The sequence below is a fragment of the Dokdonia sp. R78006 genome (genome assembly GCF_042466145.1).
In the GTDB taxonomy this organism is placed as follows: Bacteria; Bacteroidota; Bacteroidia; order Flavobacteriales; family Flavobacteriaceae; genus Dokdonia.
Map to the genome: position 1 here is coordinate 3,440,001 of NZ_JAXHBU010000001.1, position 56,958 is coordinate 3,496,958.

The window sequence follows — 56,958 nt, forward strand, 5'->3', positions numbered from 1 at the left end:
GTTTCATACAGGGTTTCACGTGCCCCGCACTACTCAGGATACCACTATCTGTAACTGTCTTTACTTATACCGGGCTATCACCGTCTATGGCTACTCTTTCCAAAGTATTCTAATTCATAAAGCACAAAATGTCGTGGTCCTACAACCCCAGCAATGCCGTAACATTACTGGTTTGGGCTAATCCGCGTTCGCTCGCCACTACTAGCGGAATCACTATTGTTTTCTTCTCCTCCGGGTACTTAGATGTTTCAGTTCTCCGGGTTTGCCCCATTTCTGGTACTATATCTTCAATATAGTGGGTTGCCCCATTCGGATATCTACGGATCAATTCTTGTGTGCAGATCCCCGTAGCTTTTCGCAGCTTATCACGTCCTTCATCGCCTCTGAGAGCCTAGGCATTCCCCATACGCCCTTAATTAGCTTATTGTACTTATTGCTCTTTTAAGGGCTTATGTATAAAATACATAAACCTTTATATTATAATGAGTTAATCATATTATATTCATATTCTTGCGTATATAACCGGCTAGGTTACATACGACTTCTCGTATTCTTTAATTATTTCCCAATATGTCAATGAACGTTTTCCAATAATCAGTATAATATCTATGTAAATAAAAACGTATTACACTCTCGTGAATCCTGTGTTTTTAAAAACTATATCCTTTATACCTAAGGATGATAACTACTATAAAGTAACTATCTTGGTGGAGAATATCGGAGTCGAACCGATGACCTCCTGCGTGCAAGGCAGGCGCTCTAGCCAGCTGAGCTAATCCCCCATTTTTATGAAATTCCGATGATGACATCAGTTTTCGAATGACGAAGTAATGATTCTCAACTTCTAAAATTTCCTTCAAAATGCAATAAAATGAACATCGCGATTTATTAAGCTTTCGCAAAAGCGTAACTAACAATCAAATACATCTTTTAAAATATATCTACTTATTAATTAGTAGTCTCAGGCAGACTCGAACTGCCGACCTCTACATTATCAGTGTAGCGCTCTAACCAGCTGAGCTATGAGACTGTAATTAAACAATCTATAGTCGTTAAGTAATAGTCTTAAGTATAAAACTATACACTAAAGTCTAACTACTATTTACTTGTTTTATTAAAATTAAATCGACAGCTATTGAAAACTAAAACCTATTTTAACCTTTCGGTCGTAAGTCGTTTGCTGTATGTTAGAGCGCAACGCATTGCGCACTCCACAGGGACAAGCTCTAGAAAGGAGGTGTTCCAGCCGCACCTTCCGGTACGGCTACCTTGTTACGACTTAGCCCTAGTTACCAGTTTTACCCTAGGCCGCTCCTTACGGTGACGGACTTCAGGTACCCCCAGCTTCCATGGCTTGACGGGCGGTGTGTACAAGGCCCGGGAACGTATTCACCGGATCATGGCTGATATCCGATTACTAGCGATTCCAGCTTCATGGAGTCGAGTTGCAGACTCCAATCCGAACTGAGATAGGGTTTATAGATTCGCTCCTGGTCGCCCAGTGGCTGCTCTCTGTCCCTACCATTGTAGCACGTGTGTGGCCCAGGACGTAAGGGCCGTGATGATTTGACGTCATCCCCACCTTCCTCACGGTTTGCACCGGCAGTCTGGCTAGAGTTCCCGACATTACTCGCTGGCAACTAACCACAGGGGTTGCGCTCGTTATAGGACTTAACCTGACACCTCACGGCACGAGCTGACGACAACCATGCAGCACCTTGTAAATTGTCCGAAGAAAAAACTATCTCTAGTCCTGTCAATCTACATTTAAGCCCTGGTAAGGTTCCTCGCGTATCATCGAATTAAACCACATGCTCCACCGCTTGTGCGGGCCCCCGTCAATTCCTTTGAGTTTCATTCTTGCGAACGTACTCCCCAGGTGGGATACTTATCACTTTCGCTTAGTCACTCAGTCCGAAGACCAAACAACTAGTATCCATCGTTTACGGCGTAGACTACCAGGGTATCTAATCCTGTTCGCTACCTACGCTTTCGTCCATCAGCGTCAATATATTGTTAGTGATCTGCCTTCGCAATCGGTATTCTATGTAATCTCTAAGCATTTCACCGCTACACTACATATTCTAACCACTTCACAATAATTCAAGACATACAGTATCAATGGCAATTCTATGGTTGAGCCACAGACTTTCACCACTGACTTATATGCCCGCCTACGGACCCTTTAAACCCAATGATTCCGGATAACGCTTGCACCCTCCGTATTACCGCGGCTGCTGGCACGGAGTTAGCCGGTGCTTATTCTTATGGTACCGTCATCAGTCTACACGTAGACCTTATTCTTCCCATATAAAAGTAGTTTACAACCCATAGGGCAGTCTTCCTACACGCGGCATGGCTGGATCAGAGTTGCCTCCATTGTCCAATATTCCTCACTGCTGCCTCCCGTAGGAGTCTGGTCCGTGTCTCAGTACCAGTGTGGGGGATCTCCCTCTCAGGACCCCTATCTATCGTAGTCTTGGTAAGCCGTTACCTTACCAACAAACTAATAGAACGCATAGTCATCTTATACCGCCGAAACTTTAATGTCCAAATGATGCCATTCAAACATACTATGGGGTATTAATCTTCGTTTCCAAAGGCTATCCCCCAGTATAAGGTAGATTCTATACGCGTTACGCACCCGTGCGCCGGTCGTCAGCAAGTAGCAAGCTACCTCTGTTACCCCTCGACTTGCATGTGTTAAGCCTGCCGCTAGCGTTCATCCTGAGCCAGGATCAAACTCTTCATCGTGTATTGTAAATAAATTTAACTCCTCACGACTCGAAATATCTGGTCAATAATAAACTTCTAGTTTTCAAATTCTTTGTAATAATACCCGAAGGTATTAATACGCGCTGTCAATTCAATAAATCAATGAACTTTCTCTACCAATATTAATAATAGAAAACTCTTGTAAATGCTAAGGATTCGAACCCTAAATTAGACTAACTAATCTTCCAAAACATCTCAATAAATTACTTTTGAACTTCGCTAGATATGTTACTGTTTCTCTAAGCGGGTGCAAATATACAACTGTTTTTTAAACTCACAACTTAATCTTAAAAATAATTGAAAATTTAATTTTCAACCTCTAAAACTAAGCAACAATCGCAATGAACATAACTCCCAAATAACCTCCATTTGTTAGCGGCTGCAAAACTACAACCTTTTTCCTAATCACAAACTATCTTTTGAAAAATAATTTGAAGAAATAAAAACAAACTTTTGAAGACATCTAAAAGAACAACCGCTTGCTGTTAAGCGGGTGGCAAAGATACACCGAAGTTCTAATCTTACAAGAATATTCTTAAGAAAATTTTAAGGAAATATGCAACTCACTGTAAATACAAGAAGTAGCTTTTAAAATATTTTCATTGACACCTTAACAACTATAAAAGAACCCTGTTTTATACCCCACAAACTCAAAGAAACTAGCAATTCCTACCTCAGCAACCATCAAATAGCTGCAAAAACCACCCTAGATATTTTCGCGAAAGCGATACAGAGTAATTATACCATACAATAGGTATGCTATTACTCTACTCCTTTCTCCTTCCACTTATCTGATAATTCTAAAAACTCAAAGTCCAAAGCGCTAGGCTGTGTTTCTAGAATTCCTGATTGAAAAGAGCGTTGCAGTATATCTTCTATAAGGAAATCTTCTTCCTCGTTTACTGGATCAAACTCTCTCTTAAGTGATATGTCAAAAGCACTGGCGGTAGTATTGTACCAGAATGCTCTCCAACCACTGCGCAACCTCTTTATCAATTCGAAAGCTGTCTCGCCTGTTTGACGGTGTATGAGCTTAATAAGTATTTGCCCTTCGGTGCGTGTGAGTTTCTTAAGCTCTGCCGAAAATTCTCCTTCTAGGTATTTATGAATGATTTTTGTGTACTTCTTTCTAGCACGTTTACCCTCTATAGAGTCTAATCTACTATTTAATTCCACCAGCCTATCTGCTGCTAACTTTGCGTAAGGAAAAACCTTTCTGGTTTTTCGGCGTAATATTAAATAGCGTCTGCGGTCTTCTTTGTTATCAAATTTTAATCTTTTAAAAACGATAACCTCATTAAGATCTATAGCGCTCCTCGGGATGGTGTCTCCCTGAATGATGTAATATTCAATTGCTACTTCTGTCGAATCTACAGGAGTTTCTTGGCCCCAAGCAAACCCTGCTATGAATACTATTATATATAGGAGATTATGTATGCGCATCTTTTTCTTTCGCTTTAAGCTAAAATCGTTCCAAAATTAGGTATTAGACCTCTATAACGTTATAAACTCTTGGTTAATATTCTTACTTTTAAAGAAAATATTATTCTATGGCTTCAAAAAGCATTTTAAATAAAAAGTCTCTAGACTTTCTCGAACGTTACCTCAACAACGCCGCTCCTACTGGTTATGAGTGGGACGGTCAAAAGTTGTGGATGGATTATCTCACTCCTTATGTAGATGAATTTATCACAGATACCTATGGAACTGCAGTTGCAGTAATTAATCCAGACGCAAAATATAAAGTAGTAATAGAAGGACATGCAGACGAAATATCTTGGTATGTAAATTACATAGCAGATAACGGTCTTATATATGTAATACGTAATGGCGGTAGTGATCACCAGATTGCTCCTTCTAAGATTGTAAATGTGCATACTAAGGATGGCATTGTAAAAGGAGTTTTTGGGTGGCCAGCAATTCACACTCGTGACAAGTCTAAAGAAGAAGCTCCAAAACCTGATAACATTTTCATAGATGTAGGAGCAGCAGATAAAGAAGAAGTTGAAAAAATGGGCATATTCGTAGGCTGTGTAATCACATACCCAGATACGTTCCATATTTTAAACGGAGATAAGTTTGTGTGCCGTGCGATAGATAATCGTGCAGGTGGCTTTATGATTGCAGAAGTTGCTAGACTGCTTCATGAGAATAAAAAGACCCTACCTTTTGGTCTTTATATTACAAACTCGGTTCAAGAGGAAATAGGTTTACGTGGTGCACAAATGATTGCAGAGCGTATTAAGCCAAATGTGGCAATCGTTACAGATGTAACTCATGACACCACAACACCTATGATAGAGATGAAAAAGCAAGGACATGTAGAACTAGGTAAAGGGCCTGTAATCGCATATGCTCCTGCGGTACAACAAAAGTTACGTGATCGTATTACAGAAACTGCCGAAAAGAATAAACTACCTTTCCAGAGAGCTGCACTTTCTCGTGCTACGGGTACAGATACAGATGCATTTGCTTATAGCGGTAGCGGCGTAGCCTCTGCCCTTATATCACTACCATTAAGATATATGCACACTACTGTAGAGATGGTACACCGTGAAGATGTAGAAAATGTGATTAAACTTATATATGAAACGCTACTTACTATAGAAGATGGTGAGACGTTCTCTTATTTTGAATAATCCGCTTTCGCGAAAAATTGAAATAAAAAAACCCGTTCAATATCATTGAACGGGTTTTTACTTTTAAAACATTAAAGCTTCCTCTATGGAATCCACTTCTTCTCAAAATTAGGTGCTCTTTTTTCTAGAAAGGCATTTCTACCTTCTACAGCCTCATCTGTCATATATGCAAGACGTGTCGCTTCTCCGGCAAATACTTGCTGTCCCACCATGCCATCATCTGTAAGGTTCATCGCAAACTTGAGCATCTTTATAGAGATAGGTGATTTTGCAAGAATCTCTTGCGCCCACTCGTATGCAGTATCTTCTAGCTCTGCATGTGGTATTACGGCATTTACCATTCCCATCTCATAAGCTTCCTGCGCAGAATAGTTTCTACCTAAGAAGAAAATCTCTCTTGCTTTCTTTTGCCCTACCATTTTTGCTAGGTAAGCACTTCCATAACCACCGTCAAAAGAAGTTACATCTGCATCTGTCTGCTTAAAAATTGCGTGTTCCTTACTTGCAAGTGTTAAGTCACAAACTACATGTAAACTGTGCCCTCCTCCTACTGCCCATCCAGGAACAACTGCGATTACGGCTTTAGGCATAAAACGTATAAGACGTTGTACTTCTAATATATTAAGTCTATGATATCCATCTTCTCCTACATATCCTTCTTTACCACGTGCTTTTTGATCACCACCTGAGCAAAAACTATATACACCATCCTTAGATGATGGCCCTTCGGCAGATAGAAGTACTACACCTATAGATGTGTCCTCATTTGCATCATAAAAGGCATCATATAATTCCTTTGTAGTATTAGGTCTAAATGCGTTGCGCACATCTGGCCTATTAAATGCTATTCTCGCTACACCATTACTCTTTTTATAAGTAATGTCTTTGTATTCTTTGGCTGTATGCCAGTTTGGCTTATCCATAAAATGCTATTTTAGCGTAAAAATAATTCTTTATTCCTAGACCGATGAAAAAAGTAGTACTAAGTGTGATGGTTGTTTTTGCTTTCGCGAAAGCGTACTACGCACAAGAAGTCACCACCGCTCCCTATATTTTTACAGATACTATTGATTTACAAGCCACAGCTGTCATAAGTCAAGGTGTTACCGGAACCTGCTGGAGCTTTAGTACGTCTTCCTTTTTAGAAAGTGAAATACTTAGACTTACAGGAAACAATGTTGATTTATCTGAAATGTACACGGTAAGAAATATATATCCAGAAAAAGCAGATAACTATATAATGAGACAAGGTAGCGCACAGTTTTCTGAGGGCGGCCTTGCTCATGATGTCTTACATAGCGTGACAAATTATGGACTAGTTCCTGCTACTGCTTATACTGGACTTGCTGGTGCAGAAGAATCACACAATCATGCCGAAATGGTAGCAGTACTGCATGCTATGCTGGACACCTACATAGATAATCCTGGACGTAGCTTAAGCAAAAAATGGAAAGATGCCGTTAGTAAAGTTCTGGATGTATATCTAGGAGAAAATCTATCAACATTTGATTACAATGGAAAAACGTACACTCCTAAAGAGTTTGCGAGGGAAATGAAAGTAAACCCTAAAAACTATGTGACGCTTACTTCTTTTACTCACCAATCATTTTACAACTCTTTTGTACTTAATATTCCTGATAACTTTTCAAATGGATCAATGTACAATCTCCCGCTAGATGAATTTATAAGTAATATAGATCACGCACTAGACAATAGCTTTACAGTTACACTTGACTGTGACGTGAGCGAACTTACATTTTCTTCAAAGCATGGTGTAGCCGTGATTCCTTCTCGTGATGAGAATAAGAGAGTTGCCGTATTAGGTCCAGAGCCAGAAAAAATGATCTCACAGCAATATAGACAAGAGGAGTTTGAAAACTACAATACGACAGATGACCACTTAATGCATATCACAGGGAAAGCAACAGATCAAAATGGAACTGTTTACTATAAAGTAAAAAACTCATGGGGAACAGATCCCGCAAAGACTACTTATGATGGTTATGTGTATATGAGCGTTGCATATATGAGATTAAAAGCTATTTCTGTACTTCTTCATAAGGAAGGGCTTTTAAAACAAACTTCAAGAAGAATTGGTTTTTAAAATCGGCAAAGCAACCATTTTTACCGACTAATGGGGTTTTGCGGCTAATTTATAGAATACGAGCTACCTAGAATCACGAGGGTTAATATTCAAATTATCTTTAAGATATTAATTACAACCACCAAAGTCAATGAGTATAAGTGAATTAAAGTCTCTAGAAGATATTGAAACTATATATCATCTAGATATCGGATCTGTTACTATGTTTGAAAATTATCTCGTAACAGAGTTTAAAGAAGGTGTATTACTTGATGCTCTAAATTATCAATATCTAGCATCACTTATTAAAGATCACTTTGAACATTTAGACACATTTGGATATATATCTAATAGACTTAATGCATACGCGGTTGTTCCCACAGCGCTTATGAATACTGAGCCTTTTAATATACCTAATGCTAAAGTCGCCATTGTAAGTTATAATGAGACTAGTAAAAAGTCTTCCATTTTTGAGAGTAACTTCTACCCCTTTAAGCCAGAAATATTTGACAATCTACCTAATGCACTTGCATGGGTAACTAGTGATGACCTTATCACTACTTGCTAACCGACTATTTAAAAACATCCATATATAAAAAACAGCAGGCAGCTCTATGAGCTGCCTGCTGTTTTTGTTGCTTATTTAAGGAAACTTAATCTATAAGATGTATTCCATCCTCCTTTATTAGGATTTTACGATCTCTGTATAAAGTTCCTATTGCCTTTTTAAAACTCTTTTTACTTAAACCTAATTGGTTCTGTATATCTACTGGATCAGATTTATCATGCAAAGGCATGAATCCATCATTTGCCTGAAGTTCGTCAAATATGTATTGAGCATTAGGCTCTATACTTTTATATCCTTCTTCTTGAAGAATCAAATCAATTTTCCCATCTGGGCGTATTTTTTTTACCCATGCTTCAAGCTTATCACCAGTTCTTATATCTTCAAAAATATCTTCCTTGTATATAAGTCCTTTATGCTTACCATCTACAATTGCATTTGCACCGCGCTCTGTAATGTGAGATATAATCACCTCTACTTTATCAAATTTCTTTACCTCAACGTTATCGTTAGATAAATACTTCATGGTTTTACTTGTAGCAGCAAGACGGTTTGTTTTTGCGTCTAGATACATGTAAACGATGTACCAGCTACCTACTTTCATAGGTCTAGCTTGCTGAGCAAAAGGAACAAAAAGTTCTTTTTCTAGACCCCAGTCTAAAAATGCTCCTACTTCATTTACCGCCGTACAACGTAAATAACCAAAGTTATTGAGCTCTATAAAAGGTTTAAGAGTTGTCGCTACCGGTCTTTCTTCATGATCAAGATAAACATACACATTAAGTTCATCCCATATTTTATATTCTTCTGGAACATATTTATTGGGTAACAAGACGTCATCTCCTGCTTCATTAGAAAGAAAAAGCCCAGGCTCTGTCTCTCTATCTATTCTCATTATATGGTACTTTCCTATATCTAACATAATCTTAATTAAAGTGCAAAAATACGATTACTTAAATTACAAACAACCATCTACTATAGACTTAATCTATAGGGTAGAAAACAACAAAGCTTTAAGCACAATGTCACAAACAGATTGAACAATTTAATAGTTGGCTCAAAACAAAAAAACGCCTTGACGGTTAGTCAAGGCGTTTTTAGATATTGTAAGAGTAGTCTATTTATAAACAGACTCTTTCTTAAAGTGCTTAGCTAACATGTAGTATACTACTGCACGGTATTTATTACGATTAGACTTTCCATATGTTTCAAGAACACTATCGATAGCCTTATCTAAGTCTGCGCTATCTGCAAGACCTAGTTTTTTTATTAAGAAGTTATTCTTCACAGTAGCGATTTCTGTAGCAGAACCTCCAGAAACTGTAGATGAATCTTTATTATAGATAGACGGTCCACAACCTATTGTTACTTTAGTAAGGAAATCCATGTCTGGAGTTACTCCACATTTGTTTTTTAAATCATCTGCATACTTGGCGATGAGTTCTTCTCTTTTGCTCATAATTGTATTGTTACTAGTTTAGTTAATTCTTTATTACATCTTAAAGATAAACAAAAAGTTAAACTATCCTTAAAAAAGATCACTTGATAAAGTTAAAGTAATCAAGTAACACTTTATCGTTGATTTTGCGCGGTGTGAAGATTTCAAGCAAGGTAGGTTTATCATTTGATGCATATAACTCCGCTTTCGCGAAAGCGCAACTCTTCTCACTATCTGCTTTCAAGTATTTGAAATTATACATCTCACATAACTTCTCTGCCGAAAGGTCGTGCGTAGTTTCAAAAAACTCATCAAAGTTATCTGTATTCTTATCCTTATTAGGTAGAATACGGAAAATGCCTCCTCCACTATTGTTTATAACGATGATTTTAAAATCTCTTGGGATATTTTTATTCCACAGTGCATTGCTATCGTAAAAGAAACTTAGCTCTCCTGTGATGAATGTAGTAGGCTTTGTACTTATCATAGCAGCACCTATTGCAGTACTCGTGCTTCCATCTATACCACTAGTTCCTCTATTACAATAAACCTCAAGCGTTTTATTAATATCAAATAGCTGGGCATATCTCACAGTACTACTATTACCTAGTTGTAGCATTGAGTAATCTGGAATCTCACTGAGAATATGGTCAAATGCTTTAAAGTCGCACCATTCCATTTGGTTGATATACTCTGTATGTAGTACATCACGTTTTTCTCGTATAGTAAGCCATTCCTGTTGGTAAGCACTCTTAGCGTATGAAGTGTGCTCTCGTAAGTTTTCTAAAAAGTGGGAAGCCGAAGTTTCAAAATGTTTATTAAGACAGAAATAAGTGTCATAAGCTTTCTTTGCATCTACGTGCCAGTGCTGTTGTGGCTGGTAATTTCTAAGAAAAGCTTTTACCTTTTTTGAAACTACCATTCCCCCAAAGGTTAATAGAATATCTGGCTGCAATGCTTTAAAACCGTCATCATCTAGACTACCTATAATATTATCTATGCGCGTAAAGAAATTAGGATGAGAAACATTTGAAGTAGTCTCTGTAAAAACAATAACACTAGGATCATTACCTAGCATATCAAGTAATGATTGTTCCATCACATTAGGCCCTTGTACTCCAATTATCACAAGCTTTCGTGTTGCATTATTCCAGCTATCCATATAGGGTTGTAACTCGTCAAAAGATAGCTGACCAATAATTTTATGAGGTGCTACTTCTATAGGTTTTGCTATCGCCACATCTGTCATTTCATACAAAGGCTCGTAAAAAGGAACATTGATGTGTACTGGACCAGATTGTTCAATCGCTATATTAAGCGCTTTATTAATCTCTTGATCATTATGTCGCTGGCTCTCCTTTATTTTCTGAGCAACCTTAGTATCCGTAACCTCATTTACAGGCACTAATTCGGAGTATAAATTTGCCGAATATAAAATGTGATTTTCAAAAACGTTCTTTTGTCTTATCGTTTGTCCATCTCCTATATCTATACGTTCAATAGGTCTATCTGCACTTATGGCAATGAGCGGGATATCACTATAAAAAGCTTCGGAGATTGCTGGATAGTAATTGAGTAAAGCACTTCCTGAAGTACATACAATAGCCACGGGCTTTCTAGATTGTTGTGCAATTCCTAAAGCTACAAAAGCAGCACAGCGCTCATCTACAATGCTGTATGCTTTTATGTTTGGATTTTTTGTAAACTCAATGGTGAGCGGTGCGTTACGGGATCCTGGAGATATAATAACCGTATCAATTCCTTTACTTAAGCAAAGGTGAACGATAGATTGTGCTACAGGAATTTTAGAGTGAATCATTAGTAACAAAAATACGATTTCTACCATTTAGAATTGAGCATCTATAATCAGGAATTATAGAAAATTTGAGATACTATGTCTCTCAAATAGCACATTTCATATTATGTAGTACGCAGTACTTTCGCTACAGTTTGCAATTTATTTACCGTTTCCTCCCACTCAGCTACTGCGTCACTTGATGCTGTTACTCCACCACCTACATATAACTGTGCTCCACTAGCATCTACCTCCATACATCGCAGGTTTACAAATAAGTGTGTATGCTTTTTTATGGCGCTATAAGCTAGATTCTCAACATTCCTACGTGTTCTTGCTCTCTTTTTTTCTGTTTTGTAATTAAGCTCTCCTAAGAAACCTGTGTAATAAGAACGAGCATAACCTTCATGATTAAGGATAAATTCTTTTGCTTCATTTTTTGGTAGTCCGCAAACGGCTGGTGTGGGATGTAAAGCATTTATTACAGCAGCTATGCTTGTTTCATTTTCATTTATGATCGCAGAAATATCGGTCTTGAGGTGCAGCAAAGTTCCCGCTTGCTGGGTCTTAACATCAGAAACTTGAAGATCATTTACAAGCGTCGATAGATTTTCGACAATAGAATCTGTCACAAATTGTTGTTCCTCTTGTTCTTTTTCTCCCCAGACCACATCAGAACTAGCGCTTGTTTTCTGAGTTCCAGCTAGCGACATTGTATGCAAACGTCTATTATTTATAGATAACAATGTTTCTGGCGTAGCTCCTAGCCATAGACCTACATTAGGGTGATACCAGCAATACACAAACGCGGTCTTATAAGTTCCAAGTAATCGCTTGAAAATCTCAACAGGAGACTCATAATTATGTGGTATATTTTGCTTTCGCGAAAGCACAACTTTCTTCATAGCCGTATCTGCTATGGCTTCAATTCCTCTATTAACTAGTTTAATATGAGCCTCACGATCCTCGTTTGTATGGTTAACTAAGATTGTTTCTGCTTCTAATAGCATCTCATTTTCAAAGGAATCGAGCTCCATTACAAAAGACTCTTCGGCAGGAATTAAGACAGTCTCTGATGTTGATGCATCAAAAGGAGCAAACACAAAGCCACTTTCTGAGAAGTCATGTACTTCATGAAGAGTTTCATCATCTTGTAAAAGCGCATGAATCTTTTCTTCATTAGGTTTTCTGTACACTACAAATGGTAATGTACTTTCAAAATGCTCTTCGATATGTTCAAAAAAGTCTGTGCTATTCATTACTTCCTAGGCAAAGCGATTGTAGTCAATTTACATTTTGAAATAAGGGCATCGTTTTCATCTACTACATCGATGTTCCAAAGCTGGGTGGTTCTACCTTTATGTATAAATGTAGCCTTTGCATAGACCATCCCCTCACGCTTACTCTTTACATGATTTGCCGAAATCTCTATACCTCTAATAGTATGCTCCTGGTTGAGAAACATAAAACTAGCAGCGCTCCCTACACTCTCAGCAAGTGCAACCATTGCACCTCCATGTAAAACTCCATCAGGTTGATGCACCTTTGGTGTAACAGGCATTTGTGCTACAAGAAAATCCTCTCCAAAATCTATATAAGTGATATCTAAGGTTTCCATTAAAGTGTTTTTACAACTCTCTGCTAGACGTGCTAGGACTTCTTCTTTATTATTTTTCATATAAATCTTTAAAGCGAACAAATTATAGATACTTTCGCATATCAAATTTCGTTAATATTGAACACAAAACCCTCTATTATGATTAAAAAGACACTAGCTATCACATTACTTATACTAACATTTATCTCTTGTGATAAAATTGACGAGCTCACTAAGTTTGACATAGACTATACTACAAATTTCACCATACAAGCCACTACACTTCTAGGTACGCCGTTTGATATTGTCACTCCCGAGACCACAACAAACTCAGAGTCAGAATTTGAGAACAATAACACAAATTCTAATCTTGTAGAAAGCGTAAAGTTAACCACCTTGAGACTTGATCTTCAAACACCTGCTTCTGGTGATTTTGATTTCTTAAATGAGATTTTTATTTACATCACTGCAGATGGTCTTCAAGAGCAACTCATCGCTTCAAAAGTGGGCATTCCAGAAAATGGAGCTCGCTCACTAACGCTAGATATAGAAAATGTAGAGCTTGAAGAGTATATCAAGAAAGATTCTTACAGATTGCGCACAGAAACAACAACAGATCAAACCATCGAGTCTGATCATGAAATTGAGATTTACACTAAATTTAAAGTAGATGCAGAGATTTTAGGAGTATAATAACTCATAACATATCGCTTCTTACAAAATGTGTCGTATTTTTAAATACGACACATTTTTTTTGATATGAAAGTAAAGACATTAGAAAACGAAAGAGCAAAATTACTTGCCTTAGAGAATTATCATTACAGTGATCTTCTTCCACTATCGCAAGAAGTAGACCTTAACGCTTATGGCGGTTCTGATATATCCACTGGGCCTAAACTTACGGCCTATATTAAAGATGCAATCCAAAGACGTGAGCTGGGTACAGCATTACCTTTTATCATTTTTGACAAAAAACTTTGCAAATTTGCTGGCTCAACACGTTATGGAAATATAGATGACGTCAATAAAATTGTCCATATAGGATGGACGTGGCTTGGAGAAGATTTTCGCGGAAGCGGTCTTAACTTACATGTCAAGTTTCTCATGCTACGTTATGCTTTTGAAAAACTTCGTTATGAACGCGTGGAGTTTCGTATAGATGAACGCAATATTCGCTCAAGAAAAGCAGTAGAAAAGCTAGGCGCTACCTTAGAAGGTATCATGCGCAAGGATATTATTACAAAAAACGGTAGACGTCGTAATTCTTGTTGTTATTCAATTCTCAAAGAAGAATGGGAAGAAATCAAGAACACGCGATTTATTGATATACTGGATAGTAAAGAAGAGTAGATTATTTAACAGTACGCTTTCGCGAAAGCGATCACCTACACCTCAACGTTTGCAAATTCAAATCTTACCATCCCATCATCGTCTATGGAGGTAAGCTCCACCTCGTGCAATGTATTTACAAGTTCTGGATTCCAAGGAGATTTTACTTTTACGTAATTTTCTGTAAACCCGTGAATGTAACCTTCCTTATTCTCACTTTCAAAAAGCACAGTACGCGTGCTGTTTAATTGAGACTCATAGAATGCTCTACGCATTTTGGCTGAAAGTCCTCGTAACATTTTACTACGTTTACTTCGCACTTTTTTGGGAATTACGCCATCCATTGCAGCTGCAGGAGTATTATCACGTTCTGAATATGTAAAGACATGTAAGTAAGAGATATCTAATCCGGTAAGGAAATTATAAGTTTCTAGAAAATCCTCATCTGTTTCTCCTGGAAAACCTACAATTACATCTACACCTATACAGGCGTGAGGCATTACCTCCTTTATTTTAGCAACACGGTCTACATATAACTCGCGTTGATAACGGCGACGCATCAACCCAAGAATCTTATTGCTTCCACTCTGTAATGGGATATGAAAATGAGGTACAAATGTGCGTGACTTAGACACCACATCAATTGTTTCATTCTTAAGAAGATTAGGCTCTATAGAAGATATTCTTAAACGTTCTATTCCTTCTACTTTATCAAGCTCTTGTACGAGTTCTAAAAAAGTATGTTCGTGCTTCTTGTTTCCAAACTCTCCTTTACCGTAGTCTCCTATATTAACTCCAGTTAGTACGATTTCTTTTATGTCTTGTGCAGCAATTTTGGAAGCATTGTCCAATACATTTTGTAACGTATCACTTCTAGAAATACCTCTAGCAAGTGGTATCGTACAATAGGTACATTTATAATCACAACCATCTTGCACCTTTAAAAAGGCACGAGTTCGATCTCCAATAGAATAAGAACTTACGTAGAAATCTGCCTCTTGAATCTCACAAGCGTGCACTTCTCCACCTTCCTTAGATCTGTCTGGATTATCTAGTAAATCGTTTATGTAACTAGTGACATTAAACTTCTCTGTCGCTCCAAGAACGAGATCTACACCATCTACAGCAGCAAGCTCTTCTGGCTTAAGTTGTGCATAACAACCTACTGCGACAGTAACTCCTTCTGGATTTACCTTTTGAACTTGTTTTACAATTGACTTAAAACGCTTATCTGCATTTTCTGTCACACTACATGTATTAATCACGTAGACATCTGCAGGCTCAGAAAACTCAACTTTATCAAATCCCTCTTGCCCAAAACTACGAGCAATGGTACTAGTCTCTGAAAAATTCAGTTTACAACCTAGTGTATAAAATGCGACTTTCTTTTTAGAGGACATGTGCTGATGATTTGGAAAAAATTGCTCAAAATTTTGAGGACTGCAAAGGTAACAAAAGAAGTAAAGAAAATATTACTACTTATAACAACTAATCTTTGCTTGCTAAGAATTTGTTTCTAGCAGAAACGGCATCTTTAGTATAGTCGCTAAATACTCCATCTACGCCTGCCTCAAAAAACAATTGATACTCGGTTGCTCCACTCTTATTATTACTCCACAAAGTATCTTCTTTTCTAAAGGTATAAGGATGCACTTCTAGCTTATGCTTATGAGCAAGCGTTACAAAATCTGTAGGGGCTAGCACCTCAACCTCTCCTTTGCTCGCCTTGCTATAAGAAATCACAAAAGGTTTCCAAGGACCTATTCCATCTGCATAGTTAGAAACAAACTTTATTCCTTCCTCGGTTGCGAAGTAACTGTAGGTACGAGCATCTTTACTCAGTATGAAATCATAAGGTTGCCCTTCTGGATCATAGCTCCCATCTTCTTTGGTAAAGCGTAAATCTCCATTACTAGAGATTCCAGCTGCACCAATAAGTTGTATAAGTCGCACATCTGAACGTGCTGAAATGTACTGCAACGTACTCACCTCAAAACATTGCACAAAAATGGGAGAAGTTTTATCTACATAACCAGCCTTTGTAATCTGATTAAGAAATATATCTTCCATGGCGAGCCCTAGACTTTCATGAAAACTAGGATGCTTTAATTCTGGATAAATACCCACAGGACTTCCTGATGTGGTTTTGTGCGCTTTCGCGAAAGCGATAATTTCCTCAAACGTAGGAATCTCAAATAGATCATCAAACTCGTGAGTTCTCTCCTCCCAAGACTGCCTTGCTCGTAATGTTTTGAGTTCGCTAAGCGTGAAGTCAGATACAAACCAATCTGTCACCAGTACACCATCAAGCATTTTGGTGGTTTTACGATCTGCATATTTTGGGAGTACAGAAACATTAGTCGTTTCAGAAATATAAGGCTCATGCCTAGCTACAAGAACTCCATCCTTTGTCATCACAAGATCTGGCTCTATAAAATCTGCGCCTAGTTCGATTGCTTTTTTATACCCTTCCATCGTATGCTCAGGATATAAAAATTGCGCGCCCCTGTGTGCAATTACAATAGGGGTATTATGAATTTGAGGCTGCTCCATGTGATTACAAGATAAGATGAGTACTGAAAATAAAAGCGTTATTCTTTTTAAACTAATCATGTACACAAAGGTAGAATCTATTCCACAAAAAAGGCGCAAATATCATTTGCGCCTTTTTTAATTTTATAACTAGAGATTAGATTAATCTATTCTAGTGATTTTTGCTCCTATTGCTCTAAGACGCTCATCTATGTTTTCATATCCGCGGTCTATTTGCTCGATATTATGAATAGTAGAAGTTCCCTTTGCACTTAACGCTGCAATGAGCAATGAGATACCAGCACGTATATCTGGTGATGTCATTGTGGTAGCCTTAAGCGTAGACTGGAAGTTATGTCCAATCACAGTAGCACGATGCGGATCACAAAGTATCACTTTTGCTCCCATATCTATAAGCTTATCTGTAAAGAACAAACGGCTTTCAAACATTTTCTGGTGAACCATTAGTTCGCCCTTTGCTTGGGTTGCCACTACAAGAATAATACTTAAAAGATCTGGAGTAAAACCTGGCCATGGTGCATCTGAGATAGTCATAAATGAACCGTCAATGTATGATTCCACTTGATAACCGTCTGTATGTGCAGGGATATAAATATCATCCCCTTTACGTTCTAGAGTAATCCCTAGTTTTCTAAAGGTATTAGGTATCACACCTAGATCATCCCAGCTTACATTTTTAATAGTAATCTCACTCTTAGTCATTGCAGCAAGACCTATCCATGATCCTATTTCGATCATGTCTGGTAATACTCTATGATCGCAACCACCTAGTTTTTCTACTCCTTCTATGATAAGCATGTTTGAACCTATCCCTTGGATATTTGCTCCCATGCGCACCATCATTTTACAAAGCTGTTGTAAATATGGTTCACAGGCTGCGTTATAAATAGTCGTAGTCCCTCTGGCTAATACAGCAGCCATCACGATATTTGCCGTACCTGTAACAGATGCTTCATCTAGTAGCATGTATGCTCCTGTAAGTCCGTTAGGTGCTTCTACCCCATAAAAACGTTCTTCACGATTGTAACGGAAAGTCGCTCCTAGTTTTATAAAACCTTCAAAATGCGTATCAAGACGACGACGACCTATTTTATCACCTCCTGGTCTAGGAATGTATCCTTTACCAAAACGAGCTAGTAATGGCCCTACAATCATTATAGATCCTCTTAGGCCACTTCCCTCTTTTTTAAATTTCTCACTTTCTAGGTACTCAAGGTCAAGTTCATCTGCTTGAAACGTGAACTCACCTTTTGCGATTTTCTCCACCTTTACACCTAGATTTTCCAAGATCATGATGAGCTTGTTTACATCTATAATGTCTGGCACATTACTTATGGTAACTTTTTCAGGAGTGAGTAGTACTGCACATAATATTTGTAATGCTTCGTTTTTTGCGCCTTGTGGTTGGATATCACCTTTAAGTTGGTGACCTCCCTCGATCTGAAATGTTGCCATAGTTAATTAGAAATATATTTTAATAACGCTTTTTGCGATTGTTATTGTTGTTTGTATTTTTTGAGTAACTTCTTTTCTTGATTGGATTATCTGCGGCTTTAGCTTTCTTGTTAGCTCTTATAAGTCTATCAGAATCTCCTAATTCTTCTCCACTATTTTTTAGGTTGATTTCCCCATTACTCAACTCAAATAAGTGATTAAAGATGACCTCATCATCTACAGTATCCTTATTCCAGTTTAAGAAGCACTTTTTCATATGGTTTGCGATAGTCATTGCAAGTCCCTCACGCATATCACCTTTATCCCAGCTTACCGCTACATCAATCATACGTTTGATGTTATTACCGTAAAAACGGTACTTAGGATGGTTTTGCGGATATTCTAAAGGCTCTGGACGCTCTGCAAGCTCCTCTCTAGATGGTTTTCCATATGGAGACTCAACATCTAGTTTAAAATCAGACATTATAAATAACTGATCCCACAACTTATGTTGAAAATCTGGTACATCACGCAAGTGAGGCTGTAAATTCCCCATTACTGCGATAATAGCTTTAGCTGTTTTGTTACGCTCTTCGGCGTCTTCCATTGCCGTCGCATCATTTACCATTTTCTGTATATGGCGCCCATACTCGGGAATGATGAGATGAACTCTCTCCGTGTTGTACTCTAATTGATCTATCAATTGTAAAAAATTAAGTGAAGTCGTCCTTTAAGTAAAGACATGTGCAAAATACTAAAATTTGTCTAAACGCATCTAGTCTTTAGTAAATTGATAACATAACAATAAAAAAAGCCTCTTATTGTGTTCTTGGGATGCTTTGGGCGTGACCACAAGGGTCGCGCTCTACGTTTATACGCTTCGGCTCCTTGCGCTTTCGCTTCATGAGCCTGTAGGGTAACCACTGCGATCCCTCACGCGGAGTTAGTAATGATACAAAATAGTGGTGATTAATAACATTTTCGCGAAAGCGTGCATCTCTTACAATGAAATAACGCCTTCTATCTTACCTACTTCCTTGTACTTTTCTATCACAACATCAGGATTATCTAGACGCACGTTAATAGAAACGCTTGTGTACTTGCCTGTGCGAGAGACATTTTTCTTTATTACGGCTCCTAGGTGGTCAAAGAGACCTTCTATTTGCGCTTCTTTCTCTGCATTTGCAGGCACAATAAACTTGTACAAATAAGGTGCAGGCCAGCTAGAAGTTTCTTCTAGTTGTGTCTTTAATTTTTTATAAAATTCTTCTGGATTTTTATCTGAACTCATGGGTATCTATTATAATACAAAGGTACAAAATTCACGTTCTTTGTAGTTTGCTTAATTTTGCTAAAAAGACTACCATTTTTATGCCAAAACGTATACTTCTCATAGGAGGTCCATCTACCGGGAAAACAACATTACTTAAGCACCTAGAACAACTAGGGTATCCGTGCCTTGAGGAAATCTCAAGACAAGTAATAAGCCAAGCCCAAAAGGAAGGTATAGATCAGTTATTTCTAGAGAAACCACTGTTGTTTTCTGAGCTTCTGAGAGATGCTCGTATAGAACAGCACAAAGATGTAGATACATACATCACAGACACTGTTTTTATAGACCGAGGTATTCCTGACACCGTGGCATACATGGACTTTATAGGACAAGAATATCCTGAGGCTTTTGTACAGGCTTGCAAGACGTATACTTATGATATCGTATTCATATTACCTACCTGGGAGAAAATACACAAGGTAGATCAAGAGCGATACGAGACTTTTGAACAAGCTCAAAAAATTGAAAAACACCTTGTAAAAACGTACCAAAATTATGGGTACACCCCTATTGTAGTACCTATGTCTCCAGTAGAGGATAGAGCGGCCTTTATATTAAAAACGCTAGCTCTTGAGTAATCAAGCGCAAGACATATTACAACAATACTGGGGTCACTCTACCTTTAGACCACAACAAGCAGAAATTATAAAGAATGTGCTTGCTGGGAGTGATAGTATTGCACTATTACCCACAGGTGGCGGAAAGTCTCTATGCTATCAATTACCTGCGTTATTACTGGACGGAATTACGATAGTGGTATCACCACTTATCGCTCTCATGAAGGACCAAGTCATGACTTTGCAGGAAAAAGGTATCAAAGCGCTCTCTATCACGAGCGGAATTTCCTTTAGCGAGCTAGACACGCTACTCGATAATTGCATTTATGGTAACTACAAGCTTTTATATCTCTCACCTGAGCGATTACAACAAGAGCTTGTAAGAGAACGTATTAAACTTATGAATGTCTCTCTCATCGCGGTAGATGAGGCTCATTGTATTTCTCAATGGGGACATGACTTTAGACCTGCATATAGAGAAATCTCACAACTACGTGCTCTCAAGCCTACCGTGCCATTTATAGCACTTACAGCAACGGCTACTCCTAAGGTACTTAAAGATATCACAGAGCAGTTAGAGTTAGAAGACCCGCAGTTATTTAAAACTTCTTATCATCGCCCTAACCTCACATATAATGTAGTGCAAGCTACAGACAAGTTCTACCAGCTAGAAACTATCCTTGCAAATACAAAGGCTAGTGCTATTGTATATGTGCGTAATAGAAAGGCTACACTTAATACTGCACACTTTTTAAAAGGTAGAGGCATCTCTGCTACTTCTTACCACGGAGGTATGTCTCGTGATGAACGTCACAAACAATATCTCGCATGGCGCAATAACAAAGTACAAGTCATGGTAGGCACAAGTGCCTTTGGGATGGGAATTGATAAAGCAGACGTAGCAACAGTAGTGCATTTAGAAATCCCTGATAGTATAGAAAATTACTTTCAAGAGGCAGGAAGAGCTGGAAGAGCAGGACAAGAATCACAAGCCGTACTTCTTTATAATGAAAATGACGAGGTACGACTAGAAAATCAGTTTATAAAAGTGATTCCTCAGGTAGCAGATGTAAAAAAGATATACAAGCACCTCAACAACTACTTTCAAATCTCTTACGGCGAAGGCCAAGAGACACTGCATCGATTTAACTTTAGCGAGTTTTGTGCAACCTATAAGCTGCACACCATTCTCACATTTAACGCGCTTCAAGTGCTGGATCGCAATAGCGTGATAAGCTTGTCTCAAGAGTTTACAAAACGTGCAACTATCAATTTTAAGGTAAATGATTTTGCGCTTTCTTACTATTTGATTCGTAATAATCAGCTGGATGATGTGGTTAAGGCTGTTCTTAGAACGTACGGAGCCGTTTTTGAACAAATCACAAATATCAACTATAGCATAGTTGCCACAAAGGCAAGTAAAACTATAGAGCAAGTGCACCAAGTCCTACTTACGCTTGAAAAAGATGATATTATAGATTATGAACATCAAAATTATGATACTGCAATTACCTTCCTTGTCCCTAGAGATGATGATAGAACAATAAACGTTATCGCACCGTATATTAAAGCACAGGCAACATACAAGAGAAACCAAGTAGATGCTATAAAAACATACTTGGCCACAGATACCGTTTGTAGAGCAATCCAACTTATGCAGTATTTTGACGAAACATTAACCACACCATGTGGAAAATGTGATGTATGTACAAATGCAACACACCAAGTTTCAAGAACTGCTATACACAGTGCTATTATCGATATTTTAAGAGAAGGCCCAAAAACTTCTCGCGAAATATCACAACTAGACTACCCACAACAAACTATAATTAATACGATTCGACTACTTTTGGATCAGAAAAAGATAGCCATCTTGGCAAATAACACCTACACCTTATTATGAGAGATTTACGCATAGTTTTTATGGGTACACCAGAGTTTGCAGTAACTATATTAAACGGTTTACTAGAAGAAGAATATAATGTAGTGGGAGTAATCACCGCACCAGATCGTCCTGCAGGAAGAGGACAGAAAGTAAGAGAAAGTGATGTAAAGGCATTTGCAAAGGCAAGAAACCTCAACATCCTACAACCTACAAACCTCAAAAGCGAGGAGTTTTTAGAAGAACTTAAAGACCTTAATGCAAACCTACAGATTGTAGTTGCCTTTAGAATGCTTCCAGAAGCTGTATGGAAAATGCCAGCTTATGGAACCTTTAACTTACACGCATCACTCCTACCTCAATATCGTGGTGCCGCACCTATAAACTGGGCAATCATTAATGGAGAGACAGAAACAGGAGTGACTACTTTCTTTATAGATGAAAAAATTGATACCGGTGAGATTATCTTACAAGAAAAGCTTGCTATAGATGATAAGGAAAATGCTGGCGTGTTACATGACCGTCTTATGATTGCAGGTAAGGATCTTGTTGTAAAAACGGTAAAAGCAATAGCAATAGATGAAGTAAGCACTTTTGTACAAGACTCCAGTAGAGAACTCAAAACAGCATACAAGTTACATAGTGAGAACACGAGAATAGACTGGGATGCTCCTCTTCAAGATATATACAATCACATAAGAGGATTGAGTCCTTATCCAGCAGCTTACACGATGCTAGAAAATGGAGGAAAAGAGCAGCGTGTAAAAATTTATAGCGCTTTCGCGAAAGCAGAAAAAGAGATGTTTATTCCATCTGGAGCAGTAACTCAGGTAGAAGATTATCTAGCTATCGCAACGCCAGAAGGTTACATATGCATCACCGAAATACAGCTTTCTGGGAAGAAAAAAATGGCCGTTAAAGACCTTTTAAACGGATACAAATTTGATAAAAATGCAAAAATGCGCTAAACCCTTGCTCCTATTGGTGTTAAGGGAATTATAAAAAGAGACTACCTTTATCAACAATTGGCTTGACTTATTAACAAAACCTCTGATTTCCCTTGCTATTGCTTGCATAGGCAATTAATTCGGATAAATTTGTTAGGGAATTAAGCATTTAGCTTAACCAACAATTTAATTAATTAACAATTTACATTATGAACAAATCAGAATTAATTGACGGAATGGCAGAGCACGCAGGTATCACTAAAGCTGCAGCAAAAAAAGCATTAGAATCTTTCTTAGGAGATGTTGAAAAGACTCTTAAAGACGGAGGACGTGTTTCTCTTGTAGGTTTTGGATCTTGGTCTGTTTCTAAGCGTAACGCACGTGAAGGAAGAAATCCACAAACTGGAAAAACTATTAAAATTGCAGCAAAGAACGTAGTAAAGTTCAAAGCTGGATCTGAGCTTGCAACTTCTGTAAACTAGTCAGTTTTAACTGTTATATAAAAAACGGGTAGCTCACGCTACCCGTTTTTTTTGTTTTACACCGGCTTCTATTAAAATCCGTAATCTTATTGGGAATCCTTTAGTGATAAATAACATCTTTGATTATCTCGTGATTGTACTAAAGTTTTTTGGAAAATTTTCGCGAAAGCGTAACTATATACTTTCTATATATAACAACTTATAAAAAAGAGTATAGCAAGTAGAAATGTAGATAAAGCTACTTTTTTAAGTTCTGGATCAAGTAAAGCGTGTATTGAAGTACTTCTTACCGTAAACATGTGCCTCACTAGTGGTATAAAAGCCACAAGAGAGATGTAATCAATAATATGCGTTGCTGTAAGTAAGAGGTAAGAAACCCAGCCTAAAAGTCCTACAAGGAATAATACAGTGTGATACTTCTCTGCACCTGCGGCTCCCAAAACAACAGCAAGTGTGTTTTTACCTACGCGAGCATCTGCTTCACGGTCTCTCATATTATTAAGGTGTAACACCATAGTAGATAATGAACCTATAGTAAGCGCAGGAAGAATCTGTATAAAATTAATATACTGTGTAAATAAAAAGAAAGACCCTAGAACACCCACGAGACCAAAGAATATAAAAACAAAGACATCTCCTAGTCCTCTATAACCGTAAGCACTTTTTCCCACTGTGTACTTTATGGCAGATACGATGGCGGCAATTCCTAAAAGTAAGAATAAGATGGAAAGCAAAAAGTGATCCACCCCAAAAGAGACATAAATCAAGAGCAGTACAATAACCACGGTGATAATTGATGTAATTATAATTGCCTTTTTAAGATCTTGTGCAGTTAGAAGTCCGCTTTGCATGGCTCTTGCAGGCCCTACCCGCTCTGCATTATCTGTTCCCTTAACGCCATCACCATAATCATTTGCATAATTAGATAAGATCTGAAATCCTAAAGTAGCGAGTATGGCTAGTATAAAAATACTCCAGTTAAATGCGCCTTCTTGTAGAGCTAGTCCGCCTCCCACAAGAATCCCAGCTATAGAAAGTGGTAAGGTACGAGGACGGGCGGCACTAAGCCAAACTTGGAATGAGGGCATAAATATTTTTAAGTGCGTAAATGTACTATTTTCTTTGGGCTTCTACCCTTCTCAAATTTCAAAAGGATTTACTAGCTTCGTAATGATCAAAAATATTCTCATGATGAATCTAAAATCTATTGCCGCGCTACTCCTTGTTATTCTTTCAGTATCAAGTTGTAAACAAAAAGAAACTACAGTAACGCAGGTTGAAGTGGAAGAAAAAAATCCTTTTTTTTGGGAAGCTGCAAATATGTATTTCTTGCTTACAGATCGTTTTAATAATGGCGATACAAGTAATGATGTCAACTTTGATAGAACTCAAGAGAGTGCTGTACTAAGAGATTTTATGGGTGGTGATATCAAAGGAATCACACAAAAGATAGAAGACGGTTACTTTACAGATCTTGGGATCAATGCCATCTGGTTTACTCCAGTTGTAGAGCAAGTACATGGAGCAGTAGATGAAGGTACAGGTGTCACATACGGTTATCACGGTTACTGGACTAAGGACTGGACTTCACTAGACCCTAACTTTGGCACTAGAGAGGACTTACAGGCTCTTATAGCAGCAGCACATCAAAAAGATATACGTATTGTCATGGATGTGGTACTTAACCACACAGGTCCAGTTACAGAGCAAGATCCATTCTGGGGTGAAGATTGGGCAAGAGAAAACCCTAATTGCGCTTTTAGTACTTATGAAAATACTACCGCTTGTAGTCTTGTAGAAAACCTTCCAGACATCCTTACCGAGACTAATCAAGAAGTTGCGCTCCCAGCTACACTAGTTGCAAAGTGGAAGTCTGAAGGACGTTATGATGAGGAAATGGCAGAGCTTGACTCTTATTTTGCAGCAAACAACCTTAAGAAAACACCACGCAACTACATTATAAAATGGCTTACGGATTATATACGCGATTTTGGAGTAGATGCTTTTAGAGTTGATACTACAAAACATGTAGACGAAGCCTCATGGGTGGCATTAAGAGCACAAGCAGATAAAGCCTTTGCAGACTATAAAGCAAACAATGAAGACAAAGTGATGGATGACAATGACTTTTTCATGTTTGGAGAAGTTTATAATTACTCTATAGATGGAGGTCGTGCTTATGATTTTGGAGATAAAAAGGTAGATTACTTTGCAAACGGCTTTGATAACCTGATTAATTTCCAATTTAAATATGATGCTCAAGGAAGCTATGAGCAGCTATTTAGTAAGTATGCAGAAATTAAGGATTCTATTTTTAGCGATAAGAGTTTTGTAAACTATGCTACCTCACATGATGATGGACAACCATTTGATAAAGACCGAAACAAAGCTATAGAAACAGGTACTAAGCTGTTATTAACTACGGGGATATCTCAGGTTTATTATGGTGATGAAACTGCAAGAGACTTAACGATAGAAGGAACAGATGGTGATGCAACCCTGCGTAGCTTTATGAACTGGCAAGATATTGAAAGTACTACAACAAATGAGGTTCTTACTCACTGGCAAAAGCTGGGGACTTTTAGAAGAGATCACCCTTCGGTAGGTGCTGGTACTCATGAGATGCTAAGTGCCGCTCCTTATGTTTTTAAAAGATCATTTGATAAAAATGGTGTTACAGATACTGTGGTCGTAGGATTAGACCTTAATATCGGGGTGAAAGAAATTGTGGTTGGTAACGCTTTCGCGAAAGCGCAAACTGTCAAGGACACCTACTCAGGACAAGAAGCTAGTGTAATCGACGGCAAGATAACTCTTGACACTCCTTACGATATTGTTTTACTAGAAGCTGTACAAGACTAATTATCCAGCTGCTGAAGAAATGAAGCCAGCACTTGAGAAATCCCTAACTCCATAGCAGGATTTGTTATGGAGAGATTGTTTACGTCAAAGTTTTCTTGAAATGATGGAAAGCTAAAACTCTCTGCTATAACTCCTCCAAAACGGGGAGCTGTGCTCTTCATGTATTCAAGTGCAGAAGAGGCTCCTCTAGCCCCAGGAGAAGTGCTCACTAATAGGATTTTTTTATTTGCTAAGAAATTCCTGTCTGCACGAGAAAGCCAATCAAGAATATTTTTAAAATAAGCAGATATCATCCCGTTGTGCTCATTTACTCCTATGATAATCCCAGAAGCCTCGGCTATCTTATTTTTAATAATCTGAATATCAATTGGGATTCCTCGCTCTTGCTCAAGATCTAAATTATACATAGGAATATCATAATCTAGAAGATGTAAACGCGATGCGGGCTGAGATTGAATCGAATTGATAATATAATCCAGCAACATACTATTTATAGATGTTTTGCTATTACTTCCGGATAGTGCAATAATTGTTCCCATAGTTTCATAAAAAAAGCCACCCGAAGGTAGCTTTTTTATTAATTAGATATTTTCTGAATTATAGGCTCAATGTAAGTGTAGCAATAATCGATGTGTTATCACGGTCTACCATAGCTTCATTTGTTAATCCTGTGCTGTATAAAGAATTAGTGCGCTCTTGAGAGAATGTATCATAAGCTACATCTAATTTTATCTTTCCAAAATTATAACCAATTCCTGCAGAGTATCCAGATAAGTCACCTACTGTAGTCTCATCTTTAAACGGACTATCTTCATAGCGGTAACCACCTCTAAAACTCCATGCTTGAGATCTAATCTCTCCACCTAATTTATAAGAATTTACTGGTTGCAATAAATTATCTATCGCTGCATTTTGCGCATTGAAGAAAGAATCGCTTTCTGGTCTGAAACTAAGATTTGTATAATCCTTATAAGAGTAATCGAAGCTCAATAAACCTTGCTGTCCGAAAAGATATGCAACACTACCTGTATATTTTCCAGGAGTTTTGATTTCATAATCCTCATAGATATTAGTTACTCTAGGATTAATCACTGTGTTGAATACTCCTGCATCATCTATTGCTGTAGTAGAAACACTTTGATTAGTCTCTTCGCTTATAGTTGTCCACGTAGGTGAATCATAAGTAAAGCCAACTCTCAAATTTTCTCCAGCCTTATAAATACTTCCTAACTGAAATGAAAACCCACTACCAGTAGTTCTTAAATTATTTTCAAAACGAATATCTGTAATGTTTGTAAAACCTTCATCTGCCCCCACATTATTAGATTCAAATAAAACAGTAGACTGATTATAATCTATAAAGTGAGAATTTAAGTTAAGCCCTAAATAAAGATTTTCATCATACTGAGCTCCAATATTAAATGATGCTTTACCACTATAACCCGATGATGCAAAGACGTACTCTTGGTCATAATTTTCAGCAACCGTGTTTACAAAATACTCTGTATTATCAAAATCATTTGAAACTGGGTCTATGATAAAAGATTGAAATCCTAATAACGCTTGTTGCGCACCGAATCCTTCACTTTCTCCAAGAAATTGATATAAATCTGAAACAGACTCCCCATCAACCGTCTCTAACAGATCAAGAGGAATTCCTTGTGCAAAATCACTAAAGTAGCTAGAAATAGAATTTGTATTGTTTCCGACAGCTGTGTATTGATTATCAAGATTTGATGTTCGATCGTAATTGAAACTAAGAGAAACTTTATTCCACTTAGAATTACCTGAACCACCTATAATAAAAACACCTCCAGCCTGATTTATAGATAAATCAGAATCTGAAACATTCGTAGTATTTCCAAGGTATCTCGTATCATTATCGAAGTTATCATTAACGATGGATAGTGATACTGTCCCTTTTGTAAAAACAGCACTTGCTGCAGGATTATCTCCTATTGCACTTAAGTCTCCACCTAAAGCCCCAAATGCACCTCCCATTGCTCTATATCGAGCTGTTCCAGATACATTTGATGAGGTATATAAAAGTGCATCCGAAATACTCTGTCCAAAAGATGTTCCCGTGGCCACTAAAGCCGCTATTATAATAAGTTTTTTCATATAACAAATTTAATATTGTAGACTATATCGCTTATCCTCTGCGTCCTCCGCTTCTACCAGAAGATCTTGAAGATGATCCACTACTACTTCTTGATGGTGAAGACGATCTAGATGCAGAGCTACTTCTTGATGAAGATCTGCTAGGCGTCGCTGTAGGTCTAGATGAACTTGATGCAGGTCTTGATTTAGTTCCACTAGGTCTTACTGGACGCGAAGGTCTTGATTGAGTTCCAGATGGTCTTGTAGGACGACTTGGTCTCGTTGTAACAGGTCTCCCTCTTGTAACACCATCACGATTAGTTGTTGTAGGTCTCCCTCTAGTAACACCATCGCGATTTGTAGTTGTGGGTCTTCCTCTAGTAACGCCATCACGATTTGCAGATGTTGGTCTAGTTGCAATTACTCGCGTGCTAGTCCCTCTGTTTCTAGAATATGTATTTCTACTTGTAGCACTTGATGTTCTTACTGAAGCCGAACGTAAACGAGATCTTGAAGATGAGATAGCATTTACAGCACTACTTCTTCTTCCTGTATTTAAACTTCTTCCACGAGGACTGTTATTGTATGCGAGTCTTGCGCCGTTATATGTACCATAATTGTAGTGACCATGAGATACAAAAGGTCTATAGTATCCATAACCGAAATTCCCATATCCGTAATGGGGAGTGTTCCAAAATCCCATTCCCCATGGAGACCAAAATGCAGCGTAACTTCTGATTCCATATGGATTAGGAAATCCAAAACCATTACCAAAACCTCCATAGCCAAATCCAAAACCTCTCCAGTAAGGAATATTATTATTATAAATAGTGATTTCTACATCTTGAGTTTCATCACCCCAGGCTGCGTAACCAGTATTAGTTTCAAAACTAGCTCCATCTACATAGATATCTGTCCCGGCTTCTGAAGAATAGGATTCAATATCAGTAAATACAGCTCCATCTTCTTCTAACTCACTAAGTTCTTGGACACCTTTTTCAAAATAGTTTTTGTAAACCTGAGTATTTGCACCATCACTAACCTTTTGATCTGATTCGTTAGACACGACAGCTTCTGAACTATTATAAATTCCATCCTCATCATAAATATTCTGAGTAGAACTACAACCAATAATAAAAACTGATGTAACAGCTAGAAATGTTATTTTTTTTACTGTGCTTAAGAGAGAAGTATTAAATTCCATATCAATAGTGTTTTAATTGTTGCTTGATTGAAAAATACCTAATTTCGCTAGGTAATTTTATATTGAATTTAACACAACATTTGTGCCAAAACAAGTTTTATGGGCAAGAACCTCACAAAAAGAAGTGAAGATTATTCTAAATGGTATAATGAATTAGTAGTTCAAGCAGACCTAGCAGAAAACTCAGCGGTGCGCGGCTGTATGGTTATCAAACCATACGGATATGCTATCTGGGAAAAAATGCAAGCAGAGCTTGATCGTATGTTCAAAGAAACAGGACATGAAAACGCATATTTCCCATTATTTGTACCCAAAAGTCTTTTTGAAGCTGAAGAAAAGAATGCAGAAGGCTTTGCAAAGGAATGTGCAGTAGTTACTCACTACAGATTAAAAACAGATCCTGATAATCCTAGCAAGCTTATTGTTGATCCTAATGCAAAATTAGAGGAAGAACTTATCGTTCGTCCTACTAGTGAAGCTATTATATGGAATACATATAAAGGATGGATTCAATCATATAGAGATCTTCCATTATTAATAAATCAATGGGCAAACGTAGTACGCTGGGAAATGCGTACTCGCTTATTCTTAAGGACTGCCGAATTCTTATGGCAAGAAGGTCATACAGCACACGCTACCAAACAAGAAGCTCTAGTAGAGGCAGAATTAATGAATAACATCTATGCAGAATTTGCTGAGAATTTCTTAGCTATCCCTGTAGTAAAAGGTGTAAAGACAGAGAGTGAACGTTTTGCCGGTGCAGATGAAACCTTTTGTATCGAAGCACTTATGCAAGATGGGAAAGCACTTCAAGCAGGCACCTCTCACTTTCTAGGTCAAAATTTCGCGAAAGCGTTTGATGTAAAATTTACAACAAACCAAGGAAAACAAGAGCACGTATGGGCTACCTCTTGGGGTGTATCTACACGCCTTATGGGAGCGCTTATAATGACACATAGTGATGACCAAGGACTTGTGTTACCTCCAAATCTCGCTCCGTTCCAGGTGGTTATCGTTCCAATATATAAAGGACAAGAACAACTGGATGCGATCTCTCAAGTGGCGAATGAAATTGTACAAGACCTCAAACTTCATGGAGTTTCTGTAAAGTTTGATAACCGCGATACGCACAAACCAGGATGGAAATTTAATGAGTATGAGCTCAAGGGTGTTCCTTTAAGAATAGGAATAGGACCTAAAGACCTTGAGAAACGAACAGTTGAACTTGCTAGGCGCGATACGCTCACAAAAGAGTTTGTGGCCAAAGAGGATATTGTAGAGACTGTAGTTGACCTTTTAAAGGAAATACAAGAAAACCTATACACTAAGGCAAAAAATTACAGAGATACGCATATAACGCCTGTAAATGACTTTGAAGAATTCAAAGAAGTACTAGAGACCAAAGGTGGATTCTTGAGCGCACATTGGGATGGCACTGCAGAAACTGAAGAAAAAATCAAACAAATTACAAAAGCAACCATACGATGCATACCTATGGATGCTGTTGAAGAAGAAGGAAAATGCGTTTTTTCTGGCGCTCCTTCTAATCGTAGAGTACTGTTTGCCAAGGCATATTAATTTTTTTTTGAAAAAAGTTTCAAATAGTCTTGCAACATCTAGAAAAATGTTTATTTTTGCATCCGCAATTTAAGCGATTGTTCTAGGCCCGTTCGTCTATCGGCTAGGACGCATGGTTTTCATCCATGTAAGAGGGGTTCGATTCCCCTACGGGCTACACATTTTGAATACATAAATTCTGAAGGTAACACTTCAGAATTTTTCTGGCCCGTTCGTCTATCGGCTAGGACGCATGGTTTTCATCCATGTAAGAGGGGTTCGATTCCCCTACGGGCTACAATTTTTATAATTACTAGAAAAAACAATAATGGCAAATCACAAGTCAGCTTTAAAGAGAATTAGAAGCAACGAAGCTAAGCGTCTTAGAAATCGTTACCAACACAGAACGACTCGTAACGCGATCAAAAGACTACGCGATATGACTGAGCAGAAAGATGCACAGGCTTTATATCCAGCTGTAGCTTCTATGATTGACAAGTTAGCTAAGCGTAATATCATTCATGATAACAAAGCAGCTAACCTAAAATCTAAGCTTGCAAAGCACGTAGCAGCGCTATAATAGCACTACGATTATGATATACAGAGAACTTCTATATTTCTATAGGGGTTCTTTTGTTATTTAAGAAGTAGATAAGTATAACTTACGCTTTCGCGAAAGCAAAACCTCTCTACTACTTTTACATATTAAGATTAATACCGCAAGAAATTCTTGCAACTGATTAGGCTAACCTCTGACGATATTCGTGAATGTTGCCCTAACGTAAAACCACTTTAATATCCATAGAAATGGAAGATTTAGTAAAATTCGTACAAGACGAATTCATCCCAAAAAATGATTTCCCAACTTTTTCAGCAGGAGATACAATTACTGTATTTTATGAAATTAAGGAAGGTGAAAAAAGTAGAACACAGTTCTTTAGAGGAGTTGTGATTCAATTAAGAGGAACTGGAAGAACTCAAACATTTACAATCCGTAAAATGTCTGGTACTGTTGGTGTGGAACGTGTATTCCCACTTAACCTTCCTGCAATCCAAAAGATTGAAATAAACAAGAAAGGTATTGTACGTCGTGCACGTATCTTTTACTTTAGAGGTCTTACTGGTAAGAAAGCTCGTATTAAAGAAAGACGTGGCGCTTAAGCTACCACAATATATTATCAAAAAGCTCCATCATAACGATGGAGCTTTTTTTTTGGATTTATGTTAGCATAAAAACATCTTACAAGAGATGAAAATTAAGCGTATATCTACCACTCAGCTTAGAATAAGACAGGTTAATTAATCAAGTCAAATACTGTTATCATCTTTCTCACTAATTAGAATCTCCATCTAGTCGTTGATAAGAAATATCAAAGCCACTGCCCTTCTCCTCAAACTAAACTCCTCTGCTCATATGCTACACAACAAACACAGATACTAGTATTAGCATCTTGTTACACAACCAAAATCAACACCATCTTATACTTTATATAACTTCAAAAAAGTATTATTCATCTACTTTAAATGCTTAAATGAATTTAATGTATAGTTAAATACAATATTCTTAATAATTCTGAGTGTATTCGCGCACCTAAGCATTGCAAGTAACCTTAGTGATTTGGTATATTTGCTAGGCTCGACTTACGAGTGATTTTCAATAGATTTACTAAACAAATACCTTCTAAATGGCGACAGAAAAGACCACTATAAAGTATACACTTACGGATGAAGCTCCTATGCTTGCGACGCATTCATTCCTCCCTATTATAAAACGTTTTACCCAGTCTTCTAATATTGACATGGAGCTAGTGGATATTTCTCTAGCTGGTCGTATCGTTGCAAATTTCCCAGACAACCTTACGGAAGATCAAAAACAAGAAGATGCATTGCTTGCGCTAGGAGAACTAGCAAAGCAACCAGAAGCAAATATTATCAAACTTCCAAACATCTCTGCCTCTATACCTCAGCTTACGGCTGCTATAAAGGAATTACAAAGTGATGGATACGATATTCCAGATTTTCCAGAAGAGCCAAAAACTGACGAGGAGAAATCAATACGTGCTAGATATGCAAAAGTATTAGGTAGTGCTGTAAACCCAGTATTACGTGAAGGTAACTCAGACCGTAGAGCTCCTAAGCCAGTGAAGCAATATGCGAGAAACAACCCACACAGTATGGGCGCATGGAGTGCAGATTCTAAAACACATGTTTCGACAATGTCTCATGGAGACTTTAGAAACAATGAAAAATCTGTTACTATTCAAGAAGCTGGAAATGTTCGCATTGAACATGTAGCTACAGATGGAACTATTACTATTCTTAAAGCTAATACACCAGTACTAGCAGAAGAAATTATAGACGCTTCCCTCATGGAGAAGAAAGCTTTAATTTCTTTCCTTGAAGAGCAAGTAGTAGATGCAAAAGAGAAAAACATCCTTTTCTCCCTTCACATGAAGGCGACTATGATGAAGGTTTCTGACCCTAAAATATTTGGACACGCAGTACGTGTGTTTTTTGCACCAGTATTTGAGAAGTACGGAGCTACTTTTGATAAATTAGGAGTAGATGTAAATAATGGATTTGGAGACTTAGTTTCTAAAATTGACGAATTACCATCTTCAGAAAAAGAAGAAATCCTTGCTGCTATAAAAGCTTGTTATGATGCAAGACCAGATCTTGCAATGGTAAATTCTGATAAAGGAATTACAAACCTACACGTTCCTAGTGATGTTATTATTGATGCATCTATGCCAGCAATGATACGTGCATCTGGACAAATGTGGAATGCAGAAGGAAAACAACAAGACACAAAAGCGGTAATTCCAGATAGTAGTTATGCTGGGGTTTTCCAAGAAACGATAGATTTCTGTAAAAAACATGGAGCTTTTGACCCTACAACAATGGGTACAGTTCCTAACGTAGGTCTTATGGCTCAAAAAGCCGAAGAATATGGATCTCACGACAAAACTTTTGAAATACCAGCAGCTGGAGTAGTACGTACAGTAGATGACGCTGGAAATACACTAACAGAACACAAGGTAGAAGAAGGAGATATCTGGAGAATGTGCCAGGTAAAAGATGCTCCTATACGTGACTGGGTTAAGCTTGCCGTAAGTCGTGCAAGAGCGACTGGTGTACCAGCTATATTCTGGTTAGATCAAGAGAGAGCTCATGATGCACAACTTATCAAGAAAGTAAATCTTTACCTTAAAGATCACGATACTGATGGTCTTGATATACAAATCATGTCTCCTGTACTTGCTACACGTTTCTCTTTAGAACGTATCAAGAATGGACAAGACACTATCTCTGTAACAGGAAATGTACTTCGTGATTATAACACAGATTTATTCCCTATTCTAGAAGTAGGAACTAGTGCAAAGATGCTATCTATCGTTCCTCTTATGAATGGTGGAGGTTTATTTGAAACTGGCGCTGGAGGATCTGCTCCTAAGCATATCCAGCAGTTTCTAGAAGAGGGTCACCTGCGTTGGGATTCTCTTGGAGAATTCTTAGCACTAGCAGTATCTCTAGAGCATGTAGCAACTAGCCGTGGTAATGATCGTGCTCAAGTTCTTGCAGACACGCTGGATGAAGCGACAATTAAATTCTTAGAAAATAGAAAGTCTCCTTCTCGTAAAGTAAACGAGCTAGATAACCGTGGTAGTCACTTTTATCTTGCACTTTACTGGGCACAAGGCCTTGCTGCACAGACTGTAAATGCTGACCTAGCTTCAGAGTTTGCACCTATAGCAAAAACCATGGAAGAAAACGAGCATACGATTATTAACGAACTAAATGCCGCACAAGGTGAGCCTCAAAATATAGATGGTTATTACAGCGTAAGCAGTGAGAAAACATTTGCAGCCATGAGACCTAGTGCTACATTTAATGCAATTATTGATTAGATTATAACGCTTTCGCGAAAGCGTACAAAATCACTTAAAAGCCTCTTCTAAACAGAAGAGGCTTTCATTTTTTTTAACAAGTTTAATTAAAGAATTGTGGTTAGCTTTACTCAAAACTATAACATGAAAAAGTTCTTTACTTTACTCTTTCTCATAGGGGTTACTCAACTTTCACTGGGACAAGAAAAGTATACACTAAGTGGAACAATCACCGATAACTCAAGTAATGAAACCTTAATTGGTGTGAGTATCCTATTTCCGGAATTAAGCGATGGCGTAGTGACAAATTCTTATGGATTCTATTCCATAACGCTACCCGAAGGAACCTATCAATTACAAGTAAGCTATCTAGGATTTAAAGATGTAATTGAGACTGTTAATCTTACAAGTGATATACGTCGCAATTTTAAACTAACACCTTCTGAAGAGCTACTCAATGAAGTTATCTTAGAAGAAAAAGTAGAACGAGTACGTATACGCAAACCCCAAATGAGTGTAAACGCTTTAAGTTCGGCTACTATTAAACAAATTCCCGTAGTACTAGGAGAGGCAGATGTTATTAAAGCGATTTTATTACTCCCTGGAGTTACAAGTGCTGGCGAAGGTGCCTCTGGATTTAACGTGCGCGGTGGTGCGGCAGATCAAAATTTGATACTTCTTGATGAGGCTACCATATTCAACTCCTCTCACCTCTTTGGATTTTTCTCAGTGTTTAACCCTGATGCGATTAAAGATTTAAAGCTATATAAAGGCGGAATCCCTGCACGTTATGGTGGTCGCGTCTCTTCTGTACTAGATATTTATCAAAAAGAAGGTAATAGCAAAAATGTAAAAGTAAGCGGAGGAATAGGCGCTGTAGCAAGTAGATTACTTGTAGAAGGACCTATTGTAAAAGACAAAGCTGCGTTTCTACTAGGAGGAAGAGCATCATATGCTCATTTATTTTTACCCTTATTTGATATAGACAACAAGGCATACTTTTACGACCTCAACACTAAGATTAACTATAACATAAACGACAACAATAGTCTATATCTTTCTGGATACTTCGGTAGAGACCTCTTTAGTATAGATGACAGTTTTAAAAATGTCTATGGAAATGCCGTAGGAAACTTACGATGGAATCACATCTTTTCTGATAAATTATTTTCTAACGCCTCCCTGATTTATAGTGACTATTATTATGGTTTAGATCTTGACTTTGTAGGATTTGAGTGGAACTCAGGCATCAACAACATTAACCTCAAGTATGATCTTACTCATTACTTAAATGATAAGATGAAGATTTACTCTGGGATTAATAATCTATACTACACATTTAATCCTGGACGTATAAAACCTAATGGACCAGATTCTGGCATTATAGAAGAGCAACTCACAAAGAAGTATGCAAATGAGTTTGCTGCATACGTAGATGTTGAGCACAAACTATCTAAAGACTTCACTGTGGAGTACGGGTTACGTTATAGTAATTTTACTCGTCTTGGTCAAGATGAGATTAATATATATAGAGATAATCAACCTGTCACTTTTGATCCGTTTCTATTGATTTATAAAAGTGAAGATCCTATTGAAACAAACACTTCTTTATCAAGAAGTGATAAACTAGCTACCTTTAACTCACTAGAGCCACGTATCGCTGCATCTTATGCGTTTAATGACGACACTTCTATAAAAGCAAGTTACACGCGACTAGTTCAATATCTTCATTTATTATCAAATACAAGCTCCCCTACTCCTCTAGACATATGGACTCCTAGTGGGCAATTTGTACAACCTCAAAAACTAGATCAATATGCTTTGGGATATTTTAAGAATTTTGAAGTAAAAGACACAGAGTACACCCTAGAAACTGAGGCTTTTTATAAAAATATAGATGGTAGAGTAGATTATATTGATGGCGCACAACTTATCGCAAATGATGCCATCGAGCAGGTAGTATTACAAGGTGAAGCAAGAGCTTACGGCCTAGAGTTCTTATTGAGAAAAAATGATGGTGACCTTAAAGGATTTATAGCATACACGCTCTCAAAATCTGAGCAACGTACTCCGGGCAGAAATGAGAATGAGCTAGGTATAAATAGAGGGCAGTGGTATAACACTCCTTATGACAAAACTCATGACATCTCTATGAATCTAAGCTATGAGCTCAGTAAGAAGTGGAAATTTGGTAGTAACTTTCTTTTTCAAACAGGACAGCCTACAAATTTCCCTGTAGGACAATTTGAGTTTCAAGGAATAGTAATCCCAACATATGGTCCTCGCAATGAACAACGATTGCCATCTTACCATAGACTAGACTTAAGCGCTACACTAACTCCTAGTGCAAATGAAGGTCGCTCATGGAAATCCGAGTGGGTTTTTAGTCTTTATAATGCCTATAATCGTCGAAATGCTGCTTCAATTAACTTTAGGCAAAATGCAGAAACTGGAAACAATGAAGCTATTAGAACTTCTATTTTTGGGGCAATACCAGCAGTAACTTATAATTTCAAATTTTAAGAATATGAAATATTTATTTTCCATACTCGTACTGCTTTTCATCGCTACTTCTTGTGAAGATGTAGTAGATGTAGATCTAGAAAATGAAGCACCAAGACTTATAGTAGATGCACTTATTAGAATTGATACAGCACAAAATCTAACAGATGCAACCATAAAGGTTTCTTTATCATCTTCATTTTTTGGAGCTATTGAGCCTGCCTCAGTAGAAAATCTAGAATTAAGAAAAGAAGACGATGGCAGCACTGTTCCCTATGAAGCTATTCCTGGGTCACCTGGACTGTATCGCCCTTTCAGCACGACAACTTCTCCTGTGTCAGACAATAAAATTGTCACTAACTGGCTCATAGATGATAGTGAGTTTCTATTATATGTAACCTACCAAGATCAACTATACCTAGCAAGAACTTCATTTGCGCCTTCTTCTCCTATTGATTCTGTCACTCAGGGCGATGGAGGACTATTTGACGAAGATGATAAAGAAGTGATTATTGCATTTACAGATATTGAAGCTCAAGAAAACTATTATCTTTTTGATTTCGGCTTTAATGAATTCTTACCTACGGAAGATCGTTTTTATGAGGGACAACAATTTGAGTTCTCTTATTTTTATGATGCAGAAGATACTGGTATTGCAACGGGAGACGAAGTAAACATTAGTATTCTGGGAGCTACAGAAGACTTTTTCAACTACATGAATGGTCTCGTAGAACAAAGTCAGCAGGGAGATAATGGACCTTTTCAAACTCCTACCGCCACCGTAAGAGGAAACTTTCTTAATGTAACTGACATAGATAACATAGACCAGTTTGATAACGTAAACAGACCAGATGCTTTTATCTTAGGCTACTTCTCGTTATCACAAGAATTTACAACCAGCTTCGTTATAGAAGAGTAATTTTCTTTTTACGCTTTCGCGAAAGCGTACTAATAACATACATCTAGATTTTATTTTATTACTTGATTACCTACATTAGCCTTTATGATTAAAAGTATTTTATCCTTTACATTATTTATAGTAACAAGCACGCTTCTATTCTCACAGCAAGATATACCTCAAGACTATTTTGTTAATCCGCTGGACGGTCAGCTTGTCCTTGCCGGAAGTTTTGGAGAATTGAGGAGTAATCACTTTCATAGTGGTTTAGATTTAAAAACACAAAGAAGAGAAGGACTTCCAGTTTATGCATCGGCGGCTGGTACGGTTACACGCATTAAGATATCGCACTACGGTTATGGGAAGGCCATTTATGTTACTCATCCTAATGGATACACTACCGTTTACGGACACCTGCAAAAATTCTGTGATGAAATAGAAGAATTTGTAAAAAATGCACAGTATAAAAAAGAAAGCTTTGAGATAGAGCTTTTCCCTAAAAAAGGCGAACTAGAAATTGGTCAAGGTGAAATTCTAGCATATAGTGGTAATACTGGAAGCAGCGGCGGACCGCATTTACATTTTGAAATAAGAGATGCAAATGAACGCCCTATGAATCCGTTTTTATTTGGACTTACAGCGAAAGACACGCGTAAACCTACTATTAATGAGCTACGCGCGTACCCTGTAGGAGAAAATGCATCTATTAATCAAAATGCAAGTCCAGTGTCTGTGAGACTCACACAAAAACCTGATGGCAGCTACCTCGCCGAAAATCTCAATGCATATGGAGAAATAGGATTTGCAATAGGTACCATAGACCAACAAGATTTAGCCAATAATAAAAATGGTATTTATGCCATTACCACAGCTGTTAATGGTCAAGAAAACTTTGAAGTAACTATGGATAAATTTTCATTTGCAGAGACTCGCTACCTCAACCGAATGATTGATTATAGTCTCTACAAGGACAAGCGTAAAAGAGTTCAAAAATTATTTATAGAAAAAAACAACCCTTTAAGTATCTACACTAAGCAAGTGGATAATGGTGTGCTGAATATAGGAGATAGTCTCTCTTATCAATATCAAATAAATGTGCGTGACTATGCAGGTAATAACGTAATCATTAACGTACCTATCACTGGTAAAAAAGAAACGATAACACCTGCTGACAGAAAAGGGATAGAAGATTATGTCTATAGTGATCAAGGATACACGTATAATGATGGCAAATTTGAAGTTTATATACCAAAGGGAGCGTTATACGAAGATACTTTTCTCAACTTAAGAACAGAGGGGGATAAACTTACACTGCACGAAGATCTAGTACCAGTGCATAAGAATATTGCTATCTCTTATGACTTGTCTAGTTATAATGAAGAAGACCGCGATAAGCTATATTTAGGTAGAATAGGATACAAAGGAGACGTGTATTATAGCAACACAAGAATTAAGGATAATAAGCTACAGATAAGTACTCGTATACTAGGCGACTATACAATAGGAAAAGATACGGATTCACCAATCGTAAAAGCTGTGAATATTACAAAGGGAAAATGGATGTCTAAATACAGATATCTCAAATTTGAAATAACAGATCTTACTAGCGGCATTAAAGGCTATAGGGCTACTGTAAATGGAAAGTATATTCTACTCGAGTATGACCCAAAGACTAAGCTCCTTACTCATGACTTTAATGACAATGTGGTAACAGACACAGAAAACAACTTAAAACTGATTGTAACTGACAATGTGGGAAATAACACTACATTTGAAACTACTTTCTTTAGAAAATCTGCCTTTTGAAAAACAACTACCTACTCCTACTATTTATACTTCTAGTCACAACTGCTACTAGTCTAGCGCAAACCGCAACTATACGCGGTATTGTGGTTGATGATAGAAATACTCCGGTTCCTGGGGTTTCTGTTTCTTATGGAACGGATGGAACAACTACAAATGATAATGGTTTTTACATACTAGAAATACCTTCTGGTGAGAAACTAACTATAAACTTTACCTATGTAGGTTTTAAGAAAATATCGCAACCTTTTAACCTCTCTCCTAATGCTGAAGTGGAGTTTAATCCAGTGTTAAAAGCAGACGTAGAGCAGCTAGGAACAGTAATTATAACCGCAACAACACAACAACGCGTTGAGGGTGTTGTTACCATATCTCCAGAAGTTATTAGAAAAACACCCGGAGCAAACGCTGGGGTAGAAAATTTATTAAAATCCTTACCAGGTGTAAGCAACAATAACGAATTAAGTACACAATACTCTGTACGTGGTGGAAACTTTGATGAGAACCTTGTATATGTAAATGAGATTGAAGTATACAGACCTTTCTTAGTAAGATCTGGACAACAAGAAGGATTGAGTTTTGTAAATAGTGATCTTGTTCAAAATGTGGCATTTAGTGCCGGTGGCTTTCAGGCAAAATATGGAGACAAATTATCCTCTGTTTTAGATATAAGCTATAGGAGACCTACAGGTTTTGCAGCTAGTGTAGACGCAAGTTTACTAGGAGGAAGTATCTCTGGTGAGGGAATCACAAAAGACGGACGTTTTACAGCACTAGCAGGAGTACGTTATAGAGACAATAGCTTGCTTGTAGATGCAAAGCAGACAGAAACAAATTTTAGACCTCGCTTTTTTGACGCACAGACCTTTTTGACCTATAAGTTTTCAAATAAATTCCAATTGGACTTTCTAGGTAATATTGCTGTAAACAAATACGATTATGAGCCACTTACAAGGCAGACTAATTTTGGAACCTTAGCAGATCCTATAGCGCTTATTGTTTTTTATGAAGGCCAAGAAAAAGATAAGTATGAGACCTACTTTGGAGCATTAAAAGGAACCTACGAGCTTAATGAGCATACTGCTCTAAAGCTATTAGGCTCTGCATATCACACACAAGAACAAGAGTATTTTGACATTTTTGCAAATTACCGTTTGGGAAGACCTAACACTAATATAGGAGATGAAAATCTAGGAGAAGTAGAATTTACTCAAGGTATAGGGTCTCAACTTACTCATGCACGTAATGATCTTGATGCGCTCTTTATTAATCTGGAGCACAAAGGAACCTACTTAAAAAATGATGATCAGATAGATTGGGGAATTAAATATACTAGGGAGGATATACGCGACCGTCTCGAAGAATATGAAGTAATAGATTCGGCTGGCTTTTCAATTAGACCTCCCATAGGTAATTTTATAAACCAGCAACCTTATGAAGCTTTTGACGCTCCTCTTGAACCCTTTACAAATATCAGAGCTAGAAATGATGTACAAATAGACCGCATCTCTGCTTATGGTCAATACAGTAAAAGAATAGATTGGGGAGAACGTGAAGTGTGGATTAATGTAGGAGTACGGGCACAACAATGGACAGTAAGTGGTGAAGGCATAGAAAGCAATACACAAAGGATTGTGAGCCCTAGAGCTCAAATTAGCTTAAAACCTGGCGGGAATGAGGATATGATTTTTAGACTTTCAGGAGGGCTTTATGCACAACCTCCCCTTTATCGTGAGTTAAGAGATTCACTAGGTCAAGTACGCCCACAAGTAAAAGCTCAAAAATCTTATCATATTGTAGCTGGACACGATTGGAGCTTTAATATGTGGAAGCGTCCTTTTAAACTAGTTACAGAAGCTTACTACAAAGGACTTACAGACGTAAATCCATATACGTTAGAAAATGTACGTATACGATATAGAGCTACTAATAATGCTACTGCTCGATCGTACGGTCTTGATACAAGACTTAATGGAGAGTTTGTGCCAGGAACTGAGAGTTGGATAAGCTTGGGTGTATTACGCACAGAAGAAAATATAGATAATCAAGGTTACATACCTCGACCTACAGACCAGCGATTAAAGGTTGCTTTCTTATTTCAAGATTATGCCCCGAGCATACCAAGCCTTAAATTATATATCAATATGGTGTATCAAACAGGGCTCCCTGGAGGATCCCCAAGTTATGCAGATCCATATCAATTTGCGGAGTTACCGAGATTACGAGATTACTTTAGATCAGATATAGGTATAAATTATGTAATCACAGACGCAACAAAACCGTACCCAAAAAGACACTGGCTTCATGTATTTAAAGATTTAACGGCAGGGTTTGAAATCTATAATATTTTTGATAGACAAAACTCGATTACAAATACCTTTGTAAGAGATGCTAGTACGAGACAACAATTTGCAATCCCTAACTTTCTATCACCTAGGGTATTTAATATAAGAATGTCTGCAAAGTTCTAAACTAAGCAGGAACGCCTTCTAGAAATTCTTTTAAGATATGGATTACATAATCCACGTCGGCTTTGGTGTTATATTTTGAGAATGAAAATCGCACACTAGGCTTTCCTAAATCTTCTCCAGATAGAATTTCTTGTAACACATGTGAGCCTTTATCGCTACCACTTTGACAAGCACTTCCTTTAGAACAAGATATGCCTTTCATATCTAGTTGAAATAATAGTAAAAGTGCTTTTTCTGAGGCTATAGGTAAACAAACATTAAGTAAGGTGTACGTACTTTTTTCTGAGTTAGAACAATTACCGTTAAGCTTAGCTTCAGGAATTTCTTCTTGTAGCCTTTCGGCGAAATAGTCTTTTATACCCTTCACATAAGCGCTTTCCTCTTCAAGATTTTTATAAGCATACTCCATTGCCGTTTCTAATCCTGCAATATTATGAACTCCTTCTGTTCCAGCTCTTAATCCTCTTTCTTGAGAACCTCCATAAATTAAAGGTCGTAGGCCACTATTTTTTCTCACAAAGGCAAACCCTACTCCTTTAGGACCGTGAAATTTGTGAGCAGCTGCGGCAATATAATCTACAGGTATCTTCTGTAGGTCTATATTATAATGACCTATACTTTGTACCATGTCACTATGCACTAATGCTCCATATGACTTACACATAGTCGCCACAGCTTCTATATCAATCATATTACCTACTTCATTATTAACATGCATTAAACTCACAAGCGTTTTCTCTTCACTCGATCTTAGCATTTCTTCTAGATGCTTCTCATCTGGTGTCCCACAGTTCTTGAGGTTTACATACTCTAATTTGATGTTATTAGTACGTGCTGCCTCTTCGGCTGCATGAAGTACAGCATGGTGCTCGATGCGCGAAGTAATTATGCGTTGTATTCCTAAATCGCGTGCTGCGCTATTTATTACAAGGTTATCTGCTTCTGTACCACCAGAAGTGAAGAATATTTCTCCAGCAGATACATTTAGAATCTTAGCTACTGTCTTACGAGCATTTTCTACAATACTTTTAGCACTGCGACCTACAGCATGTGTAGAGGATGGATTTCCAGAAACATCACGCATTACTTGCATAATACGGTCAAGTACTTCCTCTCTTATTTGCGTGGTGGCTGCGTTATCAAAATAAACCTTAGACATAAGCGTTACTCATTAGGGATTTGCGTACAAAAATAACCAAAATAACTCGAGACTGCTCGATAGGTGCCTATTTGGTTATTAGAATTTGCAGAGCTGAACGACAATTCTAATAGCTGCTTTTTAAAAAGTAAATAACATTTTCGCGAAAGCGTATTTCAATCACTTTGCCCTATTTTTGCACTAAACATTATAACTATGAAGAAGCTCACGCTTTTACTTGCTCTTATATTTTTGATCGTGTCATGTGATGACGGCGACGTTATTGTTACGGAACTTGATTTTGACGATGTTGAGTTACAACGATGTGAGAATGTAAGTGATGTTACTAACTATGTGTTTTATAAAACTAAGTCTAGCACTAATGAGGCGCTTGCTTTACAATTTGAAACAGATGAGCCTTTATTTGAAGAGGTAAATACTTCATATTCTATATTACTTTCTGGAACAGATCAATACTCATACCGCGTATTTAATGGAGATCCAAGCAATTACTTTTGTAATGCGATACCGCCTACAAGTCCTTTAGTTCAAGAAGAGTTTATAAGTACAGATGGTCTGGTAGAAATATTTTCTAGCGGTACAGAAAGCGACGCAGATGCTATACCTACAGAAATAGAAGACCCTACACTTTTACTAGATACAGATCTTGACGGAATTCTTGATTACTTAGATTTTGATGATGATGGAGATAATGTACCTACTAGACTTGAGGGTGTAGTTTTAAATGAAGATGAGACAGCGATAGATTTGATGTTATCCCGCGATACAGACGGAGATATGATTCCAGATTATCTTGATGACGACGATGATGGCGATGGGATTCTTACAAGAAACGAAGACCTAAACAGAGACTTAAACCCAAATAATGATAAATCTGATCTTGATTTTCCAACAGTTCCAGATTACTTAAACCCAAATATAACTGTAGAAACTGTTGTAGACGTCTATCGTGAAAACGAATACTTTATATCAGATTTAACGCTAGATATCACGATTACTAATACAGTACTTATTAACCCTGCTAACCAGGAAGAATTGCGAAATGAGACATTACAACTACTAGGAACATACTCCGCAGGTGATGTTTCAATAAAAGATACCCCAGTGTTTAATTAAATTACGTATTCTGAAAAATATAGACTTCGGTAGCTCCTACTCCATACTTCTGAAAATCCGCATCATAAAACCTAAGATTATCATACCTACGAAGTAGTGTGTAGAGCTCCTCACGGAGCACTCCTTCTCCCACTCCATGTATGAAAACCATCTTAGGGATACGCTTTTTGATAGCAAATTCTAATTGTCTGGTTGCAGTATCGAGTTGAACGGTAAGAATTTCATAATTACTCATACCGCGTTCCCTATCGACTAACTTATGGATATGTAAATCCACCTCAAACATGGGAGCATTGCGCTCTTTAGGATTTACCTTTATTGCTTTCTTTCTTTTTGCCTCTTCTTTTTCTGAAATCACAGAATCTGGCACTACAGAAAGTGCTGCTCTCATACTCTTAGAAACTGCTGGTATAAGCTCGCTTTCGCGAAAATAGGATATAAAGCCATCCTCATCTTCTACCGAAACTTCATCATCTTTTATATACACCACAACGCCCTCAAAATCATCGTCTAACGCTTGCACTTGATCTCCTAATTTCATAAATTTACAGTCGAATAGGTTTTTAGTCGGTAAAAATATACAATCTATCGAAAATTAAGCAGAAAAGTATAGTGCTTAAGCTGTCCTATCTACATTTGACTAAGTTTGACCCCAAGTTATAACTAAGTGTAAAGTTTAAATTATGAAAAATCTACTCCTTGTAGCAGTACTCTCTCTAGGATTCTCTGCTCATGCACAACTTTTTGTGAAGCCTACAACCACAGATGCATCTTATGTTTTTGTAAACGATACTTTCATTTATGTTGAAAACGATGTCGAATTGGAGTCTAATAGAACTCTCGCAAATGGCACAACTGAAGGTATACCTAATATTGCGCTGCGAAACAACGCCCAGCTCCTTCAAGGAGAAGGAACTGTTAGTAAAATTAATAAAGGAACGGGAGAAATATCAATCTTTCAAGAAGGTACGGTAAACAACTTTGATTATAATGTATGGGGCTCTCCAGTTGGAATTTCTCGTAATGGAGCAAACTCTCCTGCTCCTGATGGAAATGGAGTATTTTCTTTTAAAGATGGATCAAGTGGATTTATTGAGAGTGTTTTTTTCTTACCGACTTCTGTAACTATTAGTAACCCTGCACTTGGTATATCTGGATTTGATGGAGTGGTTAGTCCAAACACTCTACAAATTGCAAATTATTGGCTATGGTCATATAAATCTGGTACAAATTACGGTGCTTGGGATCATATTACAAATACTGGAGAACTAGATGCTGGTTATGGCTTTACGATGAAAGGTGTATCGGGAACAGATGCAACTGAGATTGCAACAGAAATTGGTCAATTGCAAAATAACCCTGGTAATGCACAACGTTACGATTTTAGAGGAAGACCAAACAATGGCGATATTAATATAGAAGTGGGACCAACATTAGACCCTTCATCACCTGTACAAACATTAGTAGGAAATCCATACTCATCTTCATTAGACCTCAATTATTTTTTACTACAAAACTCTAGAGCCTCTGGTGATCCCGTTACATACTCTGAAAATGTAGGAGGTGAAAACGTAAGCTTTACTAGAAAAAGTGTGATTAATGGAATGGCCTACTTTTGGGATAGTAATCCAGCTGTGATGTCTCATTACTTAGTAGATTATCAAGGAGGTTACGGTACATACTCGCCATTAGGTTCACTTAACAGTAATGGATTATATATGAATGCTGTATTTTATATGTATGATGAAAGTGGAGCTCAAATACCGGGAAGTGATACAGATACTTCAAATCCACAAGTAGCTATATCTTATGAAAGAAGATTTTCACCAGTGGGTCAAGGCTTTTTTGTGACAGGCGCCGAAGTACAAGATGAAAGTACTCCAGGAGTTCCAGAATTAATTTCTTTTAATAATAGCCAGAGAGTATTTGTACGAGAGGGAAATAATTCTGATTTTAGATCTTCACAATCATCTCAAAATGAAGAGCAAACCCCAGGAGTAGGAGTATCTGTATATTATCCAGATGTAAATAATCTGGGTGTTACAAGTCACATAAAATTATCAGCTGGAATCAATGACACATATTCACGAGAACTGGGAATTGCTTTCTTAGACAACGCTACAGAAGGTTATGATGTCGCAATGGATGCACCAACTGTCGACAACTTAGGGTCAGACGTTGCTTTTGTAATTGAAGATGTTAACAACTACGTAATCAATGCTGTACCAAAAGATGAATACCAATGGATTCCTTTATCTATAAAAGCTTCAGGACCTACAGAATTTAAGTTTGCAGTACACTACACAGAAGCATTTGAGTACAACAATGTTTTCTTAGTTGATATGGAAACAGAATCATATCATTCTATCCTAGGTGAAGAAGTTCTTATGATGCTTGAGGATGGTGTTTATGATGATAGATTCTTTATTCGTTTTACTACATCAGCATCGCAAGAGGAAGATGAAACTACTGAGGAAGAAGAAACAACTGAAGAGGAGACAACAGATAATACTGATGTAGCAGATGAAACTGTTGACATAGCGGTAAACGAACAAGATCCATTTATTGAAGAGAGCGTTCTTGAATCTTTTACCATTATACAGAACAACATTAACAACCAACTTGAAATTTATAACCCAAATAATATTGTTGTTGAGGATGTAACTTTATTTGATCTATCTGGAAAAAAGATCTTTAATGAAATAAACCTAGGTGGCCAGAGTGAATATACTTTTCCTACAAGAAACTTGGCAACAGGAATATATGTAGTTAAATTTACAACTCGTGATGGCCTTACAAAAGGTCGTAAAATTAGTATCGTAAATTAAAAGACACCTATGGATCAATACATGTTGCCCTGCCTGAATAAAAAATATTTAGGATTTGAATGTATGGGCTGCGGTATTCAAAGATCCATTTCTCTCCTTTTTAAAGGAGAATTTATAGAAGCATTTTACATGTACCCAGCAATCTATCCTTTGATAGCATTGTTGGGTTTTTTAATGCTCAATCAGTTTACAAATTTAAAATTTGCAAATAAAGGTGTAATATTTTTAGCTATATTGACGGTCGCTACTATCATCATTAGCTACACAATAAAAATGACTAACTAATCAATTAACTAAACATCAAACATTAAAATGGAAAATCGTAAACTGCCTAATGTAACCATATCTCTAGTATTAGGGATTGTATCATTCATAGCTTGCTGCTTCTCTTGGGGAATAGGAGGAGTTCTACTCTCTGGAATAGGCTTATTTTTAGCAAACAAAGACAAGAAAACATACTTACTATCACCTGATAGCTATGATAATTATGGACAGCTTAAAACTGCAAGAATTATCGCTATTATTGGTTTAGTTTTAGGTGTGCTGACACTATTAATGATAGTTATAATGCTCGTTATGTTCGGAGGAATGGAAGGTTTACAAGAATGGCAACAACAACAAATGGAACAAGCTGGAATGGCATCATAGTTGTTCTATACAACAAACACATAAACACGTCTCACGACGTGTTTTTTTTGCCAAATCATGAAAGCAAAAAAGCCGTTAGGATTCATAATCCTAACGGCTTTATATTTTAAATCAAAAAGATCTACTTTTCAAACTGCTTAAGTGTGTTGATAATAATATCAGTACACTCTAATAATTGTTTTTCATTCATTACTAATGGTGGAGCAAAACGAATAATGTTACCATGTGTTGGTTTTGCAAGAAGTCCATTATCACGAAGCGCTATACATATATCCCAAGCCGTTGAGCTATCTTCTGTATCGTTAATCACTACTGCATTTAATAAACCTCGACCACGCACTAAAGTTGCGATAGAACTTGAATCTACAAACTCCTGCATCTTCTCACGGAAAATTGTTCCTAGTTTACGAGCGTTCTGTATAAGGTGTTCATCCCTTACAACTTCTAATGCCGCTGTTGCTACTGCTCCAGCAATAGGATTTCCACCAAAGGTAGAACCATGCTGCCCTGGCTTTATAACCTCCATGATGTGATCATTTGCTAGCACGGCAGATACTGGATAAGCTCCACCAGAAAGTGCTTTTCCTAATATTAAAATATCAGGTTGTGCATAGGTATCCTCTTGCTTCTCACAATGAGACTCACAAGAACAATTACCACAAACTGCGAGTAAACCACCAGTTCTTGCAATTCCTGTTTGAATTTCATCAGCTATAAAAAGTACTTCATGCTTATTACACAAAGCTTGCGCCTTACGCATATAATCATCTGCTGGAGTATACACACCTGCTTCGCCTTGGATAGGTTCTACTAGAAAACCTGCAATATTTTTATGTGACTTAAGAGCATTTTCTAGCGCATCAACATCATCATAAGGTATTTTAATAAATCCTGGAGTATATGGTCCGAAGTTTTTACGAGCACCTTCATCGTTAGAAAAAGAAATTATGGTCGTTGTTCTTCCGTGAAAGTTATTTTCACATACAATAATCTGAGCTTCATGCTCTTCTACACCTTTTTTCTCGTAAGCCCATTTTCGCGCAAGCTTTATAGCTGTCTCTACAGCCTCTGCTCCCGTATTCATAGGTAATAGCTTATCAAAGTCAAAATACTCTGTAGCGTATTTTTCGTACGGTCCTAAGGTATCGTTGTAAAACGCACGCGAAGTAAGCGTAAGTGTTTTTGCTTGTTCTGTCATTGCATTTACAATGCGTGGGTGACAGTGTCCCTGGTTTACAGCAGAATAAGCAGATAGAAAGTCGTAGTATTTTTTTCCTTCTACGTCCCACACATAAACGCCTTCTCCCTTACTTAAAACCACAGGAAGTGGGTGATAATTGTGTGCTCCATGCTTGTCTTCTAGTGCAATTGCCTCTTGTGAAGAAAGTTGATCAACAGTGGCCATAATAATAATATTTTAAAAATAGTAATCTACAATTCCTAATTTGTGCTTAAAGCTAGAGGTAAGAAATCAACCCCATAAAACGTATATGCTTAAATTAATGTATTACATCGAAAAAACAAAACACTTAATCGATATAATTACATGATAAGTGAAATAAAGTAGTCTTCACTTACAGACAGTTTACTTTTGAAAAAACTAAAATAATTAATCAAAATGAACTATCTCAACGATTTACTAAGAAACTTAACGAGCGGTGATTATCTAATCAATGCGCTTATTGCAATACTACTACTTATAGTTGGTATTTTTATAGCAAAACTACTCAAAAAACTCACCGCAAATATTATTAAAAAGAGTGGCCTTGACGAAAAGCTAAAGAGTGAGAATATCACACTGTCGAAATTCATATCAAAACTAGTATACCTACTTGTTATGATATTTGTATTTACTCTTGTACTAGGACGATTAGGACTTACATCTGCGTTAGATCCTCTTAAAAATATGCTTGATGATTTCCTAGGCTTCATACCTAAAATTGTAGGTGCTGGTCTTGTAGGCTACATTGGTTATATGCTGGCCACTATTATTGCTGAGTTTGTTGGAATGTCAGGAGATACTATTCGTAAATTTCTTCCAAAATTAAAAATTTCAACCAAGATTGATGTTGTAAATATTTTAAAGAAGATAGTATTTATTTTTATTTTCATTCCATTACTTATAGTTGCTCTCAATATTTTAGGAATGGATGCTATTTCTATACCTGCTACTGAAATGCTATCGAGCTTTATGGAAGCTATTCCAAAAATTGCCACAGCAGCAATCATACTTATCGCCTTCACTATTGGTGCACGTTTCTTAAGTAGCCTTGTAAAGGATATTCTTAATGGTATGAATATGAATGAAACACTTCAAAAAATCCAATTAGATAAAATGGTTGGCAGTGTAAATGTGGTAAACCTCATAGGTAACATTGTGTATTTCTTTATTGTATTATTTGGTATCACTACAGCCGTAGAAAAACTTAAATTTAGCCAACTTTCAGAAATCCTAGCTACAGTAAATGTTTATGGTGGCAAGATTCTTTTTGGCCTCGTGATTTTAGTGATTGGTAATTGGATCGCTAGCATTGTATATAAAAATATGGCTGTAAAAGAAAATGCATTTTTGGCATCTATTGTACGCATGGCAATTATTGCTATATTTCTTGCAATAGGTCTTAACACGATGGGTATTGCAGATGAAATCATCAATCTTGCTTTTGGCCTTACATTAGGTACCATAGCACTCACCATAGTATTAAGTTTTGGACTAGGTGGACGTGAAGCTGCAGGTCATCATATGAAGAAAATCTTAAATAAATTTGACAATAAAGTTGACTAAACACTAATTAATTTTACTCTTAAGGCTACTTTTTAAATAAAGTAGCCTTTTTTTTGGCCCATGCTTATTACGTAGGTGCTATTCATACTGCGTAGATAGTACTTTATAAAAAACTACTTTTAATCAATTAAGGTTTTGATATAAGTCCTACTTTTGCGCCTATGGGAAGACGTAAACAGAACAGACAGGTTTTTGAAAATATTAGTGTAACAGATGCAGGTGCAAAAGGCAAAGCTATCGGCCACGCGCCAGATGGAAAAGTGATTTTCATTAATAACGCAGTGCCTGGTGATATTGTAAACGTACAAACTACAAAGAAACGTAAAGCTTATTACGAGGGAACTGCAACAGAGGTTTTAACGCTTTCGCGAAAGCGTACTCAACCTAAATGCGAACATTTTGATGCATGTGGTGGTTGCAAGTGGCAACACATGGATTATAAATTCCAACTAGAATACAAACAGCAAGAAGTAGAAAATAACCTGAAACGCTTGGGTAAAATAGAACTCCCTGAACTTACTCCAATCGCTGGAAGTTCAGAGCAATACTTTTACCGCAATAAAATGGAGTTTGGTTTTTCTGACTCAAAATGGCTTACACTTGAACAAATAAAAAGTGATGAAGTCATTGAAGATAGAAACGCCCTAGGCTTCCACATCGCTGGAATGTGGGATAAAATACTTGATATTGATAAATGTCATTTACAACGTGATCCTAGTAATGCCATACGTAATGGTATAAAAGAATTTGCAACTGCAAATAATATGGCATTTTATAATGCCCGTAATCAAGATGGACTCCTTCGTACATTAATGATACGCACATCATCTAATGGTGAGTTAATGGTTTTAGTTCAATTCTTTAAGGAAGAAACTGAGAATAGAGAATTACTCCTCAACTATATAAAAGACACTTGGCCAGAAATAACTTCGCTATTGTATGTAATAAATAGTAAAGGGAACGATACCATTTATGACCAAGAGGTTATATGCTTCTCTGGAAGAGATCATATTTTTGAAGAAATGGAAGGTCTTAAGTTTAAAATTAATGCCAAATCATTCTACCAAACGAATTCAAAACAAGCTTACGAGTTGTACAAAATTACACGTGACTTTGCTGGACTTAGTGGTAATGAGCTAGTGTATGACTTATATACTGGAACCGGTACTATTGCTCAGTTTGTAGCGAAGAAAGCTAGAAAAGTGATTGGTGTAGAAGCTGTCCCAGATGCAATTGAAGCAGCTAAGGAAAATGCAAAGCTTAATGGCATTGAAAATACAGAGTTTTTTGTGGGTGACATGAAGAAGGTATTCAATACAGAATTTATAAATGCCCATGGCGTTCCAGATATTATCATCACAGATCCCCCTAGAGATGGAATGCACGCAGACGTTGTACAGCAAATTATAAACATATCACCAGAAAAAGTGGTGTATGTGAGTTGTAACAGTGCAACACAAGCACGTGATCTTGCGTTATTAGATGACACCTACAAAGTAACTAAGGTTCAACCTGTAGATATGTTTCCTCAAACTCATCATGTTGAGAATGTAGTGTTGCTTGAAAAGAGATAATATGAAAAAGCTACTTTTAATATTAATAATAGGTGCCAGTTTTGGACAGAGTTCTTGCGAACGAGACGATATCTGTGCAGAGACTACTCCCACTACTCCATTACTTATTATTGAATTTTATGATGTTAATAATCCAACATTATTAAAAGCTCCTAATAATCTAACGGTATCAACAATTGTTAATGAAGAGGTAAACGAAGTGTTAGCGCTCGTAAACCTAGAGAGTATAGAGATTCCTTTACGTACAAATGACGAATTCACAACGTACTCATTTAGCATAAATACTGACGAAGATGATGAAGAAGAAGCCAATACTGATGTATTGAACTTCACATATACCGTCACAGATGAGTTTGTAAATAAAGCATGTGGCTTTAGAGTAGTATATGACGATTTACAAAATACAAATGATCCGCTACAAGATGGAGCATGGATACAAAATATAGATATTGAAAACTCAACGGTTAATGATCAAACTGAAGCACATATTTCTATTTTTCACTAGTATAATTCTCACCGTTTTCACTAGCTCTCTAAGAGCTCAAAAAACGCCTATAGAAAATACTGCTAGTGATTCTATCACTGCACCTACAGACTACTATGGCTTACGCCTTGGTGTGGATATATCTAAACCTATTAGATCTTTTCTTGACGATAATTATAAAGGACTAGAACTCGTTGCAGACTTTAGACTTAAGAAGAATTACTATGTTGCTGCAGAAATAGGTAACGAAACCTGGAACTCTGACCTCCCTAATCTTGAGAATACCACAAGCGGAAGTTATATTAAAGCAGGTTTTAATTATAATACCTATGAAAATTGGTTTGGGATGAACAATCTTATTTATGCAGGCGTTAGAGCCGGTTTCTCTAGTTTTAGTCAAGAGCTAGAGACTTATACAATCTATACCACTAATCCTGTATTTGGTGATGACACGAGGTCAGTAAGTCAAGAATTCAAAGGCCTTAATGCCACTTGGCTTGAACTCAAAATTGGCTTAGAGGTAGAGCTATTTAGCAACATTTACCTAGGGGTAAATGCACAATTGAAAAGAACTATTACAACTACAGACCCAGACGGCTACTCAAATTTATATATACCAGGGTTCGGAGAACTTACAGAAGGTACTCCTATAGGCGTAGGATATGGATATACACTATCATATCTTATCCCTATTTTCAAAAAGTAATTATTTACGCTTTCGCGAAAAAAGACTACTCCTCTTCCCTTTCTAGGTATTTACCTTTTTTGCTTCCCTCGTACATTTCATACTTGACAAGTCTACTCTCTAAACTACCATTGAAGCATTTAATTTTTCTACTCGGTCTAAGTCCTACATGTTTTAATGATTCCATATTTGATGTAATCATCCAAGCGTGAGATCCAGGATATCCAGATTTAAGAGTGTCTCCTATTTCTTTATAAAATTCTTCCATCTCAATAGGTAAACGTTCCCCATATGGTGGGTTAAATACCATCTGTAAGAAGTCATTCCCTTCCTTTTCTGTCTTAAAAAAATTCTCTTCTCTTATAGTAACGAAATCAGATAGCTGAGCATTCTTAACATTCTCTCTTGCTTTCTCTACAGCAGATGGAGCTTTATCATATCCAGTGATGGTGTACCTAAAATCTTTAACTCTTTTTAAAGCAGAGGCTTCTATAAGTTCAAAAAGATCTACGTCCCAATCACCCCATTTTTCGAAAGCAAATTCTTTTCTATTAAGATTTGCAGGAACATTACAAGCTATCATTGCCGCCTCTATACACATGGTACCAGAACCACACATAGGATCAAGGAAATCTGACTGTCCGTACCATCCACTCATCATTATTAGCCCAGCAGCAAGTGCTTCATTAATAGGAGCAATATTTGTAGCAGTACGATAACCTCTATGGTGAAGAGAAGCTCCACTACTATCTAAAGATAGCGTACACCAATTATCTTGTATATGTACATTGAGACGAAGGTCTGGATGCTTTGTATCCACATTAGGCCTTACGTTCTCTTCACGACGGAATTTATCTACAATCGCATCCTTGGTCTTAAATGAGATATACTGAGAATGGGTAAATGTAGAACCGCTTACGGTTGCATTTATTGCAAACGTAGTATTCACGTCCATATATTTACGCCAATTAATTCGCTGCATGCGACGATACAAGTCGTCTTCATTCATCACCCTAAACTCAGCAATAGGTTTTAAAATCTTGATAGCCGTACGGCAGCAAAGATTTGCCTTATACATAAAGCCTTTATCACCTTCAAAAGAAACATTACGTACGCCTATTTGCACATTACCAGCACCTAAAATACGTAGCTCTTCTGCTAATATATTTTCAAAGCCAAAAAACGTTTTGGCTACCATCTTAAAGTTTTGACTTGTCTCGCTCATATACCGCAAAAATACGTTAATTTTATCGCCTTAACACCGCAAAATACCTAACCATTTGTTAGCAATTATCTTACCCATTATCGCAGTTACTATTGGATTCACTATTGCGCTTATTTTTAAGCCTGTAGTAAATAATAGTATTAAGCTTTTGCTTTCATTTAGCGGCGCTTTTCTATTATCGGTTATCATTTTTGAATTTCTACCCGAAGTTTATAGTGAAAGCACAAATAATATAGGTATTTACATTATGGCTGGATTACTCGTTCAAATACTTTTAGAATTTGGTTCTAAGGGAGCTGAACACGGACACATGCATCATCAAGATCAAGGGAGCTTCCCTTTCTTACTATTCATAAGTTTATGTTTACACTCTGTAATTGAAGGTTTTCCCATTGCTGATAATCAGGATTTACTTTATGGAGTGGTCATCCACAAGATTCCAATTGCCATCATTATATCGGCGTTTTTATTTAACTCTAAAATGAGTTATCTAAAATCGGGTATATTTCTAGTTCTTTTTGGATTAATGACACCCATAGGAGCGTTTATGAAGTCTCAATTGATATTTCTACAACAATATAGCACCTATGTAAATGCATTTGTAGTAGGCGTACTATTGCACGTATCTACTACTATTCTATTTGAATCTTCAAAAGATCATCAATTTAATGCCTCAAAATTAGCCGTAATATTACTGGGTATAATAATAGCATACTTTTTATAATGTTCACAAGAGAAGAGTCTAAAGAAATACGAAAACAATTTTGGATTTTCTTCGGGAAGAGATATCCTAAGAAGTGGTTGTTGTATAATACTGGAGTCAAAGATTTAAATCTCAAGTTTGATTTTGATAATGACAAAGCTATAGTCTCTATAGATTCAGAATCTCGTGATGAAATAGATAGAACTTATTACTTCGATAAAATATTGAGTCTTAAAAACCTACTTCTGGACGAAGTATCTCAAAATATGATTTTTAATTCAGACTATATTCTAGAAAGTGGCAAGCTTATCTCAAGAGCATATATTAAATTAGAAGGTGTTAACATTCATAATAAGAATCACTGGCCACAGGTTTTTGATTTCATGTTTGAAAACATGTCCAAACTAGAACTCTTCTACATGGAATATCAGGATTTTATAAAATCCTAATAGAGCATCCTTTCAACACTAGTACAACCTTGATAGTCAAACTTTAGAATAGGAGTACAGCTTCTTACCTCCTTATTAGACATAATAACCATTGTTGTAAATCCTTCTAGATTTGACTATAGATTAATAGTAGACTAGTTATGGCATTCTATTTCACTAAATAATAAATCGCATATCTCGCTTTTAGCAAAAGACTTACCTCACTATTTGAATAATAGTGTAGAGATTTATGGATATCTGGTAACGGCAAAGAATACAGGTACCTCAAATGGTAATCGTATGTGCTTTGGAACCTTCTTAGATTATAACGGTGATTGGATAGATACTGTTCACTTTCCTCCTTCATTAAAGAAATACCCTATACAAGGTAAAGCAGTTTATAAGATAACTGGTAAAGTAGTAGCGGAGTTTGATTTTATCACTATTGAGGTATCAACATTAGAAAGACAGCATTATAGATCTGATACTAAAACTACGGCATTCTATAATCCAAAAGGAAGTCCAAAAGAGAGTCATAATCATAGCCCCTTTAAGCTTTTAAAGTAAAGTAAGGCAGTGGATTAACATTGATAAATCCCCATCCATATATAGCTTAAGATATTGAAGACA

At 37.1% G+C, this 56,958-nt stretch carries 49 protein-coding genes, 4 tRNA genes and 2 rRNA genes (1 of these 55 cut by a window edge); 31 read left to right on the forward strand and 24 right to left on the reverse strand.

All coding sequences use genetic code 11. The features are described 5' to 3' along the window. The 5 genes from SJY37_RS15300 to SJY37_RS15320 all read right to left on the reverse strand — a co-directional run. A 23S ribosomal RNA gene (locus SJY37_RS15300) occupies positions 1–426 on the reverse strand (it extends 2,400 nt beyond the left edge of the window). Between the two features lie 279 nt (positions 427–705). Beyond that, positions 706–782 (reverse strand) — tRNA-Ala (locus SJY37_RS15305). A 174-nt stretch (positions 783–956) separates the two neighbouring features. Next, positions 957–1,030 (reverse strand) — tRNA-Ile (locus tag SJY37_RS15310). A 200-nt stretch (positions 1,031–1,230) separates the two neighbouring features. Beyond that, positions 1,231–2,754, reverse strand: a 16S ribosomal RNA gene (locus tag SJY37_RS15315). Together the 16S and 23S rRNA genes with 2 tRNA genes alongside form the textbook arrangement of a ribosomal RNA operon. Positions 2,755–3,537: 783 nt before the next feature. Then, on the reverse strand, positions 3,538–4,218 hold the full coding sequence (locus SJY37_RS15320) for a DUF4294 domain-containing protein (protein WP_298330807.1): 681 nt from the start codon (positions 4,216–4,218) through the stop codon (positions 3,538–3,540). A gap of 107 nt (positions 4,219–4,325) precedes the next feature. Between SJY37_RS15320 and SJY37_RS15325 the strand changes: the two genes are divergently transcribed. Then, positions 4,326–5,414 (forward strand): M42 family metallopeptidase, encoded by a 1,089-nt coding sequence (locus SJY37_RS15325; RefSeq protein WP_298330804.1) that lies wholly within the window; start codon positions 4,326–4,328, stop codon positions 5,412–5,414. Between the two features lie 83 nt (positions 5,415–5,497). Here the strand turns inward: SJY37_RS15325 and SJY37_RS15330 are convergent, their stop codons facing one another. Then, positions 5,498–6,337: a 1,4-dihydroxy-2-naphthoyl-CoA synthase gene (locus SJY37_RS15330; RefSeq protein WP_379953329.1), complete on the reverse strand. Its 840-nt coding sequence runs from the start codon at positions 6,335–6,337 to the stop codon at positions 5,498–5,500. Positions 6,338–6,381: 44 nt separating this feature from the next. On the opposite strand from SJY37_RS15330, the gene SJY37_RS15335 reads away from it, so the two are divergent. Together SJY37_RS15335 and SJY37_RS15340 are read left to right on the forward strand one after the other, a co-directional pair. Next, entirely contained in the window at positions 6,382–7,518 is a 1,137-nt protein-coding gene (locus SJY37_RS15335; protein ID WP_298330798.1) for a C1 family peptidase, read from the forward strand. A gap of 130 nt (positions 7,519–7,648) precedes the next feature. Beyond that, the gene (locus SJY37_RS15340; protein ID WP_298330793.1) at positions 7,649–8,065 is read left to right on the forward strand and encodes a hypothetical protein; all 417 of its coding nucleotides are present in this window, start codon (positions 7,649–7,651) and stop codon (positions 8,063–8,065) included. A gap of 85 nt (positions 8,066–8,150) precedes the next feature. Here SJY37_RS15340 and SJY37_RS15345 read toward each other — a convergent pair whose 3' ends face one another. From SJY37_RS15345 to SJY37_RS15365, 5 genes are all read right to left on the reverse strand, one after another. Then, positions 8,151–8,984, reverse strand: a complete 834-nt coding sequence (locus tag SJY37_RS15345) for a S1 RNA-binding domain-containing protein (RefSeq protein ID WP_298330791.1) — start codon at positions 8,982–8,984, stop codon at positions 8,151–8,153. Positions 8,985–9,179: 195 nt separating this feature from the next. Then, the gene (locus SJY37_RS15350) at positions 9,180–9,521 is read right to left on the reverse strand and encodes a DUF2853 family protein (protein ID WP_035336332.1); all 342 of its coding nucleotides are present in this window, start codon (positions 9,519–9,521) and stop codon (positions 9,180–9,182) included. Between the two features lie 79 nt (positions 9,522–9,600). Further along, a complete protein-coding gene (gene menD, locus SJY37_RS15355; protein ID WP_298330788.1) occupies positions 9,601–11,319 on the reverse strand; it encodes a 2-succinyl-5-enolpyruvyl-6-hydroxy-3-cyclohexene-1-carboxylic-acid synthase in 1,719 nt (572 codons plus the stop codon). A gap of 101 nt (positions 11,320–11,420) precedes the next feature. Then, positions 11,421–12,554 (reverse strand): chorismate-binding protein, encoded by a 1,134-nt coding sequence (locus SJY37_RS15360; RefSeq protein WP_298330785.1) that lies wholly within the window; start codon positions 12,552–12,554, stop codon positions 11,421–11,423. Continuing rightward, positions 12,554–12,973 carry a PaaI family thioesterase gene (locus tag SJY37_RS15365; RefSeq protein WP_298330782.1) on the reverse strand — a complete coding sequence of 140 codons (420 nt, stop codon included), beginning with the start codon at positions 12,971–12,973 and terminating at the stop codon, positions 12,554–12,556. The genes SJY37_RS15360 and SJY37_RS15365 overlap by 1 nt, the downstream gene beginning before the upstream one ends. 78 nt (positions 12,974–13,051) lie before the next feature. Between SJY37_RS15365 and SJY37_RS15370 the strand changes: the two genes are divergently transcribed. Continuing rightward, positions 13,052–13,585: a hypothetical protein gene (locus tag SJY37_RS15370; protein WP_144784606.1), complete on the forward strand. Its 534-nt coding sequence runs from the start codon at positions 13,052–13,054 to the stop codon at positions 13,583–13,585. A gap of 66 nt (positions 13,586–13,651) precedes the next feature. Beyond that, entirely contained in the window at positions 13,652–14,242 is a 591-nt protein-coding gene (locus tag SJY37_RS15375; RefSeq protein WP_298330777.1) for a GNAT family N-acetyltransferase, read from the forward strand. Positions 14,243–14,277: 35 nt separating this feature from the next. Here SJY37_RS15375 and mtaB read toward each other — a convergent pair whose 3' ends face one another. The 5 genes from mtaB to SJY37_RS15400 form a co-directional block, all read right to left on the reverse strand. Then, positions 14,278–15,621 carry a tRNA (N(6)-L-threonylcarbamoyladenosine(37)-C(2))-methylthiotransferase MtaB gene (mtaB, locus tag SJY37_RS15380; protein WP_298330775.1) on the reverse strand — a complete coding sequence of 448 codons (1,344 nt, stop codon included), beginning with the start codon at positions 15,619–15,621 and terminating at the stop codon, positions 14,278–14,280. Between the two features lie 88 nt (positions 15,622–15,709). Next, entirely contained in the window at positions 15,710–16,774 is a 1,065-nt protein-coding gene (locus SJY37_RS15385; protein WP_298330772.1) for a glycerophosphodiester phosphodiesterase, read from the reverse strand. 141 nt (positions 16,775–16,915) lie between these two features. Further along, the gene (gene murA / locus SJY37_RS15390) at positions 16,916–18,229 is read right to left on the reverse strand and encodes a UDP-N-acetylglucosamine 1-carboxyvinyltransferase (RefSeq protein ID WP_298330769.1); all 1,314 of its coding nucleotides are present in this window, start codon (positions 18,227–18,229) and stop codon (positions 16,916–16,918) included. A gap of 19 nt (positions 18,230–18,248) precedes the next feature. Next, complete coding sequence (locus tag SJY37_RS15395; protein ID WP_298330766.1) at positions 18,249–18,911, reverse strand: DUF4290 domain-containing protein; 663 nt, start codon at positions 18,909–18,911, stop codon at positions 18,249–18,251. A gap of 297 nt (positions 18,912–19,208) precedes the next feature. After that, positions 19,209–19,499, reverse strand: coding sequence for a DUF493 family protein (locus SJY37_RS15400; protein WP_298330763.1), 291 nt, complete (start codon positions 19,497–19,499; stop codon positions 19,209–19,211). An 80-nt stretch (positions 19,500–19,579) separates the two neighbouring features. Here SJY37_RS15400 and SJY37_RS15405 point away from each other — a divergent pair, with 80 nt between their 5' ends. From SJY37_RS15405 to SJY37_RS15420, 4 genes are all read left to right on the forward strand, one after another. Next, positions 19,580–20,119 (forward strand): ATP-binding protein, encoded by a 540-nt coding sequence (locus tag SJY37_RS15405; RefSeq protein ID WP_298330760.1) that lies wholly within the window; start codon positions 19,580–19,582, stop codon positions 20,117–20,119. Continuing rightward, positions 20,112–22,001: an ATP-dependent DNA helicase RecQ gene (locus SJY37_RS15410; RefSeq protein WP_298330758.1), complete on the forward strand. Its 1,890-nt coding sequence runs from the start codon at positions 20,112–20,114 to the stop codon at positions 21,999–22,001. The genes SJY37_RS15405 and SJY37_RS15410 overlap by 8 nt, the downstream gene beginning before the upstream one ends. Then, positions 21,998–22,948: a methionyl-tRNA formyltransferase gene (fmt, locus tag SJY37_RS15415; RefSeq protein ID WP_298330755.1), complete on the forward strand. Its 951-nt coding sequence runs from the start codon at positions 21,998–22,000 to the stop codon at positions 22,946–22,948. The genes SJY37_RS15410 and fmt overlap by 4 nt, the downstream gene beginning before the upstream one ends. A gap of 188 nt (positions 22,949–23,136) precedes the next feature. After that, the gene (locus tag SJY37_RS15420; protein WP_013751630.1) at positions 23,137–23,409 is read left to right on the forward strand and encodes an HU family DNA-binding protein; all 273 of its coding nucleotides are present in this window, start codon (positions 23,137–23,139) and stop codon (positions 23,407–23,409) included. 185 nt (positions 23,410–23,594) lie between these two features. On the opposite strand, the gene menA is transcribed toward SJY37_RS15420, so the two are convergent. Continuing rightward, a complete protein-coding gene (menA, locus tag SJY37_RS15425) occupies positions 23,595–24,497 on the reverse strand; it encodes a 1,4-dihydroxy-2-naphthoate octaprenyltransferase (RefSeq protein WP_298330750.1) in 903 nt (300 codons plus the stop codon). 103 nt (positions 24,498–24,600) lie between these two features. Here menA and SJY37_RS15430 point away from each other — a divergent pair, with 103 nt between their 5' ends. Beyond that, on the forward strand, positions 24,601–26,271 hold the full coding sequence (locus SJY37_RS15430; RefSeq protein WP_298330810.1) for an alpha-amylase family glycosyl hydrolase: 1,671 nt from the start codon (positions 24,601–24,603) through the stop codon (positions 26,269–26,271). On the opposite strand, the gene SJY37_RS15435 is transcribed toward SJY37_RS15430, so the two are convergent. Genes SJY37_RS15435 through SJY37_RS15445 form a run of 3 tightly spaced genes read right to left on the reverse strand, consistent with a single transcriptional unit; the run spans position 26,268 to position 29,575 of the window. Continuing rightward, complete coding sequence (locus SJY37_RS15435; protein ID WP_298330748.1) at positions 26,268–26,810, reverse strand: NADPH-dependent FMN reductase; 543 nt, start codon at positions 26,808–26,810, stop codon at positions 26,268–26,270. The two genes, SJY37_RS15430 and SJY37_RS15435, sit on opposite strands and share 4 nt — an antisense overlap. A gap of 58 nt (positions 26,811–26,868) precedes the next feature. Then, positions 26,869–28,392: an outer membrane protein transport protein gene (locus SJY37_RS15440; protein ID WP_298330745.1), complete on the reverse strand. Its 1,524-nt coding sequence runs from the start codon at positions 28,390–28,392 to the stop codon at positions 26,869–26,871. Positions 28,393–28,423: 31 nt separating this feature from the next. Next, positions 28,424–29,575, reverse strand: coding sequence for a hypothetical protein (locus SJY37_RS15445; protein ID WP_298330742.1), 1,152 nt, complete (start codon positions 29,573–29,575; stop codon positions 28,424–28,426). A 99-nt stretch (positions 29,576–29,674) separates the two neighbouring features. Here SJY37_RS15445 and proS point away from each other — a divergent pair, with 99 nt between their 5' ends. From proS to SJY37_RS15495, 10 genes are all read left to right on the forward strand, one after another. Then, on the forward strand, positions 29,675–31,153 hold the full coding sequence (gene proS / locus SJY37_RS15450; RefSeq protein ID WP_298330739.1) for a proline--tRNA ligase: 1,479 nt from the start codon (positions 29,675–29,677) through the stop codon (positions 31,151–31,153). An 85-nt stretch (positions 31,154–31,238) separates the two neighbouring features. Further along, positions 31,239–31,310 (forward strand) — tRNA-Glu (locus SJY37_RS15455). 48 nt (positions 31,311–31,358) lie between these two features. Then, a tRNA-Glu gene (locus SJY37_RS15460) sits at positions 31,359–31,430 on the forward strand. A 30-nt stretch (positions 31,431–31,460) separates the two neighbouring features. Further along, a complete protein-coding gene (rpsT, locus tag SJY37_RS15465; protein ID WP_013751623.1) occupies positions 31,461–31,712 on the forward strand; it encodes a 30S ribosomal protein S20 in 252 nt (83 codons plus the stop codon). 227 nt (positions 31,713–31,939) lie between these two features. Beyond that, entirely contained in the window at positions 31,940–32,293 is a 354-nt protein-coding gene (rplS, locus tag SJY37_RS15470) for a 50S ribosomal protein L19 (RefSeq protein ID WP_013751622.1), read from the forward strand. Between the two features lie 524 nt (positions 32,294–32,817). Next, entirely contained in the window at positions 32,818–35,040 is a 2,223-nt protein-coding gene (locus SJY37_RS15475; protein ID WP_298330734.1) for an NADP-dependent isocitrate dehydrogenase, read from the forward strand. Positions 35,041–35,163: 123 nt separating this feature from the next. Further along, positions 35,164–37,542 carry a TonB-dependent receptor domain-containing protein gene (locus tag SJY37_RS15480; RefSeq protein WP_379953330.1) on the forward strand — a complete coding sequence of 793 codons (2,379 nt, stop codon included), beginning with the start codon at positions 35,164–35,166 and terminating at the stop codon, positions 37,540–37,542. 4 nt (positions 37,543–37,546) lie between these two features. Continuing rightward, entirely contained in the window at positions 37,547–38,440 is an 894-nt protein-coding gene (locus SJY37_RS15485; RefSeq protein ID WP_379953331.1) for a DUF4249 domain-containing protein, read from the forward strand. 84 nt (positions 38,441–38,524) lie between these two features. Further along, positions 38,525–40,225, forward strand: a complete 1,701-nt coding sequence (locus tag SJY37_RS15490; RefSeq protein WP_379953332.1) for a M23 family metallopeptidase — start codon at positions 38,525–38,527, stop codon at positions 40,223–40,225. Continuing rightward, on the forward strand, positions 40,222–42,693 hold the full coding sequence (locus SJY37_RS15495) for a carboxypeptidase-like regulatory domain-containing protein (protein ID WP_379953333.1): 2,472 nt from the start codon (positions 40,222–40,224) through the stop codon (positions 42,691–42,693). The genes SJY37_RS15490 and SJY37_RS15495 overlap by 4 nt, the downstream gene beginning before the upstream one ends. Position 42,694: 1 nt before the next feature. On the opposite strand, the gene SJY37_RS15500 is transcribed toward SJY37_RS15495, so the two are convergent. Continuing rightward, complete coding sequence (locus tag SJY37_RS15500) at positions 42,695–43,852, reverse strand: cysteine desulfurase family protein (protein WP_379953334.1); 1,158 nt, start codon at positions 43,850–43,852, stop codon at positions 42,695–42,697. Between the two features lie 195 nt (positions 43,853–44,047). Between SJY37_RS15500 and SJY37_RS15505 the strand changes: the two genes are divergently transcribed. Next, a complete protein-coding gene (locus SJY37_RS15505; RefSeq protein WP_298330716.1) occupies positions 44,048–44,968 on the forward strand; it encodes a hypothetical protein in 921 nt (306 codons plus the stop codon). A gap of 1 nt (position 44,969) precedes the next feature. Here SJY37_RS15505 and SJY37_RS15510 read toward each other — a convergent pair whose 3' ends face one another. Continuing rightward, positions 44,970–45,509 carry a Smr/MutS family protein gene (locus tag SJY37_RS15510; protein WP_379953335.1) on the reverse strand — a complete coding sequence of 180 codons (540 nt, stop codon included), beginning with the start codon at positions 45,507–45,509 and terminating at the stop codon, positions 44,970–44,972. 142 nt (positions 45,510–45,651) lie between these two features. On the opposite strand from SJY37_RS15510, the gene SJY37_RS15515 reads away from it, so the two are divergent. The 3 genes from SJY37_RS15515 to SJY37_RS15525 are packed head-to-tail and all read left to right on the forward strand — an operon-like array spanning position 45,652 to position 48,444. Further along, positions 45,652–47,796 (forward strand): T9SS type A sorting domain-containing protein, encoded by a 2,145-nt coding sequence (locus SJY37_RS15515; protein WP_379953336.1) that lies wholly within the window; start codon positions 45,652–45,654, stop codon positions 47,794–47,796. 9 nt (positions 47,797–47,805) lie between these two features. Further along, positions 47,806–48,081 (forward strand): DUF2752 domain-containing protein, encoded by a 276-nt coding sequence (locus tag SJY37_RS15520; protein WP_379953338.1) that lies wholly within the window; start codon positions 47,806–47,808, stop codon positions 48,079–48,081. Between the two features lie 27 nt (positions 48,082–48,108). Next, entirely contained in the window at positions 48,109–48,444 is a 336-nt protein-coding gene (locus SJY37_RS15525; protein ID WP_379953340.1) for a CCC motif membrane protein, read from the forward strand. 121 nt (positions 48,445–48,565) lie between these two features. Here the strand turns inward: SJY37_RS15525 and rocD are convergent, their stop codons facing one another. Further along, positions 48,566–49,849: an ornithine--oxo-acid transaminase gene (rocD, locus tag SJY37_RS15530; protein ID WP_379953341.1), complete on the reverse strand. Its 1,284-nt coding sequence runs from the start codon at positions 49,847–49,849 to the stop codon at positions 48,566–48,568. Between the two features lie 213 nt (positions 49,850–50,062). Between rocD and SJY37_RS15535 the strand changes: the two genes are divergently transcribed. From SJY37_RS15535 to SJY37_RS15550, 4 genes are all read left to right on the forward strand, one after another. Next, positions 50,063–51,229 carry a mechanosensitive ion channel gene (locus SJY37_RS15535; protein WP_379953343.1) on the forward strand — a complete coding sequence of 389 codons (1,167 nt, stop codon included), beginning with the start codon at positions 50,063–50,065 and terminating at the stop codon, positions 51,227–51,229. 161 nt (positions 51,230–51,390) lie between these two features. Further along, positions 51,391–52,803 (forward strand): 23S rRNA (uracil(1939)-C(5))-methyltransferase RlmD, encoded by a 1,413-nt coding sequence (gene rlmD / locus SJY37_RS15540; RefSeq protein ID WP_379953345.1) that lies wholly within the window; start codon positions 51,391–51,393, stop codon positions 52,801–52,803. Position 52,804: 1 nt separating this feature from the next. Continuing rightward, the gene (locus SJY37_RS15545; protein ID WP_379953346.1) at positions 52,805–53,308 is read left to right on the forward strand and encodes a DUF6452 family protein; all 504 of its coding nucleotides are present in this window, start codon (positions 52,805–52,807) and stop codon (positions 53,306–53,308) included. Continuing rightward, positions 53,271–53,993 carry a DUF6048 family protein gene (locus tag SJY37_RS15550; protein WP_379953347.1) on the forward strand — a complete coding sequence of 241 codons (723 nt, stop codon included), beginning with the start codon at positions 53,271–53,273 and terminating at the stop codon, positions 53,991–53,993. The genes SJY37_RS15545 and SJY37_RS15550 overlap by 38 nt, the downstream gene beginning before the upstream one ends. Before the next feature lie 25 nt (positions 53,994–54,018). Here SJY37_RS15550 and SJY37_RS15555 read toward each other — a convergent pair whose 3' ends face one another. Continuing rightward, positions 54,019–55,170 carry a class I SAM-dependent RNA methyltransferase gene (locus SJY37_RS15555; protein WP_379953369.1) on the reverse strand — a complete coding sequence of 384 codons (1,152 nt, stop codon included), beginning with the start codon at positions 55,168–55,170 and terminating at the stop codon, positions 54,019–54,021. A gap of 82 nt (positions 55,171–55,252) precedes the next feature. Between SJY37_RS15555 and SJY37_RS15560 the strand changes: the two genes are divergently transcribed. From SJY37_RS15560 to SJY37_RS15570, 3 genes are all read left to right on the forward strand, one after another. Continuing rightward, positions 55,253–55,921 (forward strand): ZIP family metal transporter, encoded by a 669-nt coding sequence (locus SJY37_RS15560; protein WP_379953348.1) that lies wholly within the window; start codon positions 55,253–55,255, stop codon positions 55,919–55,921. Beyond that, positions 55,921–56,349 (forward strand): DUF4268 domain-containing protein, encoded by a 429-nt coding sequence (locus tag SJY37_RS15565; RefSeq protein ID WP_379953349.1) that lies wholly within the window; start codon positions 55,921–55,923, stop codon positions 56,347–56,349. The genes SJY37_RS15560 and SJY37_RS15565 overlap by 1 nt, the downstream gene beginning before the upstream one ends. A gap of 207 nt (positions 56,350–56,556) precedes the next feature. Beyond that, positions 56,557–56,895: a hypothetical protein gene (locus tag SJY37_RS15570; protein WP_379953350.1), complete on the forward strand. Its 339-nt coding sequence runs from the start codon at positions 56,557–56,559 to the stop codon at positions 56,893–56,895. Positions 56,896–56,958 lie beyond the last annotated feature (63 nt).

What these genes read in the sequence shown, in the direction of transcription:
- SJY37_RS15375 (WP_298330777.1), top strand. Translation starts at nt 13,652, where the DNA reads ATGAAAGTAAAGACATTAGAAAACGAAAGAGCAAAATTACTTGCCTTA.
- mtaB (WP_298330775.1), bottom strand. Translation starts at nt 15,621, where the DNA reads ATGTCCTCTAAAAAGAAAGTCGCATTTTATACACTAGGTTGTAAACTG.
- SJY37_RS15435 (WP_298330748.1), bottom strand. Translation starts at nt 26,810, where the DNA reads ATGGGAACAATTATTGCACTATCCGGAAGTAATAGCAAAACATCTATA.
- SJY37_RS15535 (WP_379953343.1), top strand. Translation starts at nt 50,063, where the DNA reads ATGAACTATCTCAACGATTTACTAAGAAACTTAACGAGCGGTGATTAT.
- SJY37_RS15320 (WP_298330807.1), bottom strand. Translation starts at nt 4,218, where the DNA reads ATGCGCATACATAATCTCCTATATATAATAGTATTCATAGCAGGGTTT.
- rplS (WP_013751622.1), top strand. Translation starts at nt 31,940, where the DNA reads ATGGAAGATTTAGTAAAATTCGTACAAGACGAATTCATCCCAAAAAAT.
- SJY37_RS15510 (WP_379953335.1), bottom strand. Translation starts at nt 45,509, where the DNA reads ATGAAATTAGGAGATCAAGTGCAAGCGTTAGACGATGATTTTGAGGGC.
- fmt (WP_298330755.1), top strand. Translation starts at nt 21,998, where the DNA reads ATGAGAGATTTACGCATAGTTTTTATGGGTACACCAGAGTTTGCAGTA.
- SJY37_RS15520 (WP_379953338.1), top strand. Translation starts at nt 47,806, where the DNA reads ATGGATCAATACATGTTGCCCTGCCTGAATAAAAAATATTTAGGATTT.
- SJY37_RS15490 (WP_379953332.1), top strand. Translation starts at nt 38,525, where the DNA reads ATGATTAAAAGTATTTTATCCTTTACATTATTTATAGTAACAAGCACG.
- SJY37_RS15545 (WP_379953346.1), top strand. Translation starts at nt 52,805, where the DNA reads ATGAAAAAGCTACTTTTAATATTAATAATAGGTGCCAGTTTTGGACAG.
- rlmD (WP_379953345.1), top strand. Translation starts at nt 51,391, where the DNA reads ATGGGAAGACGTAAACAGAACAGACAGGTTTTTGAAAATATTAGTGTA.
- SJY37_RS15500 (WP_379953334.1), bottom strand. Translation starts at nt 43,852, where the DNA reads ATGTCTAAGGTTTATTTTGATAACGCAGCCACCACGCAAATAAGAGAG.
- SJY37_RS15370 (WP_144784606.1), top strand. Translation starts at nt 13,052, where the DNA reads ATGATTAAAAAGACACTAGCTATCACATTACTTATACTAACATTTATC.
- SJY37_RS15400 (WP_298330763.1), bottom strand. Translation starts at nt 19,499, where the DNA reads ATGAGTTCAGATAAAAATCCAGAAGAATTTTATAAAAAATTAAAGACA.
- SJY37_RS15445 (WP_298330742.1), bottom strand. Translation starts at nt 29,575, where the DNA reads ATGGAATTTAATACTTCTCTCTTAAGCACAGTAAAAAAAATAACATTT.
- rpsT (WP_013751623.1), top strand. Translation starts at nt 31,461, where the DNA reads ATGGCAAATCACAAGTCAGCTTTAAAGAGAATTAGAAGCAACGAAGCT.
- menD (WP_298330788.1), bottom strand. Translation starts at nt 11,319, where the DNA reads ATGATTCACTCTAAAATTCCTGTAGCACAATCTATCGTTCACCTTTGC.
- SJY37_RS15350 (WP_035336332.1), bottom strand. Translation starts at nt 9,521, where the DNA reads ATGAGCAAAAGAGAAGAACTCATCGCCAAGTATGCAGATGATTTAAAA.
- proS (WP_298330739.1), top strand. Translation starts at nt 29,675, where the DNA reads ATGGGCAAGAACCTCACAAAAAGAAGTGAAGATTATTCTAAATGGTAT.
- SJY37_RS15335 (WP_298330798.1), top strand. Translation starts at nt 6,382, where the DNA reads ATGAAAAAAGTAGTACTAAGTGTGATGGTTGTTTTTGCTTTCGCGAAA.
- SJY37_RS15525 (WP_379953340.1), top strand. Translation starts at nt 48,109, where the DNA reads ATGGAAAATCGTAAACTGCCTAATGTAACCATATCTCTAGTATTAGGG.
- rocD (WP_379953341.1), bottom strand. Translation starts at nt 49,849, where the DNA reads ATGGCCACTGTTGATCAACTTTCTTCACAAGAGGCAATTGCACTAGAA.
- SJY37_RS15340 (WP_298330793.1), top strand. Translation starts at nt 7,649, where the DNA reads ATGAGTATAAGTGAATTAAAGTCTCTAGAAGATATTGAAACTATATAT.
- SJY37_RS15325 (WP_298330804.1), top strand. Translation starts at nt 4,326, where the DNA reads ATGGCTTCAAAAAGCATTTTAAATAAAAAGTCTCTAGACTTTCTCGAA.
- SJY37_RS15440 (WP_298330745.1), bottom strand. Translation starts at nt 28,392, where the DNA reads ATGAAAAAACTTATTATAATAGCGGCTTTAGTGGCCACGGGAACATCT.
- SJY37_RS15365 (WP_298330782.1), bottom strand. Translation starts at nt 12,973, where the DNA reads ATGAAAAATAATAAAGAAGAAGTCCTAGCACGTCTAGCAGAGAGTTGT.
- SJY37_RS15385 (WP_298330772.1), bottom strand. Translation starts at nt 16,774, where the DNA reads ATGGAGCAGCCTCAAATTCATAATACCCCTATTGTAATTGCACACAGG.
- SJY37_RS15475 (WP_298330734.1), top strand. Translation starts at nt 32,818, where the DNA reads ATGGCGACAGAAAAGACCACTATAAAGTATACACTTACGGATGAAGCT.
- SJY37_RS15330 (WP_379953329.1), bottom strand. Translation starts at nt 6,337, where the DNA reads ATGGATAAGCCAAACTGGCATACAGCCAAAGAATACAAAGACATTACT.
- SJY37_RS15515 (WP_379953336.1), top strand. Translation starts at nt 45,652, where the DNA reads ATGAAAAATCTACTCCTTGTAGCAGTACTCTCTCTAGGATTCTCTGCT.
- SJY37_RS15430 (WP_298330810.1), top strand. Translation starts at nt 24,601, where the DNA reads ATGAATCTAAAATCTATTGCCGCGCTACTCCTTGTTATTCTTTCAGTA.
- SJY37_RS15405 (WP_298330760.1), top strand. Translation starts at nt 19,580, where the DNA reads ATGCCAAAACGTATACTTCTCATAGGAGGTCCATCTACCGGGAAAACA.
- menA (WP_298330750.1), bottom strand. Translation starts at nt 24,497, where the DNA reads ATGCCCTCATTCCAAGTTTGGCTTAGTGCCGCCCGTCCTCGTACCTTA.
- SJY37_RS15565 (WP_379953349.1), top strand. Translation starts at nt 55,921, where the DNA reads ATGTTCACAAGAGAAGAGTCTAAAGAAATACGAAAACAATTTTGGATT.
- SJY37_RS15485 (WP_379953331.1), top strand. Translation starts at nt 37,547, where the DNA reads ATGAAATATTTATTTTCCATACTCGTACTGCTTTTCATCGCTACTTCT.
- SJY37_RS15360 (WP_298330785.1), bottom strand. Translation starts at nt 12,554, where the DNA reads ATGAATAGCACAGACTTTTTTGAACATATCGAAGAGCATTTTGAAAGT.
- SJY37_RS15550 (WP_379953347.1), top strand. Translation starts at nt 53,271, where the DNA reads ATGATCAAACTGAAGCACATATTTCTATTTTTCACTAGTATAATTCTC.
- SJY37_RS15345 (WP_298330791.1), bottom strand. Translation starts at nt 8,984, where the DNA reads ATGTTAGATATAGGAAAGTACCATATAATGAGAATAGATAGAGAGACA.
- SJY37_RS15420 (WP_013751630.1), top strand. Translation starts at nt 23,137, where the DNA reads ATGAACAAATCAGAATTAATTGACGGAATGGCAGAGCACGCAGGTATC.
- SJY37_RS15555 (WP_379953369.1), bottom strand. Translation starts at nt 55,170, where the DNA reads ATGGTAGCCAAAACGTTTTTTGGCTTTGAAAATATATTAGCAGAAGAG.
- murA (WP_298330769.1), bottom strand. Translation starts at nt 18,229, where the DNA reads ATGGCAACATTTCAGATCGAGGGAGGTCACCAACTTAAAGGTGATATC.
- SJY37_RS15505 (WP_298330716.1), top strand. Translation starts at nt 44,048, where the DNA reads ATGAAGAAGCTCACGCTTTTACTTGCTCTTATATTTTTGATCGTGTCA.
- SJY37_RS15480 (WP_379953330.1), top strand. Translation starts at nt 35,164, where the DNA reads ATGAAAAAGTTCTTTACTTTACTCTTTCTCATAGGGGTTACTCAACTT.